We start from the raw sequence: 56,789 nt of genomic DNA, 5'->3' as shown, positions 1-56,789 counted from the left end.
GCTGGCGCCGCCGCCGCAGATCCACTCTTCCAGGCGCTCCGCCAACGCCGCGTCGCTCAATTTCGCTCGCCCGCGCAAGGCGCACTCCCAGACGATCAGTACCCGCCAGCCAAGCGCCTGTAAACGCTGAATATCGCGCTCATCGCGCTCAACGTTCTTACCGATTTTTTCCAGCCAGAAAGCCGTTCGCGTGGCCGGTACTTTGAACAGATAACAGTGGTGATGATGCCAAAAGCAGCCGTGAGTAAAAATCACACAATCATAGTCATTCACCACAAAGTCCGGCTTGCCCGGTAATGTCGCCTCCTGAGTATGAAACGTAATCCCCTGCGCGCTTAACAGGCCAGCAAGACGTTTTTCAATCGCCGTATCGCGGGTCGCTATCGCGCGCATATTTTTACTGCGCGTGGCTTTATCGTGAACGTCCGCCATCTACCGTCTCTCTCTGACGCAGCGTCACCGCCTGGTGAATTTTGGGTTCCAGCAGCTTTGCTACCGCAGCAAATACCGGCACCACCACGGAGTTGCCAAACTGGCGATAGGCCTGCGTATCCGAGACAGGTATCCTGAACTGGTACGTGTGCGGCGCCTCAAATCCCATTAAACGCGCGCACTCTCTCGGCGTGAGTCGGCGGGGACGATGTTGTTGGTTGCCAGCATCGTCGAAATTCACTTCGCCTTTCGCCATATCCCAACCACGATCGATCAGAATTTCGGCGCCATCTTTGTAGTAGCGAGCAGATAACGTGCGCGCCACACTTTCCGGATTGTCAGGATAAACCATGCCATAGCCAAAACCGTTTCCCCGCGCCTGGTGCTTTTTCGCGTAGCGATATAAATATTTCCACAGCACCGGCGTCAGGATATATTTGGCTTCGACGACGGGCTCCAGCAGTTCTGCCAGCGTCGGACGGCGCGGTGGATAACAACGGGCGATATTGCGTAACGTAAAATCGGTTTTCAGGTTTAAATCGCGACGGAATCCCACCAACACAATACGTTCCCGATGCTGAGGAAGAAAGTGCTGCCCGTCGATAATTTTCGGATCGTCCGGGCCATTGTCAGCGGCATCCGCCACGTCATATCCCAGTTCATCGAGCGTTTGCATAATAATGCGGAAGGTGTTGCCCTGGTCGTGACTTTTAAGGTTTTTCACGTTTTCCAGCACAAACAGCGCGGGGCGGCGGGCATCGATAATTCTTACGACATCAAAAAATAACGTCCCCTGAGTCTCGCAGGCAAAGCCGTGGGCGCGGCCCAGCGCATTTTTCTTGGAAACGCCCGCCAGAGAAAATGGCTGACAGGGAAAGCCCGCCAACAGGACATCATGTTGCGGAATATGCTGGCGAATGTGTTCCGCCGCCTCATCATCGCTGACCCCTTCCCGGTGGCTCAACGTGATATCGCGGATATCTTCATTAAAGCGATGTTGCAGCGGATCGCAAAAATAGTTCGCTTTATATGTCCGTACCGCGTGCTTATTCCATTCGCTGGTAAACACGCACTGTCCGCCTATCGCTTCAAATCCGCGGCGAATACCGCCGATGCCCGCGAAAAGATCGATAAAACGAAAGGCGTAATGCGGATGATGCGCTGGCGGCGTCGGCAACCCTGTTTTAAGAAAGGTGAGTTCATTGTCGCTCAAACGATGCCATGCCGCGTTCATCATTACGCGCTTTAAGATGGCCGGGCTCCAGTGCTGCTCGCCCAGGCCGTTAAGGTGCGCCACCAGCGTTTTAACATCGTAGATTTCCAGCAATTGACTCAGCATCGCCTGGATCTCGCTTCCGGCGTCGTCGGCGATGAGGTTCCGGGCGTGTGTTACTGAAATATTTTCCTGCATACATTTAACCGGCCAAAAATAATTGCCGACAGACTAACATAAAATGACGCGGTTTACGTTTCAGCGGCAGGGGTTACTGATGCGTAGCAAACATCTGGATGACCGCCTCATCCCGTGTTTCATAGTCGCCTTTCAGCTCAGCGCTCAGTTTCGCCATGTACGACACCAGAAAATCCGCATTACGCTGCGCCAGGTACTTGCCCCGTTCGGTCTGCATCGTCAGCGGCAGTTTCAGCAGTTTGGTTTGAAAATGGTCGAGCGCGAATTGCTTATCGTTAAGAGGCCGTCTGTCGGCAAAGGGATCGTCGGCATCAAACAGCGCGACGCCCAGCGCGCCGGAGACCGCGAAGACCCGCGCCAGACCAATGGCGCCCAACGCCTCCAGCCTGTCTGCATCCTGCACGATTTTTGCCTCTGGCGTGGTAGGCGCAATTTTTGCGCTGAAGCTATGCGCTTCGATAGCATGACAAATGCCCGCCAGTTTTTCTGCCGGAAAGTCAGGAAAATCCCGCAGAAAAATACGCCGGGTTTCTGCCGCCGCCAGAATGGAAGAACGATGCCGCTGCGGATGATTTTTCGCCAGGCTGACGATGTCATGGAAATAACATGCCGATAGCACCACCAGCCAGTCGACAGGACTGTTTTCCCCCAGCGTTTGCGCGGTTGCCCAAACACGACGAAAATGGAAGATGTCATGGGCGGCATCCTGTTCCTGGTGGTGATGACGTAGCCAGTCTTCAAACTGCGATTGCCAGTATCCTGAGTCCATACGCCCTCTCTTTATAGCAGACCATTTTTATTACATGCCTGAGCACAGGGTTCGCTATCCTGACATATCCGCCACCACTTTACATCCCTGCGTGCTTGCGCGTTTCTGGCTTGGTGTCGGCGGGATAAGCCCTGTTTTTGCGAGGCCGGGTGTACCAGGCAATACACCCCAGAATAAGCCAGACGACGCCCAGCGAAAGCGCGTTAAGCCATTTTTCCGTTGCGCTGCCAGGAGTGCTGATTGGGCCGAGAACCGGCTCGGTTTGTATGGCGGACATCAGCCACACGCAACGCGCCATCGCCCAGATGAAGTAGCCGCAAAAGGTATAAAAAACCCATAACGCTAATTTACCGCCCATGCTACGGGTGGCGTTGTCCTCCCTGGTACTCAAACTTTACTCCGCTTTTGTGATGTAAGTCATATGACATTAATTACATTATAATGTGATATTAGTCACATTTCGACCATGAAATACCTTATCCACCTGTTCTGATTATTCATTCCACAAATAGTTTATTCTCAGTTAATGTTGCGTCTGGCGCTGAACCTGCTGTTAAATAAGGGAATGGTGATTGAATCGCACTCTGATGCAGAATAACCTATAACCAGAACAACTTATTTTTACGCACCGCGATAGCGTTTTATTTTATTAGCATTAAGTGTCAGAATGATTCGGTTATTAGCCTTTTATCATTTATTTTATCATTACCCACATTACCGGCATTTATGCCGGTTTTTTTTATGCCTTTTCCTAATCAAAGCATCAAACACATATAAAAAACAAATTATATTCACTTCAATAACCATCAAGTTAAAACATATAACTCATTGATAAAAAATGATAATTATAGAATATATATTCTTAGTAACTTATATAGCTCGTATTATAAAAAACCAAATAGAAACAAATTGAAATATTTTAAATATCTTTGTTACATGTTATTTTTTAAATTCCATGAACTTCATAGAATAGTATCAATTTGTAGTTTTGTTGAAGTGGCTACATATTCATATAAATTATTATCATAAGGGAATACATAATGAACAGAAAAGTTCTGGCACTGCTTGTCCCGGCGTTATTAGTGGCAGGCGCAGCAAATGCGGCTGAAATTTATAATAAAAATGGCAACAAACTCGACCTGTACGGCAAAGTTGATGGTCTGCGTTACTTCTCTGACAATGCAGGCGACGATGGCGACCAGTCCTACGCCCGTATTGGCTTTAAAGGCGAAACGCAGATCAACGATATGCTGACCGGCTATGGTCAGTGGGAATACAACATTAAGGTGAACACCACCGAAGGCGAAGGTGCAAACTCCTGGACTCGTCTGGGCTTTGCCGGTCTGAAATTCGGCGAGTACGGCTCTTTCGATTATGGCCGTAACTATGGTGTTATCTACGACATTGAAGCCTGGACCGATGCGCTGCCGGAATTCGGCGGTGATACTTATACCCAGACCGATGTCTATATGCTGGGCAGAACCAACGGCGTTGCCACCTACCGTAATACCGACTTCTTCGGTCTGGTGGAAGGCCTGAACTTCGCGTTGCAGTACCAGGGTAATAATGAAAATGGCGGTGCTGGTGAAGGTACAGGTAACGGCGGCAGCCGCAAACTGGCCCGTGAAAACGGCGACGGTTTCGGTATGTCTGCCTCCTACGACTTTGACTTCGGGTTAAGCCTGGGTGCGGCCTACTCTTCCTCTGACCGTACGGACAATCAGGTTGCTCGTGGTTATGGCGACGGCATGAATGAGCGCAACAACTATGCTGGTGGTGAAACCGCTGAAGCCTGGACCGTAGGTGCCAAATATGACGCCTACAATGTTTACCTGGCGGCGATGTACGCTGAAACCCGCAACATGACCTATTATGGCGGCGGCAATGGCGAAGATAATGGCGGTATTGCTAACAAAACCCAGAACTTTGAAGTGGTTGCGCAGTATCAGTTCGATTTCGGTCTGCGTCCGTCCATCGCCTACTTGCAGTCTAAGGGCAAAGATTTAGGCGGTCAGGAAGTCCATCGTGGCAACTGGCGTTACACCAACAAAGATCTGGTTAAATATGTTGACGTCGGTATGACTTACTACTTCAACAAAAATATGTCCACCTACGTTGATTATAAAATCAACCTGCTGGACGAAGATGATGACTTCTACGCAAGCAACGGTATTGCAACCGATGATATCGTAGGTGTTGGTCTGGTCTACCAGTTCTAAGACGCTTTATGTTATTCAAGCCCGTGCTTAGCGCGGGCTTGTTATTATAGGGCAAGAATAAAATAACGGATAACGGCGCAAAGACAGGTGACCTGGCTTCATCGGATAGATGAGGACAACGTCGCTTTTTTCAGGCGCTGTCTGCAAGAGAAATAACACCTTTGGGGAAAGGTAAATGCCACTATAGATGATGGATGTCAGCGTCTATAGATGATAATCATCCGGGCATAAAAAAAGCTCCTGTACGGAGCTAATATGAATTATTTTCTAAAATCTAGCGGAACCTGTCCTGAGCGAATGTATAATCCAACATTATCAAAAGTGATCATGGTTGACTTACAAAAAATACATTTCGCGCCAAACGGGTTTTGCTCAGTAACATCGAATGTCGATGTTCTGTATTGTGAACCATGGCAACATGGACACCGGAAGTGAATTTTATTAGTAATATCAGTTGCCTTAAAGCGCCACAACGTTGACCGCTGATGGACCTTTTGGTCCCTGCTCTACTGAAAACTCCACTTCCTGATTTTCATTCAGAGTGCGGAATTCATTATTTTGAATGGCGGAAAAATGCACAAACACATCTTTGCTGCCATCTTTAGGCGTAATGAAACCAAAGCCCTTTTCAGGGTTAAACCATTTTACTAAACCAGTGATTTTCGTCGTCATAATATTGTTACCTTTTGAATGAGCCCTTGGGCGAAATGGCCTGAAGAAAATTATCAGAGAGAAAAAAACCTAAAGGAGATCTCAAGAGGAACAAATGATGAGAAATATTACAATCACTACTTCAGATAAGTTTGTATCAAACCGCACAACCATTAACGCATGGTTAACTGAACATAGCAAGCTTTAGTTTTGTTAAAAAAATATTAATTGTTTTTTAGCATTATCACGCTGATTGCCATACTCTTTTTATCCATGCCCGGCGCTACGGCTGAAACCAGGCGTAAATAAGTGACGTCTCACAACGCCTACCTGGCAATAAACGCGCCACATTTTTTGATGTCGTAAACCAGGATACATGCGCCTCATCGCGAGAGGTTCCTGTGATCTTGTGCGACCAGTTTATAAGGGTGGTCAAGCAGAGAATTAGTGTGTTCATTATGTTTACAGGCAAGCCATGATAACCGCGACAGCGGCGTTGAAATCTGTGTTGATGGCTTAGTCTGAGAGGAATAAAACCGGCTGATGAATGACTCAAGATGCTACATTTTTACAACGAAACAGGTGTAAGTATCCCGCATAATCGTGCCATTCACATTTAGAGATCCTCCGGCATAATCAATCTGCCAACAAACGCGATCGCTATGCGTAAAGCCCGTTTTACTGAGCATCAGATCATTGCCGTAATTAAATCGGTTGAAGCCGGACGAACCGTTAAAGATGTCTGCCGGGAGGCCGGTATATCTGAAGCCACCTGATACAACTGGAAGTCCAGATACGGCGGCATGGAGGCTTCTGATATTAAAAAGATCAAGGATCTTGAGGACGAGAATCGGCGTCTCAAACAGATGTTTGCCGACCTGAGCCTTGAGAACCGGGCGCTGAAAGACGTTATCGAAAAAAGTTTTAAAACCAGCCTTTAAGCGTGAGCTGGTCACTCATCTGATAACGACATTTGGACTCAGTATCCGTCAGGCCTGCCGGAGTCTGAACCTGAGCAGAACGGTTTACCATTATCGTCCGGATACCACGCGTGACGAACCCGTTATTGTCGCGTTGCAGGCAGTGGCAGAGCGATACCCACGGTACGGTTTTCCAAAACTTTTCCAGGTTCTGCGGCGGCAGGGATACCCGTGGAATCACAAAAGGATCCATCGTATTTATTGTCTGCTGAAGCTGAATTTTCGCCGTAAAGGCAAACAACGATTGCCGGTGCGTAATCCCTCGCCACTGGCCACACCGGAAGCGCTGAACCAGAGCTGGTCTGTCGATTTTATGCATGATGCTCTGGTCTGTGGCCGTCGTTTTCGCACGTTCAATGTCGTTGATGGCTTTAACCGTGAGGCATTGTCGATTGAAATCGATCTGAATCTGCCAGCTTTGCGCGTGGTCCGTGTACTCGACAGGATCGCGGCAAATCGCGGCTATCCGGTCATGCTACGCATGGATAATGGTCCGGAATTTATCTCACTTGCACTGGCTGAATGGGCAGAGCAACATGCAGTAAAACTGGAATTTATTCAGCCGGGTAAGCCGACGCAGAACGCTTTTATTGAGCGCTTTAACTGAACATACCGTACAGAAATACTCGATTTTTATCTGTTCAGAACGCTGAATGAAGTGCGGGAAATCACGGAAAGATGGGTGTCAGAATATAACTGTGAACGCCCTCATGAATCACTGAACAATATGACGCCGGAAGAATATCGGCAACACAATCATTTGGCCGGGATCTCAAAAAATGCCTGGAACTAAAACGGGTCTATTTACAAAAGGACTTAGAAGTCAGGGGGAAATATTATGCGAGATCAAGACATTAGTTACTTCATTGAGAAATTTGGAGAAGCTACATCTTATAGCGCTGTTCCAGAGAAAAGTATGACAAAATGGAAAGGTATTCTTCCGGATAAACTTCTTTCTTACTGGAAAACAGAGGAATGGGGAACGTATAAAAATGGATTGTTTAGTCTTGTCAATCCTGATAAGGATGAAGTTGTACTGGATATATGGCTAGAAGATACTCCATTTAAAGAAATGGACGCATACCATGCATAGCCAAGGTGCCTTTGGCGAATTATATGTTTTTGGTGAGTCTACCGGAAGAAATATTACGATTCAGCCTTTATTTAATCAAATAATTTTTGTCGAAAATGGTTTCATGGTAAAAACAAAAGATGAATTAAATAGTGAAATTGAATCTTTTCTTGCATTTTCAAATGTTGAAGAGTTTGATTTATTTGATTGTAATGATAATTACATTTTTGACCGGGCAGTTAAACAACCAGGCGTATTAGCTGATAATGAAATGTTTGGTTTGGAACCTGCATACATTTTGGGCGGACAAATAAAAATTGAAAACTTGAGTAAAGTGGACTGTCAAATACATTTGATGATTCTTAGAGAGTTACCTCCCTCTAATATTATAGGCTTCTAAAGGAGGGAGTTATCAATTCTGGAAATGGCTTGAAATATGTGATGGACGCCCTTCCTAAAGTAATCAGTGCCATACTTTTACTGACTGCATTACGCTTTGTTGAATAAATCGAATTTCAGTGGATTTTGGGTTGCCTGATACCCTATATCCTCTTGTAACTATTAGGTGGAGGCATAGAAATTCAGTTTGATCCTTTTGTGTCCCCTTCGGTGGGTGGCACTGGAGCTGTCATTACAGGTTTTTCAACGGTGATTATCGGAAACTAAAATGAGTCAATATAACAAAACAGTTAGGATGTTATTTGGAGTGATAGCTTTCCTGTTATTTTCAAAAGTTAGTATTATGCTTGGAACTACTGGTTGAAAAGATGTGTGTTTTCTTTTTGGCTGTTATTTGTTTTTGTATTTTTTTATTTTCTCCCTTATCGATTCAGCTGTCGGAAACATATCATCATTCCATCAAGAATATAATAAAGAAAATATCAAAAAACCATTTCTTAAAAATTTTATTGGAAACACAAACTTAGTATCCAGAGGATATAAATTAATATTCAATTTGGGATTTTTACTTATCTTATTTCTCAGATTGAAGAAGGAATTATTATCATGAATAAATATAATAATAAGCCATCTTTACAGGGTCAGTGACATATAGTTTTGAATACCAGAAAGAACATTTTGGCGATGCCGTTATACATCCTCAAAGGGAAAACATATCATCATTCCAAAATGGTAATTATTTCCATCACCACGAAACAAACTCCTCTCACAGCATCAAACGAGGATGTAGAAGGGTATGATGTTAAAGCTATTATCACCATCAAAGTAAGAAATGAGGAAAAAAATCTTGATATGTCCGGATACTGTGGCGTTTAGGTAATGGGAATGACGTTAGACAATGAGTAAAATATTACGGGTGTGGTGAAATAAAGCACCGGGTATTGGAATTGACCTAGAGGAAGATATACAAACAGGCCCCTTTACTGCCCCCCCCTGGCCAGTACTACCATAGTTGGCAGGTTCAACATCGGGTACTATATTGACTGGAAAAAAAATGCTAACATTGGTGGATAATGGTATCTTATGAAACTGTCAGGCAAGATTATCAAGATGTATCATAATCATTTTTTTAGATTTTTTTTGGCATCGTAATGTCATCGCTAATTTGTTTTTTATTGATCAGAAATATAAATAATATACATAGCATTATATTTATTAAACTTCTTGCAGCACTATCTGGATATATATTCTTTTATTATAGTCCATTTTCATTAGTAGACATTGGGATTGAGGGAATACACCACTTCCACATTAAATACAATAATAAAAATATTAATAAACAGCCAATACTCTCATTTATGAAACATAAACATACGATAAGTTTCTCTCTAAAGATTTTTATTACTATATTTTATTTCTACATGGCCATTAAATTTATAATATTCGAATATTAGAAAAACTTTTAATATAAAATATTTAAGTTTTCTAGTTGTGATGTATTTTATGTTAAAAAATGAAATGTAGATAATCCAGAGAGAGTTATCATAATGAAAGGTAGCAATAATAAGCCATCCTTCCCAAGGGCAGTGATATGTAGTTTTGAATACCAGAAAGAACATTTTTAGCGATGCCGTTATACATCCTCAGAAGTAACAAAATTATATTACAAAATATTACTCCCACCAGATGTAAAACCGGGCAGTATTAAACCTGAGCTAATCGCAGGAACCAATAATCTCTATGCTACTGATTGCTATAAGACCATTTCAGAAGCAAAATACCCCTTTACAGAACTTGATGTAATCTATGAGCATATAAATAACGACCCATGCGCGTGAGCGTCCGGCGATCCGCAGATACAATCTGTCAACACCACTTACAGCATAGCGACCTTCCGCTTTAAGCCTGGAAACGGCTAAGGCGGACAGTCCTCTGGCTTTCTTTGGCATAATCCCACTCTTCTGCCATGCATCCTGTACTGCATAAAATGACGATTTTACGAAAAGATAGCAATACGCCAGCGAACAAAGAATAATGGCAACATATTGTATATAAAGAAATAATTATGATTAACGCGAATGATAATGAACGTAAATATGGCAGCCCCCTTACCGGCATCTTCAAAAAAGAGCCTGTACGAAAGTATCAGACGACTGACAAACCTTGATGCCGAAATGCGCTTCGCTTTTCCAACTGACAAAACCATCGTTCCCGGAGGTTGGGTGGAACAGCGCGTAACCCAACATTCATACCCACTACCGCAATGTTGGGTTTCGGTTTCGCCTCACTCAACTTTGCCACGTCGGATAATGTGTAACCGCACAACAGGTTTGTCATCAAGCTCGGCTTTTTTCGCATATTGCAATTCAGCCAACCTCGCATAAAGCTCATCAAGATTACTGGCGGCGTCTCCTGGCGCATAGAAGAACGGCCCACTAATGAAGATCGTTTCCATAATTCCAGACACTAAAATTTTTCGCGTCTCTGCATAGTGTACTAACGTAATATCCCCTTTATATTTATGGACAATCAAATGAGTGTGCTTTGTGTGGTTGTCTTAACCTACATAAAACCGTTGCATGAAATTGATGCGCAACTCCCTGCACATGTGGAATGGCTAAAAAAAAGTTATGCCGATGGCCTTTTTCTGGCTTCCGGGCGACAAATTCCGCGCACAGGAGGCGTAATACTTGCAAACTATGATGACACGGGTGTACTGCAAAACTATCTGGCGCAAGATCCTTTTCGCTTGTCTGGCGTAGCTAAAGTCGATTTGATTCCTTTTGAACCCACAATGATGGTCACGCAATTAAAAGCGGTCTTATAACCAAAAAACAACAAAGCCCGGCAGTCGGAGTTCACACCAGAACAACGGGCTTTTTTCATATATTGCATACCTGCAGGGAACCCCCAGCAGGGATTAACAACATAATCTCAGTGTACTTTTTCGCTTTTTGTCGCCGATACAAATGGACGAACAGCATCACGGGTCTGCCAGACCGGCGGTTCTTCATCTATCTTCGTTACAGAGGCCCGGACAAAAGGTATTTGCGCAATTGACATAATAATGTTTAACCAACGATCGCGCGTTATACGGTCTGCTCGCTCATGACTCGGATCATCCAACTCAATGACGCAGACAATTTTATTGTTCTTTTTTGATACCAGAACATAATCCATCGCCATATTATTATAAATCATAAAAAAACGTTTTCGTTCTTCTTCACTAAACCCAGGTTGTTCAGGAAAGTTAACCAAACGACCTAAAGAAACCTGGCAATGAATATGACAATATTGCCCAAACCATTTTTCAAGATTATCAAAATAGATTTTTTCACTACGGGTGATGAGCCACTCCTTTCCTTCTAACCAGACGCCTTCATCAACCATTCCCTGAAATAATTCGTCACGCTCTTGCCAACGGGAATCGCGATATTTTTTTACTGGAACATAAGGTTTCGGCGTATATGTCGCTGGTTGCGCTGGCGCAGTCGGTGGCAACTTATAGCCAGTACGAGGCATTAATTTCCGTGCAACAACGATTCCCAGGGCAAAAGCGATGGCAAGGCAACTGACAAAAAACATAAAGCTCATAATTAATTACCATCCATTCAATCAATTTCAATTATATTTCACAAGCAACATTGATAGTGCGTTATCATAAAATATCTTTACCAATGCAGTTAATTTACAGACAGTATAATATTTTTATGAATGTAGCCACTCATCTTTTCTGGCAACAGTAATATTTTGAAGATAAATAGTATGTGTGTAATTCAGATGATTACATTATTAAAATTATTTTAAGACAGGACTGATATAATTAAGCTTTATCTTAAATTCATTGAGCAATAAATAAACAGACATGGCCGGTGTTATCCTGTTTGCGGGTACAAACAATGACTTCCCTTGGCCATGTCTGCTGGCATTATAAGAGCTCATTCAACCATAGGCTTGCAACGCGCGCTGACAAAGCGCCGAGCGCACGCAGTCGTCTTTGTTGAAATGCACAATCCCTACCATTTCATCTTCTTCAAAGCGTTCCAACGCATCACTCAACCCGGAACGCACACCGCGCGGCAGGTCGCATTGCGTAATATCGCCATTGACAATGACCGTGACATTTTCGCCTAGTCGCGTCAAAAACATTTTCATTTGCGCCGCAGTCACATTTTGCGCCTCGTCGAGGATCACGACCGCATTTTCAAAAGTACGCCCACGCATATAGGCGAACGGGGCAATTTCTACCTTACCGATTTCCGGGCGCAAACAATATTGCATAAAGGACGCGCCCAACCGTTTAAGCAGGACATCGTAGACGGGACGAAAATAAGGCGCGAATTTTTCAGCGATATCACCGGGCAAAAAACCAAGATCTTCATCAGCTTGCAATACCGGACGCGTCACAATGATCCTCTCGACGTCCTTATGAATCAATGCTTCTGCCGCCTTTGCCGCACTGATCCATGTTTTTCCGCAGCCGGCTTCGCCGGTCGCAAAAATAAGCTGTTTACTGTCAATAGCGTTCAGATAATGCGCCTGCGCTTCATTTCGCGCCTTAACAGGAGAGGTATCGCGACTATCGCGCGCCATGCCAATGGCTTCTACTCCGCCCATCTGTACCAGTGACGTGACCGATTCTTCTTCACGTTGCTTATGACTACGCGAATCTCGTCTCAACACACGCTTTGCTTCACGACGAGCTTTGATCACTGCTTTTTGTCTTCCCATGGATAGCACCTTGAGTTGTAGGTATACATCACCCGCGTTCTCTTGAACGCGATTATGCGCACACACATCTGAGGGTTGGCTTCCTTGTAAGCCTTAGCTTGCTTTTTGAAACGACGCCACACACGGCTACGCGCACCACATATGACGTCATGGGTATGGACAGTAAGAGAAATGATGAGAGCTTTTAAGGTGACAAGACCACCACCGGAGAGAGAATGTCCGTACAGGGTGTTGTAACTACTGTAAACAATGTGTCCTGGTGCGGACATTACCATTCGCGATCTCCATAGTGAGTGACCATCACTGCCGGGGAACTACCGCTATTACTACTAAGTACAACACAAAACATCAATAATGCAACAATATATTCACCAAGCATTAACCAAACATTATTGCGTCATTGTCAGTCTCTTACAGAAAGATTACACGATTATTTCATCGGCAGGAGACTAAAAAAGATAATCATTAGCTACTGCGGGTATTAATGGTGAAACTACCCATAAGGCATTGAATATTCAACATATAAAAGGTTAAAATGGAGTAATTAACGTGTCCTCTCTCCCATCGCTAAAACGGCATTATTTTGCAAAATTTTGTGCGGCATACTTACGCGAGTAACGCTGACTCGTTTTAATTTTTGTCATTACCCTATTGCGTCAAGGCTATTGGTACCATTAACAGGCGATTTCATATATGGCCAGTTAGTGATTACTCGAGACGTATTACGGCCGCGTTAACGGCGCTCAAGGGCTAAAAATAGTTTGAGAGAGCGTCCTCATTTACCTGAACATCTTCAGTCAATCGGTCCGGGACTTATCAGAGGACCAGGCAGGCGTATAACGCCGCCTGGTAAAATATGTCCGATGGCAATAATACTATCGGACATGTCGGTTATTCCGCCTGTAGCTTTGACGGCGGCGCGGAATGATAATGCGCGTCCGCTTTTGCAAAGCGTTCCTGCATCGCTGCTGTCGGCGCTTTGCCAAGCAGGCTAAAGATTACGATCCCCAGGCTGCCGAAAATGAAGCCAGGGATGATCTCATACAGATCCAGCCAACCATATTGTTTCCAGACGATAACCGTCACCGCGCCAATAATCATTCCCGCCAGCGCGCCGTTACGTGTCATACGCGACCACATCACAGAAAACAGGACAACAGGTCCAAATGCCGCGCCGAATCCAGCCCAGGCGTAGCTCACCAGCCCCAGCACACGGTTATCGGGGTTCGCCGCCAGCGCAATGGCGATCAGCGCTACCACCAGCACCATCACTCGCCCTACCCATACCAACTCTTGCTGGCTGGCGCTTTTACGCAGAAAAGCCTTATATAAATCTTCTGTAATCGCGCTGGAGCATACCAGCAACTGACAGCTCAACGTCGACATCACCGCCGCCAGGATAGCAGACAGCAAAATACCGGCAATCCACGGGTTAAACAGGATCTGCGCCAGTTCAATAAATACGCGTTCTGAGTTTTGGTTCACCGCCCCGGCCAGCGCGGGGTTATTGTTAAAGTACGCAATGCCAAAGAAGCCCACCGCCACCGCGCCCGCCAGACACAGAATCATCCAGGTCATACTGATACGACGCGCATGAACAATACTGTGATGGGAATCCGCCGCCATAAAGCGCGCCAGGATATGCGGCTGACCGAAGTAACCCAGTCCCCAGCCCATCAGGGAAATAATGGCGACAAAATTCAGCCCCTTGAGCATGTCGACATTCTCGATGCTCTTTTGCTTGATCACTTCCAGCGACTCGCTAAAACCGCCTACGCCGACAATAACCATCACCGGCGTCAGGATTAACGCAAAAATCATCAGGCTGGCCTGAACGGTATCCGTCCAACTAACGGCAAGAAACCCGCCGATAAAGGTATAAATAATGGTTGCCGCGGCCCCCGCCCACAGTGCGGTTTCATAGCTCATACCGAAGGTGCTTTCGAACAGTCGTGCCCCAGCGACAATACCTGACGCGCAATAGATAGTGAAAAACAGCAGAATGACCAGCGCGGAAATAATACGCAGGACTCGGCTCTTATCCTCAAACCGACCGGTAAAATAGTCCGGCAGCGTGAGCGCGTTATTGTTAAATTCGGTATGCACGCGCAGGCGCCCGGCCACCAGCTTCCAGTTAATCCATGCGCCTAACGTCAGGCCAATGGCGATCCAGCTTTCAGAGATCCCCGACAGAAAGATAGCGCCAGGCAGCCCCATTAACAGCCAGCCGCTCATATCCGACGCGCCGGCTGATAAAGCCGTAACAAACGGCCCCAGACTGCGACCGCCAAGAATATAGTCATCAAAGTTTTTGGTAGAGCGCCAGGCGATAAACCCAATCAATATCATGCCAAAAATATAGACACAGAATGTCACCAACATCGGTGTGCTAATAGCCATCAAGGTTCTCCAAATTTATTTATTGGCACTACCGTAGCGTGCCGTTTTGTACCCTGCCGGAACGTGGCAAGGGTGTTATGTTTACCAGGGCGACCGTATCCTGCCGGAAGCGGTGGTTATTCACAATCGATTTAACACACCATTTACATCAAATTTGATTGCAGAGGGATACTATTTTTCTCCAGGTTGCACTCTCTCACATTTTTTGCGGTTGCACCTTTTAAAAGTGTTAACTACCGCAGAGAAAATAAATCCAGATGGTTTTCTCGTCAGACACTCCCTTATCTTTTTTTAACAATTTATTCATTTTTAAGCTTGCAACGCAGGTCACATTTAACGCGGTTGCACAAAGTTGCAACATGGTGGATATTTTCCGCTAACTATTGGTTAGCAGATAGAGCGAATAACAGGAGTAGAGGGTATGGGAACCACCACGATGGGGGTTAAGCTGGACGACGCCACGCGCGAACGGATCAAAATGGCCGCGTCGCGTATCGATCGCACGCCGCACTGGTTAATAAAACAGGCAATCTTTAGCTATCTGGACAAGCTGGAAAATAGCGATACGCTACCGGAGCTACCTGCGCTGTTTGCTGGCGCGGCAAATGAAAGCGAGGAGCCGGTCGCGCCGCAGGATGAGCCGCATCAGCCCTTTCTGGAGTTTGCCGAACAGATTCTTCCCCAATCCGTCTCTCGCGCCGCCATCACCGCCGCCTGGCGCCGCCCGGAAACCGATGCGGTGTCAATGCTAGTGGAACAGGCGCGCCTGTCGCCGCCTGTCGCTGAGCAGGCGCATAAACTGGCGTATCAACTGGCGGAGAAATTGCGCAATCAAAAATCCGCCAGCGGTCGCGCGGGTATGGTGCAAGGCCTGTTGCAGGAGTTTTCCCTCTCTTCGCAAGAAGGCGTTGCGCTGATGTGTCTGGCGGAAGCGCTGCTGCGTATTCCCGACAAAGCTACGCGCGATGCGTTAATTCGCGACAAAATCAGTAATGGCAACTGGCAGTCGCATATTGGCCGTAGCCCGTCGCTGTTTGTAAACGCCGCCACCTGGGGGCTGCTCTTTACCGGCCGACTGGTCTCAACGCATAACGAAGCCAATCTTTCGCGCTCGCTGAACCGCATTATCGGCAAGAGCGGCGAACCGTTAATCCGCAAAGGCGTCGACATGGCGATGCGTTTAATGGGCGAGCAGTTCGTGACTGGCGAAACCATTGCTCAGGCGCTGGCGAATGCCCGAAAACTGGAAGAGAAAGGGTTCCGCTATTCTTACGATATGCTGGGCGAAGCCGCGTTAACCGCCGCCGATGCGCAGGCCTATATGGTCTCTTACCAGCAAGCGATTCATGCCATCGGCAAAGCCTCTAACGGTCGCGGTATTTACGAAGGGCCAGGCATCTCGATTAAGCTGTCCGCCCTGCATCCACGCTATAGTCGCGCGCAATACGATCGGGTAATGGAGGAGCTTTATCCGCGCCTGAAATCACTGACGCTGCTGGCGCGCCAGTATGATATCGGTCTCAATATCGACGCCGAAGAGGCGGATCGTCTGGAGATCTCGCTCGATCTGCTGGAAAAACTCTGCTTCGAACCCGAACTGGCGGGCTGGAACGGCATTGGCTTTGTGATCCAGGCTTACCAAAAACGCTGCCCGCTGGTCATTGATTATTTAGTCGATCTGGCCTCCCGTAGCCGCCGTCGGCTGATGATTCGTCTGGTGAAAGGCGCCTACTGGGATAGCGAGATCAAACGCGCGCAAATGGAAGGGCTGGAGGGCTATCCGGTTTATACCCGCAAAGTGTATACCGATGTCTCTTATCTGGCCTGCGCGAAAAAACTGCTCGCCGTCCCTAATCTGATCTACCCGCAGTTCGCGACCCATAACGCTCACACACTGGCGGCGATTTATCATCTGGCCGGGCAAAATTACTATCCGGGTCAGTACGAATTCCAGTGCCTGCACGGCATGGGAGAACCGCTGTATGAACAGGTCACCGGTAAAGTGGCGGACGGAAAACTTAACCGTCCCTGCCGTATTTACGCGCCGGTGGGAACACACGAAACCCTGCTGGCCTATCTGGTACGACGCCTGCTGGAAAACGGCGCCAACACCTCTTTTGTCAACCGCATCGCCGATGCCACCCTACCGCTCGATGAACTGGTGGCGGACCCGGTCGAGGCCGTGGAAAAACTGGCGCAGCAGGAAGGTCAGGCTGGCATACCGCATCCGAAAATTCCGCTGCCGCGCGATCTGTACGGCGAAGGTCGGATAAACTCCGCCGGACTTGATTTAGCGAATGAACATCGCCTCGCCTCGCTTTCTTCTGCCCTGTTAAGCAACGCCATGCAGAAATGGCAGGCAAAACCTGTGCTGGAACAACCGGTGGCCGACGGTGAGATGACGCCGGTTATCAACCCGGCGGAACCGAAAGATATTGTTGGCTGGGGACGCGAAGCGACAGAAAGCGAGGTTGAACAGGCATTGCAAAACGCGGTCAATCAGGCGCCGGTTTGGTTTGCGACGCCGCCGCAAGAACGCGCCGCCATTTTGCAGCGGGCGGCGGTATTGATGGAAGACCAAATGCAGCAGTTGATTGGCCTGTTGGTGCGTGAAGCCGGGAAAACGTTCAGCAACGCCATTGCCGAAGTGCGTGAAGCGGTTGACTTCCTCCATTATTATGCCGGTCAAGTGCGTGACGATTTCGATAACGAAACGCATCGCCCGTTAGGGCCGGTGGTCTGCATCAGTCCATGGAACTTCCCGCTGGCCATTTTTACCGGCCAAATCGCCGCCGCGCTGGCGGCAGGTAACAGCGTTCTGGCGAAACCGGCAGAGCAAACATCGCTGATTGCCGCCCAGGGCATTGCCATTTTGCTGGAAGCGGGCGTACCGCCGGGCGTCGTGCAACTGTTGCCGGGACGGGGAGAAACCGTCGGCGCCCAGCTTACCGCCGATGCGCGTGTACGCGGCGTGATGTTTACCGGTTCCACGGAGGTGGCGACGTTGTTGCAGCGCAACATTGCCACGCGTCTTGACGCCCAGGGCCGCCCTATTCCGTTGATTGCGGAAACCGGCGGTATGAACGCTATGATTGTCGACTCTTCCGCGCTCACCGAGCAGGTGGTCGTGGATGTGCTGGCTTCCGCTTTCGACAGTGCCGGACAACGCTGTTCCGCGCTCCGCGTGCTGTGTTTGCAAGACGATATCGCCGAACATACGCTGAAAATGTTACGCGGCGCGATGGCGGAGTGTCGGATGGGGAATCCAGGCCGTCTGACGACCGATATCGGGCCGGTGATCGATAGCGAGGCCAAAGCCAACATTGAACGTCATATCCAGACGATGCGCGCCAAAGGCCGCCCGGTTTTCCAGGCCGCGCGTGAAAACAGCGATGACGCGCAGGAATGGCAGACCGGTACGTTTGTTATGCCCACGCTTATTGAGCTGGAAAACTTCGCAGAACTGGAAAAAGAGGTCTTCGGGCCCGTGCTGCACGTCGTGCGTTATAACCGTAACCAACTGGCGGAGCTTATCGAACAGATTAACGCTTCCGGCTACGGGCTAACGCTGGGCGTACATACCCGTATTGATGAAACCATTGCGCAAGTCACCGGTTCCGCCCATGTCGGCAACCTGTACGTTAACCGTAATATGGTGGGCGCGGTCGTCGGCGTCCAGCCGTTTGGCGGTGAAGGACTGTCCGGTACCGGGCCAAAAGCGGGAGGGCCGCTCTATCTCTACCGCCTGCTGGCACACCGCCCGCCCAATGCGCTCAATACGACGCTGACTCGTCAGGATGCGCGTTACCCGGTGGATGCGCAGCTTAAAACCACGCTACTCGCGCCGTTGACCGCTCTGACGCAATGGGCGGCGGATCGCCCGGCGCTACAGACGCTCTGCCGACAATTCGCCGATCTGGCGCAGGCCGGCACGCAGCGCCTGCTACCGGGGCCGACCGGCGAGCGTAATACCTGGACGCTGTTGCCGCGTGAACGGGTATTATGCCTGGCTGATGACGAACAGGACGCGTTGACGCAGCTTGCCGCCGTTCTCGCCGTCGGCAGTCAGGCGCTATGGTCAGACGACGCCTTCCACCGCGATCTGGCGAAACGTCTCCCCGCCGCCGTTGCGGCGCGTGTCCAGTTTGCGAAAGCGGAAACGCTGATGGCGCAGCCGTTTGACGCGGTGATTTTCCACGGCGACTCCGACAAGCTGCGAACCGTTTGCGAAGCCGTCGCCGCCCGCGAAGGCGCGATAGTGTCGGTACAGGGGTTCGCCCGCGGCGAAAGCAATATACTGTTGGAACGGCTCTATATTGAACGTTCGCTGAGCGTAAACACTGCCGCCGCTGGCGGTAATGCCAGCCTGATGACAATTGGCTAATACTGTGGTTAATTAAGGCTCCGTCAATGGAGCCTTTTTACTCGCGTCAGAGGACCGTATGAAACGAATTTTCCTTACCTGCGCGGCGTTGTTGTTCAGCAGTCAGGCGTTGGCCGATGAGTGCGCCAGCGCCAGTACGCAGCTGGAAATGAATCGCTGCGCCGCCGCGCAATACCAGGCGGCAGATAAAAAGCTGAACGAAACCTATCAAAGCGCGATTAAGCGTGCGCAACCGCCGCAGCGCGAGCTGTTGCAAAAAGCGCAGGTGGCATGGATTGCCCTGCGGGACGCCGATTGCGCTCTGATTCGCTCAGGTACGGAGGGCGGCAGCGTGCAACCCATGATCGCCAGCCAGTGCCTGACCGATAAAACGAACGAACGCGAAGCGTTTTTAGCCTCGCTGCTGCAATGTGAAGAGGGTGATTTGAGCTGCCCACTGCCGCCAGCCGGTTAACGCACGCGAATCCCTTCAATAATAATGCGCTGAACGCTTTCGACCGTTTGGTTGAAAAAGGCTTCATCGCGAAGCGTCGCGCCGGTTACCGCCTCAACCTGAGGGGCAAAATCGGCGTAATGTTGCGTGGCGGCCCAAATCATGAAGATCAAATGGTGCGGGGAGACGGGCGCCAGTTTCCCGCTGTGCACCCATCCGGCAATCAGCGCGGATTTTTCATCTATCAACGCTTTTAGATCGCCGGTCAGTTCCTCCATTAAGAGCGGCGCGCCCGCCAGCATCTCCATGCAGAAGAGCCGCGACGCCTGCGGATAATCACGCGAAACCTCCAGCTTGAGACGGATATACTCTTTGATGGCCTCCAGAGGGGAAAATTCTGCGCGAAACGCCTTGAGCGGCGCCAGCCAGACATCCAGGATCTGTCGCATTACTGCGACATACAGCGCCTCTTTCGAGGGATAATAATAAAGCAGATTGGTTTTGGAGACGCCAGCCCGCTCGGCGACCTGCTCAAGACGCGCGCCATGAATGCCATACTGGGAAAAAACAGCAAGCGCGGCAGTTAAGATAAGCTGCCGTTTTGCACCGGTGGCCTGCGAGCGTTTCCCGATTTTTTTCTCTGTGCGTTGCGACATGCGCCCTCTCCTTTTTGTCAGGACGCAAGCATACCAAATCCGGCTTATAAACAAAAAAACCGCCGGAAATCCGGCGGCGGTGGCGCATGACGCTTTTTAGCGCGAAACGCTCAGCGTCTTGCTGTTGTGACGCAGGCTAGCTATTACGGTTACTGCTTTTGCCCCCTTTTTTGCCTGCTTCGGATGCACGCTGCGGGTCATTCTTAAAATTGCCCCCGCTGTGCTGACCACCTTTACGACCTGCTTCTGATGCTCTTTCGCGGTCTTCCGCAAAATTACCGGAACCGCCACGATGGTTTGCCATTACTGACCTCCGTCATAGATTAGACATCATATTGCATAGGTAATGAGGAGTATCTCCTCGCGCAGCGTATGAACGATATCATCAGTAACGCCGCGTAACATTAAGCATAGTGAAAAACGCCGTGGTAGGCCGCTTACCGAAATATTCTGCAACATCAGAAGCCGAATATGCAGAATAATAACCATGAGAAATAAATAAGTTATTCTTATAGTTGGAAAAATCAAAGCGCTTAAAAATGTATCATTTTGCAACAAAGGTCGCCAAATTAATTATTGTTATAAATCAAAGAAATGGCGCTGAAATTTGCACTCTTCACATGAGGGCATATCTTTAAATAGACGTAGCGAATCGCTACACACCTGATTAATCTGAGGAGTAGTACAAATGGCAAAGATTCTGGTGCTCTATTATTCCATGTACGGACACATTGAAACCATGGCGCACGCGGTGGCGGAAGGGGCAAAGAAAGTCGACGGCGCAGAGGTCATTATAAAGCGTGTGCCAGAAACAATGCCGCCTGAAATCTTCGCAAAAGCTGGCGGTAAAACGCAAAACGCACCGGTTGCCACCCCACAGGAGCTGGCGGATTACGATGCCATTATTTTTGGTACGCCAACCCGGTTTGGCAATATGTCAGGCCAGATGCGTACCTTCCTGGATCAAACCGGTGGACTGTGGGCATCCGGCGCGCTATACGGCAAGCTCGGCAGCGTGTTCAGTTCTACCGGAACGGGCGGCGGCCAGGAGCAGACCATCACCTCGACCTGGACTACGCTTGCCCATCATGGGATGGTGATTGTCCCGATAGGCTATGCCGCACAGGAACTGTTTGACGTCTCCCAGGTTCGCGGCGGCACGCCTTACGGCGCAACGACTATCGCCGGAGGCGACGGTTCACGTCAACCAAGCCAGGAGGAACTCTCTATCGCTCGCTATCAGGGGGAATACGTCGCCGGTCTGGCAGTCAAACTCAACGGCTAATCTTCAACAGGAGGATTCGAATGCCAACTCAAGAAGCAAAAGCGCACCGCGTCGGCGAATGGGCAAGCCTGCGTAATACGTCGCCGGAAATTGCCGAAGCCATTTTTGAAGTCGCTCACTATGACGAGAAACTGGCAGAAAAAATATGGGAAGAAGGTAGCGATGAGGTGCTGATCAAAGCCTTTGAGAAAACGGACAAAGACTCGCTCTTCTGGGGCGAACAAATCATCGAACGTAAGAACGTATAACACAAACGCCCCCGCCTGCGCGGGGGCATACGGCTATTTTGCGGCAGTGTTCATGACGTTATCAAACTTATCCAGCGGACAGAAGCCGTTCGCATCCACCGGACATCCTTTCAGTTCCAGCGTTACCCTTTGCGCAGGCGATTTGAGCGTTAACGCTTCCGCATTACGTAACTGCCGGGCGCTCTGGTAGACATACTCGATTTTCATCAAATCCCGGTTAGCGTTGCCGTCATGCCAGCGTTGGAAGACAAGCTGACCGCCAATCGGCGTTCTCTCATACTGGTCATGGAGCTGATAGGGTTTAAAATCCAGCGCCGTCAGCAGCGACGCGATATTGGAATCATGCCCCACCAGTACGGTAACCTTCGGCGCGCTAACGCGCTCGGCAACCAGCACCTTATCGATATATTTCACCAGCGGCGCAGCGACATTGCGCGCCACCGTGGGTGAGGTAAACAGGCTGTCCTGGTAGCCGTTTTTCAGTTTTGACAGCACCTTCCACTGCCGATCGGTGTTAATCTTGCCCCAGGCGACCTGATCCATCGGAAACCCTTCGTAATATTGCAGGGTAAACGCATCCACCAGCGAGTTCCCTACTTTAAGCGGCCCCTGCACGCCAGGCTCTTGCTGATAGTTCGCGCTGAAGGTATCTTTCGCATCGATTAGCGAACACTGATGCTTCTCTTTGCAGGACGGCGAGTCCTGATAATGCGTTATCTGCTCAAGCAGTTTATAACTCTCATCAAGATGTAGCTGACTACGCGCCTTTTCCATCGCCTGTACGGCCTGTTGCCGGAACGCGGCGGAATCATCGGTAATCACCGGATTGAAGGTAGGGTCCATAGTGCCCATTTTTTCCTGATGATGAACAGGAATATCACAGCCGGGGAAAGCGCCGGTAATGAAAAATTGCGCGGTGGCGACGGTGCGCTGCAAACTATTCGCATAGGCATATACCGTGTCGGGCGCCGGACATTCTCCCGACGGTATCAGCCCCTGCGCGACCAGCCATTCACGTGTGTAGTGTCCCATATAGACTTCCAGCACGCCGCCTTTCGTCGTCAGTTGCCCGCCGGGAACGTCCCACTCCGGCCAGGCGTTCGGCGTCGACTGCGCCAGTACGCTGCCATTATTCGCCAGCGGCGCCCGCAGATTATGGCGGCTCATCATCAGCACCTGTTGTAATTGATAACCTTCCGGCGTTGTCTGCGCCTGTACGGCGGATGACAACAAAACAGCCCCTGCCACAGCAACAGCGAGTAATGATTTTTTCATCCCTATGACCTCTTGTTGTTATCAAATCGTTCTGAGTGTGACAGAAATGGATCATTTTTCCGGGAACGATTTCGCAAAACGGGGGTTTTTCTTACAGTAAACGCGTTAGCGCCGGGAAACCCCGGCGCATATTCAGAACGTTTTTGCCCACCACAGCCGAAGCTTCATGCCCCAATAGCTGGTCCAGCCGCTGGTGGTGAACACAACCCGACCTTGTGAAACCACCACCAGCGTTGGCGTCACGCTGATTTCCCAGCCAGCGGATAAGGCGCCTTTAGCATCATTGACGACCGGGAAGTCAACGCCCTTGCGCGCCAGCCAGCGGGCAACCTCAGCGTCATCGCCGGAGCGGAGCGCAACGGTCATGACGTTTTCCCCTTCCGCCGCCAGGCGAGCGACCGCAGGCGTAGTAAAGCGGCATACCCCGCACCAGCTGGCCCAAAAATAGAGCAGTACGGGGCGTTCTTCGCTCAATGTCGCCAGAGTTGTCGACTCTCCCGTCAGCGTATGTAACGGTGTCGCGGCAAACGCCGGAGGCGCCTGCGGCGCGCGCCAGACGTCCATGACCACCATTATCGCGATGAGGAGCGCCAGAAAAACCGCGGCTTCACGCAGCCAACGCCGCAGTTTACCCGCCATTGGCAGCCGCCAGTTTTTCTTTCACCACCGCTTCCAGCGTATCCCAGGGCACTGCGCCCGGAATCAGCTCGTCGCCAATGATCGTCGCTGGCGTTCCTTGCACGCCGACCAGCCTTGCCAACTGCAAATTAGTGCGTATCGTTTCCATGCTTTTTTCATCCAGCGTCACTGGCGTAGCCCCTGCTTTCTGCTGGGCCTGTTTAATACTGTCATCCGTATGGTAACCGCGCTTTTGCATGAGTTTTTCATGTAGCGCGAGGAACTGTTGCGGATGCTCGCGCCAGGTGGTCAGCGCAATACGCGCCGCCAGTATGGAACTCTCTCCTTTGAATGGCAGCGGTTTAATAATGACCGCAACGTCAGGATATTTCTGCACAATCTTTTCCAGCATCGGATCGAGCTGTTTGCAGTACGGGCAGTTGTAATCCGTAAAGTTCACCAGCGTCAGCTTAGGGTGTTTAGCGCCTATCCGCGGGCTGGCAGGATCGTTAAACAACGCCGCATGGATCAGATTTTCAATCTGCTTTTCCTGATCCGGCGTAAAAGGAGCGTTTTCTTGCGCGATGCTTAGCGTCGAAAACAGCGCCAGCAGCAAAACAATCATGTATTTCATTGGGTTATTCCTTTCGCTTTTTTCAACGTTTGTAATACCGCATCGCGGGTCAGCAAAGTGGGCAATGCCTCCCCTTCCGGCAAGCCGGGGCCATATACCTGATTAAACGGCACGGCGACCTGGCCGCGCGTTTTCAGAAAATCTGTAATGGCATCGGACGGCAGCGTCCAGTCTCCCCGCAGCGCCACAACATCCGGCTGTTGCAAGGCGGCCTGCACATCCTCTTTTTGCAGGACGTTGTATTTATTCACTTTACAGGTAATACACCAGTCCGCAGTGACATCGACAAATACCCGCTTATGCTGCGCCAGCGCCGACTGGATTGCCTGTTCACTCAAGGGTTGCCACTGAACCGTGTCTTGCGCGCTCTTTGACGCAGTGAAGCCGAAATGCGGCAGGAGTAACGTCGCCAGCCAGATAGCCGATCCCAGCATCATCAGACCGAGGATCCTGCGCAGGACATTCATCCAACGCCCGGGGCGCGGTAAACGTAGCGCAAGCCCTGGTCGTAGCGCGACCAGTAGCCACGGCGCGCTCATTCCCAGGCCAAGCGCAAGGAACAACCCCCACAGCGTCGGCAACGACGCCGTGAGCGCCACCGCGACCGCCGTGCCCAGAAACGGCGCGCTACAAGGCGTCGCCAGCAGCGTGGCGAACGCCCCCTGCCAGAAATGTCCCGACATACCGTTACCGCCGTAAGTGGCCAGTTTCGTGGTCATAGATGAGGGAAGCCTGAACTCAAAAAGCCCGAACAGGCTGGCGCTAAACAACAACATCACCAGCGCCATAAAACCAATAAACCATGCATTCTGGAACTGGACTCCCCAGGCCAGCGCATGGTTTGACAGGCGAAGGAGGGTCATAAACGCCGCCAGCGCCATAAATGACGCAATGATACCGGCGACCGAAGCCAAAAATTGTCGCCTGATGTGAGAGCGGCTTTTTTCCTCTACCAATAAAATAGAGCCAAGTTTCATGCCCAGAACCGGCAGTACGCAGGGCATTAAATTAAGAATCAGTCCGCCGATTAGCGCCATCATTACAACTTGCCAGAAAGGTAGCGCCGCATTGTCCGGCGTTTGCGCTGGCGCAGTGCCAATGGTTTGCGTGCTCTCCTGGGCGATAGCGCCATCGGCTAACACGAGGGTCAGCGATTTGTCGCGCAAATCGGGCGCCTTTTCGCCCCAACTGTCCGCCACCGGCACCGTCGCCTGTAACCTGTCGCCCTCTACGCGCAGGCGAGGCTTCGCAAAATCGACGTCATCTATGGTGTCAAGATAGAGCCCGGGCGATGACCAGCCCGCCGCTCGCGTAGCAGTGACCACCAGTTCTCCCGGGCGATAGCCGACGTCAAGCGAGTCCGTTAGTCCACTGCGGAGCGGAACTTTACCCATCGCCCGCGCATAGTCATGGGCAAAATCGGCATTCTGCACAGTGGGCGTCACGGAAAAGGGGTAATCGGTCAACAGACAAACATTGCTGCAGGTTGATAACGTCAACACGCCGCGCAAGGTCGCGGGCGGCGTACCGCGCACGATCATCGGAAAGGTCACCTCGTCGTGATATCCCTGGGTGGTGATATTCGCCACATCAAAGCGCGAGGGGGTTGGCCAGAACCAGCTTACCTCAGGCATGTCGCCTTTCCAGGCGATAGAGGGCGCCACGCCCCCTTCCCCCGGCGCGCGCCAGTAGGTTTTCCAGCCGTTTTCCAGTTTGACATCCAGCAACAGCCGGGTCTCACCGTTAGCGGACGTATCGGCACGTAGCCGTATGCTGGCATGGTCGTTATCGGGCGAACGCAGCCAGCCGCTTTCCGCCGCCCAGGAGACGGGCAGCCAAAGCCACAACAGGCAGAACAGTATCCGCCTGAACAAAAGCATCATATTTTTTCTCCGTGAATGAGTAATTAACCGTTAGCAATAACCGGTCTGTCATTCACGGAAGACACAAAATCGTAGATGTACCCGTAATGTGGGCGGCGAAATAGCCCGTGGAGGCGAAAACGGCAGGCGCATGACCCGGACAGGCGCCAGTAAGGAAAGCAGTAGACAAAGCGCAAGGATAGCGCCTTCAAAGAGTACCGGAGGCGCCGCCAGCAGCGACTTGGCGCTTAATTCGCAGGGAGTGACCGGCGAGCCGTCATCTGTCGAGGAGGGAGCGCTGACCACCGCAGCAGAGGCCGTCGCCTGCATCTGCAAGGCGTGCAGGCCCGCCATGCGTTGCGCGGTACAAACCATTACCACGACACATGCAAGGCAAAGAAACCACCAGCCCATCCGTTGTTGTTTCGCCATTGCGCCCTCACTGTTTAACGCGAGTTATCTTAGCCACTGGCGCGGTTTTGGCAACCTTTCCCCTGTAAAGTTATGTCGGCGCGCTGCGCAACCTTCTGATAGTCGAACAACGTAATTTATTCTTACTAATGATATAACTGGTGTTTTCATACGCACTTTTCAGGTTTACCCTACACTTAGTGGAGAAACCTTTTTGGGGTCCCTTCTGTATGTATTGATTTAGCGAGATGATGCTATGGAACTTAAGGATTATTACGCCATTATGGGCGTGAAACCGACGGACGATCTCAAGACGATTAAGACCGCCTATCGCCGACTGGCCCGCAAGTACCATCCAGATGTCAGCAAAGAACCCGATGCCGAAGCCCGTTTCAAAGAGGTTGCTGAAGCATGGGAAGTGCTGAGTGATGAGCAACGGCGCGCCGAGTATGACCAGTTATGGCAACACCGTAACGATCCACAATTTAATCGCCAGTTCCAGCAACACGAAGGCCAGCCGTATAACGCTGAAGATTTTGATGATATTTTCTCGTCTATTTTTGGTCAGCACGGTCGCCATTCGCATCACCGCCACGCCGCACGCGGTCATGATATCGAAATTGAAGTGGCGGTATTCCTGGAAGAAACGCTGGAAGAGCACCAGCGTACGATTAGCTATTCCGTCCCCGTTTATAACGCGTTCGGCCTGGTGGAGCGGGAAATTCCCAAAACATTGAATGTGAAAATCCCGGCTGGCGTCAGCAACGGGCAACGAATCAGACTGAAAGGCCAGGGCACGCCGGGGGAAAACGGCGGACCTAATGGCGATTTATGGCTCGTTATCCATATTGCCCCGCATCCGCTCTTTGATATCGTCAATCAGGATCTGGAAGTCGTCCTTCCGCTTGCCCCATGGGAGGCGGCGCTCGGCGCTAAGGTGTCTGTGCCAACGCTTAAAGAGCGTATTTTGCTGACCATTCCCCCCGGCAGCCAGGCTGGTCAGCGGCTGCGTATCAAAGGAAAAGGATTAGCCAGTAAAAAGCACACTGGCGATCTCTATGCCATCATCAAAATCGTTATGCCGCCGAAACCTGACGAGAAGACAGCTGCCCTGTGGCAACAACTGGCGGACGCGCAGTCGTCCTTTGACCCACGCCAGCAATGGGGGAAAGCATAATGGCTAACATCACTGTCACCTTTACCATCACCGAATTTTGTTTACACACCGGCGTGACGGAAGAGGAGCTAAACGAAATCGTCGGACTTGGCGTAATTGAGCCTTACGAAGACGATAACGCCGACTGGCAATTCGACGATCGCGCAGCGAGCGTGGTACAACGCGCGCTACGCTTACGCGAGGAGCTGGCGCTCGACTGGCCAGGGATCGCGGTCGCGTTAACGCTGCTGGAAGAGAATTCACGGCTGCGCGAAGAAAACCGGTTACTGCTGCAACGCCTTTCTCGCTTTATCTCGCATCCCTAATCCACGATAAAGGCAATAAACCGAGGGTGGGCTTTCTGCCCACCCCGGATTTACATGCACCCGGTATAATACCAGAATGCCTCTGACATACTTCCCGCAACTGAAGAAATATAGCCTTTCACCGCGCACAACCCGATCAACGAACCGCCAATGTCAGCCATTAATGCGCCATTGCGAAGATCATCGTTTAAATAAAGACCAGCCACACGTTCACATTTTTTAGATACGTCGGTTATTTTTACACGTTAGCGATCATTTATTGCCTGAAGAATATATTCTTTCACTGTTTTGTACTCTCTGGTTGATACGTACCTTCTCCCTGTCAATGCCGGGTAAAATGTACCGCTGCGCTTACAGGTTGCGGTATTTATAAATAAGAAATACAACAGTCACTTACAGTTTAATAATTGAGCGTTATAACATCCACTACCGCCCAATATTTACACCACGCCTAAAATACAAAAATGTAATAGAATGTAAACAAAATAAGAGCATAAAATAAATAACTTATTAAAAAATCAATATAAATAGAGTGGTCAATAAAAAACGATCGTTTTCAACGAGTTATGTTTCTCAGATTTTCATCTATCCTGAATAGGCTTGCGGAAAATGTAATTTACACCATTGACTATTTCACTTAAAAGGTTTCTGTAATGGAATGGAAGGTCGTTGATACAGTTATAAGTCCCTCTACCGGAGTGTCGTTCTCATGCATACATAGCCTAAAAAATCTTAGATTGACCTTATGGTATCAGGCAGATGTTTACATGCCTCCAGGTAGCATTATCATCCCCTTTAATAAGGGGGTCTTAATAAACGATAAACTTTATCCCGTTACTGTTTACAACGTTACCAGGTTTAATCCTGCTCTATGGAAATCGCTTAAAGAAAATAGCCACTGTCCTGGTAACTGCAATCCTAAACCAGAAGCCTGCAGTTATCCTTTCGAGTGTCTGGTATCCGTTTGTCCATTTGGTTTAACCAGAAATATTCAAATAGATAATAAGAAAGTTTAGGAAATAAAGTATGCATTAGCCATACTACTGATTAAGTGTATTCGCGCACGTTTGCAGTATTTTGCAGTTAAATATGTTTGATATAAAAATTGTACAGTTCGGATATTTTTTGATTCGTTTAATCTAACCTTCACTTTGGCAACGAGGAGCCGGTACAGAGGATATTACTGATGGCCGGCAGACAAAGAAACGCATTGCTTTTAACACTGTATAAATTCCATCCGTGACATTCTTATTTAGTGATATTTCACCAGAGCAATCATCTTACCTTTATTGTGCATAAAAATCAGCAAATAGTGTTTAGAAAAAATAATGTTTTAGACAAAAGCTCTGCGCGTCATGCTGATCGCCAAAAGCATAACGGGCTGACATGATGTCAGCCCGTGGGTTTACCCCTGCCCTGATACTTACGGTACGCTTATCGTCATATTGTCATGACCGACAATGACAGGGCCCGGGTAATTTTTCATGGCTTCCTGTTGCCAGACGTCATCCGCAACCGTCGCAGGCACCAGATGACTTAACACCAGTTTTTTCACGTGGGCCTCGCGAGCAATCTTACCGACATCTTCAATCGTGGTGTGATGCGACGCAATCGCTTCAGCCAGCGTTTTTCCGTTGCCAATGCTATTAGCCAGTTTTGCTACCGAAGGGACATGTACCGCCTCATGTACCAGGATATCCGCCCCTTGGGCAAACGTTGCAAGCGGAGGAAACCAGGACGTATCGCCAGAGAAGACGATTCGCTTACCCTGAGTATCAAAACGGTAAGCAAACGCTTCACCGTCCGGGAAAGGGGAATGAGGCACTTTTAGCGCGCTTATTGTGACCAGTTCATCTTTATAGATGACGCCCTGGCCAATATCGGTCGCCTTAACCAGGTTGCGCGGATCGGGTTTCCCCTCTTCTTCCATGCGTAACGTGATATCCCTGTCAAAGACCTTCCAGCTAGCCTTCGTCATCGCCTGGGTTCCCGGCGGGCCATAAACCTGTATGGTATGGTCTTTCAGACCACTTGCCCAGGCATTCATCAGCAAGGAAGGATAATCCAGTATGTGGTCGCTGTGCAGATGGGTGAGCAAAATAGTATTGATGTTGCGCAGTGGAATGCCGTTTTTCACCAGTTGCAGACTGGCGCCGTAGCCGGCATCTATCAGCCATATCTTATCGCCGATAGTGAGCGCCGTCGCTTGCGGTAGTCTGGCTGTATTGAGCAAAGAAGGCCCGCCTTTGGTGCCCAGTAAAACAATATTGATCTCTTGAGGCGCAGGAGTACCGGCAGCAATGGCAAGGTGGCTTTGCGCCAGCATACAAACCGCCAGCATAGCGACGCTTTTTTTCATCATGTTTTTACTCTTCTTAGTTGAGAAAAGAGGGAACTTCACGTTGGCGAAACTGCGAAGGAGAACAGCCAGCAAGGCGATTAAAGAAACGGGCAAAATAAGCCGGATCTTTAAAACCTAATTGCCAGGCGATCTCGTTGACAGCATTGTCGGAAAAAAGCAGCAGTCGTTTCGCCTCGCGTAATTGCCGATCAAAAATCAGGCGTTTAGGCGGGCGATTAGCAAAACGTCGGCAAATATCGGTCAAACGAGATTCGGTAATATGCAGCTCGCAGGCATAATCGGGCACCGTCCAGTGCTGATGGAAGTGGTTGTCAATTAACAGGGTAAAGCGCTGAAAAAGTTTCAGTTCACCGCGCATCCCGGTTGCGGCGTGATCGTCCAGCTTCGCATTACGCAACAGCAAGGTAAATACCGCCTGCGCCAGTAGCACCAGGGTATGTTCGCAGCCAGCCAGTTGTTCCGTGGACTCCCGCTCAATTAGCTGCCAGTAATGTTTGAGCGCCGCCAGCTCGTTGGGTTTATCCGCCAGCGACAGACAGATTCCCGGCAGGCCGAAGGCCTCTCTGGTGCCGGGATAAAGCACTTCCAGCAGCGGCCAAACCAGCTCTTCGCGTACCGTCAGAACATGACCATCGCTATCCGATTCGGTAATAAAAGCATGCGGCACCGAGGGCGGCGTAAGCACAAATAGCGGCGCCTGCACCGAATAGCGATGATCGTCGAGCTGTAGCTCAATCTGCCCGGTATCAAGAAAGTGCATTTGAAAAAACTGGTCGTGGCGATGCGCCTGCATATCACGACCAAAGAAATCCGCCATACGAGCAAACGACTGATAATGCACATCGTTACTGCCCATGCTTTCGTCATACTCTTTGCTGATATCAATATTGGCGATCGCACGTTGGCACATAGTTTCTCCTCAAGGGGTGGCGCGCGGACGCGATGCTTTCATGGGAATGAGCCAGATAATGGCGGCGCCGACGACTAACAGAGAAGCGACAAACCAGAGTCCGCTATTGAAGCTACCGGTGATATCTTTTAGCCAGCCAATCATAAACGGGCTAAGCGCGGAGCCAATATTGCCGGTGGCATTGATGACCGCAATGCCTATCGCCCTGGCGCGTAAACTGATCGACTGATCCGGCGTGGTCCAGAAGATCGCCATCGCGCTAAAGGAACCCGTGGATGCCATCACGATCCCCAGGAGCTGGATCAGGTTATGGTCGGTCGCCGACGCCAGCAGCCAGCCCGCGGCGGCAAACAGGAATGGCAACGCCGTGTGATGTTTACGTTCCTGATGTTTGTCTGAATGGCGGCTCCAGTAAATCATGCCCAGAATAGTACAAATCTGCGGGATCGCCGCCAGCAGGCCGATGGTGATATTGCTGCTGCCTTCATTAAAACTTTTCAGGATTTGCGGCGTCCAGATACTAATGGCGCTAAGCGTATTGGTAAGGCAAAAATAGGCCAGCGTATACATCAGTACAATTGGCGTGAATACTTCGCGCCACAGACTACGCTGCTGCATGGCGTTATGGCTGATGGCCCCCTCCGGCTGAACCAGCGTCAGGCGGTCATTATCCATCATCTCCTGCAAACATTTTTTATCCTCTGCCGTCAGCCATTTGGCTTTTGCCGGGGTATCATCCAGGTAAAACCAGACCATAATGCCTAACAAAACTGACGGAAATCCTTCCAACAGGAATAACCACTGCCATCCATGCAGATTGAACATGCCGTCCAGCGATAAAATATAGCCGGAGACAATCGACCCCAACGCGGTAGTGGCCGGCATGGCAATCATAAATAATGCGTTGGCGCGGGCGCGGAAAAATGCCGGGAACCAGTAGGTTAAATAGAGCAATATTCCTGGCAAAAAGCCCGCTTCGGTAATGCCCACCAGCATTCGCAGCACATACAGGCTTTTCGGTCCCACCGCGAACATCGTGGCGGTAGATGCAATGCCCCATAGCACCATAATGGTCGCAATCCAGCGGCGGGCGCCGACGATGCTCAACATCACGTTGCTGGGAATGCCGAAAATGACGTAGGTGGCGTAAAACAGCGTCGTGGCAAGGCCAAACATGGTGGCGCTTAATCCCAGATCCTGCCCCATCGTCAACCCGGCAAAACCGATGTTGATACGGTCTAAAAACGAGAAGATAAACAACACGAATAAAAATACGATCAGTCGGCGGAACAGTTTATTTATGACGGTTTGTTGACCCGTGCTGAGCGCGTTGTGCGAACGGACAGACTCGGGGCTTTCCGGAAGTGCAGATGATGTGTCGCTCATTTTTTTTCCTCTGATGGGAATTTTGTAGGGTACTACGGTTGCCCGGTAGCGCTACGCTTACCGGGCCAGGCTTAATAGACGCCGGACGCGCCGGACAGTTTTTTTTCTGCGCCAAAGCGCGCCGCCAGCGCCTCCGCTCCGCGCGCCAGCAGCGTGGTGTCAACGCCGACGGCGACAAATAGCGCCCCCAGTTCCAGATAACGTTTCGCCAGTGCTTCATTGGCCATCAGAATCCCCGGCGCTTTCCCCGCCGCGCGTATCTGCACGATGGCGTTCTCAATCGCCGCCTGCACTTCCGGGTGCTGCGGATTGCCGGCAAAGCCCATATCGGCGCTGAGATCCGCCGGGCCAATAAACACGCCGTCAATGCCATCCACGTCGAGAATTGACGCCAGATTGCTCATCGCCTCACGCGTTTCAATCTGCACCAGTACGCACATGGCGTCGTTGGCCTGGTGGAGATAGTCCGGAATGCGATTCCAGCGCGATGCCCGCGCCAGCGCGCTGCCCACGCCGCGAATACCGGCAGGCGGATAACGCGTAGCCGCCACGGCGTTTCGCGCTTCATCGGCATTCTGCACCATCGGTATCAGCAGCGTTTGCGCGCCGACGTCGAGCAGTTGCTTAATCTGTACCGGATCGTTCCATGACGGACGCACCACCGGCTGGCTGGGATAAGGCGCAATCGCCTGCAACTGGGTCAACACCGTCTGCACGTTGTTTGGCGCGTGTTCACCGTCAATCAGTAGCCAGTCGAAGCCGGCGCCCGCTAACAGTTCAGCGCTGTAACTGTTGGCAAGCCCCAGCCACAAACCGATTTGCGGACGCCCCGCTTTTAACGTGTCTTTGAAAGCATTTTTCATCGTTTTTTCCTTACACAAACCGGCAACTGATCGCGCCCATGTTGCCGTAATCGACATGGAAGGTGTCGCCCTTGCGCGCCGGCACCGGGCGGGTGAACGAGCCGCCGAGGATGATCTGCCCGGCTTCAAGCTGGACATCGTAGGGGGCAAGCTTGTTCGCCAGCCACGCCACGCCGTTGGCCGGATGATTCAGCACGCCTGCGGCGACGCCGGTCTCTTCGATCACGCCGTTGCGATAGAGCAGCGCGGAGATCCAGCGCAGATCCAGCTCGTCTGGTTTGATGGGACGACCACCGAGGATCACCCCGGCGTTGGCGGCGTTGTCGGAAATGGTGTCGAACACTTTGCGCGGGCGCTGGGTTTCCGGGTCGATGTTGTGGCTGCGGGCGTCAATCAGTTCCAGCGCCGGAATCACATAATCCGTGGCGTTGTAGACGTCGAACAGCGTGCAGTGAGGGCCGCGCAGCGGTTTCGCCAGCACAAACGCCAGCTCCACTTCAATACGCGGGACGATAAAACGGTCGGTGGGGATATCGCCGCCGTCATGGAAGAACATATCGTCAAGCAGCGCGCCGTAATCCGGTTCGCTGATTTGCGAGCTGGCCTGCATCGCTTTTGAGGTCAGGCCGATTTTATGGCCTTTGAGCGTGCGCCCTTCGGCAATCTTGATATTGACCCATTCGCGCTGTACGGCATAGGCATCTTCAATAGTGATGTTGGGATAATCCAGCGACACTGCGCGAATCTGTTCACGCTGTTTTTCAGCCTGATTAAGTCGCTGGGCGATCAGGGTATGGGTCTGTTTATCGAGCATAGTTGCTTCCTGTTACGTCATTCGGTGCTGCTACGCCGGGTGGCGACGCAGGTGCGTCTTACCCGGCCTACGGTTCGGTACTGCTTCGTGCATCGTTTTTTTGTAGGCCCGGTCAGCGCAGCGCCACCGGGCGAAAGAGTGTGCTATTTAAATAACGCGTGTACGTTGTTTTGTTTGTAATTGAGCGTTGGATGTAACTCGGCAATCTCAAACGACAGCGCCAGATAGCGGTTCTCCATCAGGTCGGCGAAGTGGGCTTTAATCAGCCCAAACAGCATTTCGCCGACTTCCTGACGGCTCTCCAGGCTGCGCCCGGCGCCGATTTTCAGCGTCATATGCACAAACGCGTAATCATGCTTACCGTCAGCCATCTGCCAGGTATCCAGCCAGTGGGCGCGACTGCGGATACCGCCGATGGGGAAAATCCCGGTGGCGGCCAGCGCCTCGTTTACCTTGCTGAACAAGCTGGGTAAATCAGCCTGCTCGCGAATATTTTCAGTACATTCAGCAATAAAGTGCGGCATAACCCCCCCTTACGCAGGCAGCGGGAAAACAGCGTTCACCTGGCCGGTACCGGAGCTGGCGAACAGGTCGGTGATGAACTCCACCTTGCCGTCGTATTTGTCCCAGCCCAGCATTCCCAGCAGCATGACCGTGTCGTGCATGTTGCCTTCGCCGTAGCAGTAGTCGGCGTACTCCGGCAACATGGTGCAAAACTCCTTGAATTTGCCTTCGCGCCACAGCTTGACCACGCGCTCATCCATTTGATGATCGAACTCGCGGGTGTAGCTGTTCATCCCCTCTTCCGCCCGTTGGTCGTCAATAAAACGGTGCGACAGAGAACCACTGGCGAATACCGCTACGGTACCGTCATATTTCTCAATCGCCTTGAGAATGGCTTCGCCCAGTCTGCGGCTGTCGGCAAAATCATGCACAGTGCAGAACGCCGAGATGGAGACCACTTTGAAGTGCTTGTCGCTGTTCATGTAGCGCATCGGCACCAGCGTGCCATACTCCAGCTTCAGGCTCGGGATGTTATGCGCTTTAGCGCGCACGCCCAGTTTGACTGCCTCGTCGGCGATCAGGTGGCCGAGCTCCGGATTACCGTCATAGTCATAGGTCATGTCGCGAATAAAGTGCGGCAATTCGTTGCTGGTATAGACGCCCTGGAAATGGTCGGCACAATTAATGTGGTAAGCGCTATTCACCAGCCAGTGGGTGTCGAATACGATAATGGTGTCAACGCCCATTTCGCGGCAACGCTTGCCTATTTCAATATGCCCATCAATGGCTGCCTGACGACAACCGTGATTTTTTCCCGGCAGTTCAGAAAGATACATCGACGGCACGTGGGTAATTTTTGCTGCTAACGCTAACTTGCCCATATCAAACTCCCCATTTTGGGATAGGATGGTCGCCCATTGAGATGCAGACGTTTTTCATTTCCGCAAACACTTCGAAGCTATATTCGCCGCCTTCGCGCCCGGTACCGGAGGCTTTCACGCCGCCGAACGGCTGGCGCAGGTCGCGGACGTTCTGGGTGTTGACGAAGACCATGCCGGCTTCAATCCCACGCGCCAGGCGCAACACTTTGCTCACGTCCTGGGTCCAGATATAAGAGGCCAGACCGTATTCCACGTCGTTCGCCAAACGTAACCCTTCCGCCTCGTCTTTGAATGGCAGCAGGCAGGCGACCGGCCCAAAGATCTCTTCCTGCGCGACGCGCATACGGTTGTCGACATCGGCCAGCACGGTTGGGCGCAGGAAGTTACCGCCTTTCAGATGCGCAGGCAGGTCAGTGGGTTTTTCCGCACCGCCCGCCAGCAGCGTTGCGCCCTCTTCAATGCCGAGGCGGATATAACCGGAGACTTTTTCCCAGTGCTGTTGGCTAATCAGCGCGCCGACCTGAGTGTTCGGGTCGGTCGGATCGCCGACACGCAGGCGATTCGCGCGTTCGGCAAAGCGCTTCACGAACTCAGGGTAAATGCTCTGCTGGATAAAGATGCGCGACCCGGCGGTGCAGCGTTCGCCGTTGATCGAGAAGATGGTGAACAGCGCGGCGTCCAGCGCGCGCTCAATGTCGGCATCTTCAAAAATCAGCACCGGCGATTTGCCGCCCAGCTCCATCGAGTATTTTTTCAGGCCGGCATTTTTCATGATATTGCGACCGGTGGCGGTACCGCCGGTAAACGACACCGCACGCACGTCATGGTGGCGTACCAGCGCATCGCCCGCCGTCGCGCCGTAGCCCTGCACCACGTTCAGCACGCCTGCCGGAATTCCTGCCTCCAGCGCCAGCTCGCCCAGCCTGTCGGCAGTCAACGGCGACAGCTCGGACATTTTGAGCACCGCGGTGTTACCCAGCGCCAGGCACGGCGCGACTTTCCAGGTCGCGGTCATAAACGGCACGTTCCACGGCGACACCAGCGCGCAGACGCCGACGGGCTGCACCAGCGTATAATTGAGCATTTTATCGTCAACCGGATAGGTCTTGCCGTTCATCTGCTGGCACACTTCGGCGAAGAATTCGAAGTTATGCGAGGCGCGCGGGATCAGCACGTTTTTAGTCTGGTGAATAGGCAGACCGGTGTCGGCGGTTTCCATCGCCGCGATTTCCGGTACGTTCTGGTCAATCAGGTCACCCAGACGACGCATCAGGCGCGCGCGCTCTTTCATCGGCAGGTTGGCCCATTTCGGGAACGCCTCTTTTGCCGCCGCGACAGCCTGGTTCACCTCTGCTTCACCGCCGGAGGCCACTTCCGCCAGCACGTCACCGGTCGCCGGGTTAGTGGTCTGGAAGTAGTCGTTACCTGCAACATTTTTGCCGTTAATCCAATGATTTATTTTCTTCATTTTGCGCTCTCCTCACTGACGATTCGGTTAACCAGGCGGCCCACGCCTTCTACTTCCACGACAACTTCATCCCCCGGCACCACATCGGACAGCCCTTTCGGCGTACCGGTGGCAATCATGTCGCCCGGTTGCAACGTCATAAATTCGCTCAGATAAGAAATCAGGAACGGGATGCTGAAGATCAGATCGGCGGTCGTCCCTTCTTGCCGCAGCTCACCGTTGACAAAGGTGCGTAACGTCAAGTTGTGCGGATCAGAAACCGCCTCTTTATCCACAATCCACGGGCCTATCGGCGTCAGGCCGTCGCGGCTTTTTACCCGCAGATTCGGACGGTAGTAGTTTTCCAGATAGTCGCGGATCGCGTAGTCGTTACAGACGGTGTAACCGGCCACATACTCCATAGCTTCGGCTTCGCTCACCTTACGCGCCGTTTTGCCAATCACCACGACCAGTTCGGCTTCGTAGTGCATATATTCGACGTTGTTCGGGCGCACCGAAGTTTGGTGATGTTCGGTAAAGGTGTTTGGCGCTTTGATAAATACCAGCGGCTCTTTCGGCGGCGTAAATGCCAGCTCGCTGGCGTGATCGGCGTAGTTCAACCCCAACGCAAATAACGTACCCGTCGCTGACAGCGGCCACGTAAACGTCTGGTGGCGGGCGAATTCATCTTCTGCGACAACCGGATTTTCCAGAGCGGGTAAACCTTTCGCCAGAATACGCACCCGATCGCCGGGACGCAGCGCAACGCGATTCTGCGGCGTACCGAGTAAGATCGCATCGCCAGGGTTAAGCGTAGCGAACTCACTTAACGCGCTAAGCAGTTGTGCGGCGCTACGCTGTAAATCAGCAGTATTCCAGTGGTCCGCTTCTCGTCCGTTGATTTCCGTGATAATGGTGAGGTTATCCACATCACTCAGCGGCGCCATTTCACCCAGCGGGCAAAAGCCATCACGACATTTCGCTTTAATCGCCGGGCGATAAAAGCTCTCTTCCGGCAGGCTGACCTCGTTAGCCAGCGCATACCCGGCGATATAGTCCGCCGCCGCTTCAGGGCGTATCCGGCTGGCGGTTTTCCCCACGATGAGCGCCACTGTCGCGCCGCTCAGTACCTTTTCTCCCTGCGGATAAGGAATGGGTTCGCCGTAACGAATCACCGTATTACGCGGCTTGATGAACCACACTGCGGTTTTAGGCGGCGCATTATAGGGAGGCTGAGAGAAAGCCTCTTGCCAGGCATCAAGCTGGCTGCGATGGTTTAACGCAACGGCGAAAACAGTACCCTTCATACATAAACTCCTCAGGCCGATTTAACGGGCTGTGATTTCATTAATATATTAATGATTAGATTTATGCTTTCGCTGTACATTTAGCAAGCTGAAGTAAAGTATTTGTGATGTGATTAACAATATTTTCACAAAATAATAATTAAATGCATATATATCAAATAGTTAAATAAAAGCCTTTGTTTCTGTTAAACTTTGGACATAAAACAGATGTCATAGCTCACATCGGTAAACACGATTATTCAGGTATTAATAATTCTGCAAAAGAGAAACGCTTATGCATGATTCATTAACCATCGCCTTGCTTCAGGCGCGCGAAGCGGCAATGACCTATTTCCGCCCCATCGTTAAAAGCCACAATCTGACCGACCAGCAATGGCGCATTGTGCGAATCCTGGCCGATAGCCCCTCTATGGATTTTCACGAGCTGGCCTTTCGTACCTGCATTTTGCGTCCAAGTCTGACCGGAATATTGACGCGCATGGAGCGAGACGGACTGGTGTTGCGACTCAAGCCGGTTAACGATCAGCGTAAGTTATATGTCATGTTGACGGAGCAGGGACAAACGTTGTACGCCCGTGCCCGGAGCGAGGTAGAAGAGGCTTATCGAAAAATTGAGGCCGATTTCACGCCCGAAAAAACACAGCAATTGATGCTGCTGCTGGACGATCTTATTGCTCTGGGACGCCAGCATCCTGATAGCGAAGCGGAAGCATAGTATTCTTACCTTCCCACGCCGCCGACACGGGAATCCCCTCCCGCTTACAACGTTGACGGCGATCGCATTTTACTCTTCTTCTTCGACGTTCATCTGAAAAGTACCCGCCGTTGTCCTGAAAGTCTCTTCACAGTTTACGCTTCTGCCTATTCAATTAAACAACAAATAAGAAACATATTATTAACAAAACATTCCGATTAACGAGGAAGAGGCCGCAATGAAACCTGAAGATTTTCGTACTGATAACAAGCGTCCGTTAACGGGCGAAGAGTATTTAAAAAGCCTGCAGGACGGGCGGGAAATTTATATTTACGGCGAACGCGTTAAAGATGTTACGACACATCCGGCATTCCGCAATGCCGCAGCCTCTGTCGCACAACTGTATGACGCATTACATAAACCGTCGATGCAAGATACCCTATGCTGGAATACCGATACCGGCAGCGGCGGTTATACGCATAAATTTTTCCGCGTGGCGAAAAGCGCAGACGATCTGCGCCAACAGCGTGATGCTATCGCCGAGTGGTCACGCCTGAGTTACGGCTGGATGGGACGCACACCGGATTACAAAGCCGCCTTTGGCTGCGCTCTGGGCGCTAACCCAGCCTTCTACGGCCAGTTTGAGCAGAACGCCCGCAACTGGTACACCCGCATTCAGGAGACCGGCCTGTACTTTAACCATGCTATCGTCAACCCGCCCATTGACCGCCACAAACCTGCCGACGAAGTGAAAGACGTCTATATCAAGCTGGAGAAAGAGACGGACGCCGGGATTATTGTCAGCGGGGCGAAAGTCGTCGCCACTAACTCCGCCCTGACTCACTACAACATGATTGGTTTCGGCTCAGCCCAGGTGATGGGCGAAAACCCGGATTTTGCTCTGATGTTTGTCGCGCCAATGGATGCCGAAGGCGTAAAACTTATTTCGCGCGCCTCGTATGAAATGGTCGCGGGCGCGACGGGCTCGCCGTTTGATTATCCACTCTCCAGCCGCTTTGATGAAAACGATGCCATTCTGGTGATGGACAAGGTGCTGATCCCGTGGGAAAACGTATTAATTTACCGTGATTTCGATCGTTGTCGTCGCTGGACGATGGAAGGCGGCTTTGCCCGTATGTATCCACTGCAAGCCTGTGTTCGTCTGGCGGTTAAACTTGATTTCATTACCGCGCTGCTGAAAAAATCGCTCGAATGTACAGGTACCGTAGAGTTCCGGGGCGTGCAGGCCGATCTCGGCGAAGTCGTGGCCTGGCGCAATATGTTCTGGGCATTGAGCGATTCTATGTGTTCTGAAGCAACCCCGTGGGTAAACGGCGCCTGGCTACCGGACCACGCCGCGCTGCAAACCTATCGTGTGATGGCCCCAATGGCCTACGCGAAAATTAAAAATATTATTGAACGTAACGTTACCAGCGGCCTGATTTACCTGCCTTCCAGCGCCCGCGATCTGAATAATCCGCAAATCGACCAGTACCTGGCGAAATACGTACGCGGCTCTAACGGAATGGATCATGTTGAACGTATCAAAATTCTTAAATTGATGTGGGATGCCATCGGCAGCGAGTTTGGCGGTCGCCATGAGCTGTACGAGATTAACTACTCGGGCAGCCAGGATGAAATTCGTTTGCAGTGCCTGCGTCAGGCCCAGAGCTCCGGCAATATGGATAAGATGATGGCAATGGTCGATCGCTGCCTCTCCGAATACGATCAGAATGGCTGGACGGTTTCGCATTTGCACAATAACGACGACATCAATCAACTGGATAAGCTGCTGAAATAACGCGGCAGGAGGTTCTCATGCAAGTAGATGAACAACGTCTGCGTTTTCGCGATGCGATGGCAAGTCTGGCGGCAGCGGTCAACATCGTAACCACGGCGGGTCACGCCGGACGCTGCGGTATCACCGCAACAGCGGTCTGTTCCGTCACCGATACGCCGCCCTCCGTAATGGTATGTATTAATGCCAATAGCGCCATGAACCCCGTTTTTCAGGGTAACGGCAGGCTGTGCATTAATGTACTTAACCATGAGCAGGAGCTGATGGCGCGCCACTTTGCCGGTATGACGGGGATGGCGATGGAGGAGCGTTTTCACCAGCCATGTTGGCAAAACGGGCCGCTGGGCCAGCCGGTACTTAACGGCGCGCTGGCCGGTCTTGAAGGCGAGATCAGCGAGGTACAAACCATTGGCACGCATCTGGTGTATCTGGTGGCGATCAAAAATATTATCCTTAGCCAGGATGGGCATGGCCTGATTTATTTCAAACGCCGTTTTCATCCGGTCAGACTTGAGATGGAAGCGCCTGTTTAACCGTCACTCATGCCCACAAGCGGGATAACCACCGCTTGTGGGAGAAGAGTCGATACGCTGAAGATTTTTATTCCCGCCGCGATGTTTGCTCGCCATAAATCGCGGCGATTAATACAATCTAAGAGCCTATCCCACCAGGCGTTATTGGCGCAGCCAGTTTGGACACGGACAGCGCGCAAAAACCGGAGCGTACACGTAGTACGTGAGGTTTGACTCGCTACGCTCGCCCTTCGGGCCGCCGCTAGCGGCGTTCAAAACGCTAACGCGTTTTGGCGAGCACTGCCCAGGTCCAAAATGGCAAGTAAAATAGCCCTAATGGGATAGGCTCTAAATTAGCTCCCGCGATAGGTTGAATAACCATACTGACTTAATAACAGCGGCACATGATAGTGCTCATTCGTTTTGCTGATATGAAACTCGACGGGAATCTCCGGGAAAAACGTGTCCAGTTTTTTACTTTCAAAATACTGGCCGGTTTTAAAAATAACGCGATAATCCCCCGGCGCGGCAGCTTTTTCGGGCCACAGTGCTTTAATACGTCCATCCTGGTCGGTATGCCCGGTGTTTAATTGCGTCCATCCGTTATCCTTTTTCTGCTCCAGTACCACCTCCACGCCGGGCGCCGGTTTGCCTGTTTGCTGATCGAGAATATGTACGCTGAGAATATTGTTGCCAGCGGCCAGCGCCATTGCCGGGGCTGCAACAAGAGATGCTATCACGGTAGCCAGTATATATCGTTTCATGCTTCACTCCTTTACGGTATTGATGCAGGAAAATATATCTGGCGCGTCCAGGATTAACCTTACACGGACATGACAATTATGTCATCTTGTTGGAGATTTACGGATTCGCTAACAAGCCTATGGCATACTGCGTCGATGAAGATTTTATTGATTGAAGATAACCAGAAAACCATTGAGTGGGTACGTCAGGGACTCACGGAAGCAGGCTATGTGGTTGATTATGCCTGTGATGGACGAGACGGATTGCACCTGGCCCTTCAGGAACATTATTCATTGATTATTCTTGATATTATGCTGCCGGGGCTTGATGGATGGCAGGTTTTACGCGCGTTGCGCACTGCATATCAGCCCCCTGTTATTTGCCTGACGGCGCGCGACTCGGTTGAGGATCGCGTCAAAGGTCTTGAGGCGGGCGCTAATGATTACCTTGTTAAGCCTTTTTCCTTCGCCGAACTGCTGGCCCGGGTGAGAGCTCAACTCAGACAGCATGTCCCGGTCTTTACCCGACTGACGATCAATGGTCTGGACATGGATGCCACAAAGCAATCGGTGTCACGAAATGGCAAACCGATTTCCCTGACCCGCAAAGAATTCCTGCTCCTCTGGTTACTGGCGTCCCGGGCAGGAGAAATCGTGCCCCGAACCGCGATCGCCAGCGAAGTTTGGGGAATTAACTTTGATAGTGAAACCAACACCGTTGATGTCGCGATTCGTCGGCTGCGCGCCAAAGTAGACGATCCATTTGAAAAGAAGCTCATTATGACCGTCCGGGGGATGGGTTATCGATTACAGGCGGAAACGTCGCAGAATGGTTAAGTTATCAATGACGCTGCGCCTGACAATTTCTTTTATCGCCATACTTATCCTCGCCTGTACCGGCATTAGCTGGACGCTCTATAACGCGCTGAGCAAAGAATTAACGTATCGGGATGATATGACGCTAATAAATCGGGCGGCGCAAATGCAGCAACTGTTACTGGATGGCGCCAGGCCGGAAAATCTGCCGCTCTATTTCAATCGGATGGTGGATACGAAGCAGGATATCTTATTGATCCATTCAGCAACAGGCCACAATGTTGCGATTAATCATAGCGGCATCCCCGACCAACGCTTTAACGAGATTCCGCTGGCTAAAAACATCACCCGCGAAACCTTATTTCGCCAGGCGGTACAAGGCACGGAGCTGACCGCGGTACGAGTAAACGCCAGAAGCGGCGATGACCCGCTGACCCTTACTATCGCCAGGCTGGCGACGGAAAGGCGGCAAATGCTGGCGCAATATCGCCGCAACAGTTTGCTGATGAGCCTTATCGCGATCCTCGTCTGTTCGGCGCTCAGTCCATTAGTCATCAGAAACGGGCTGCGGGCCATTACGTCGCTCAGCCGACTCACCGCGGCGACAGATAGCGGCACACTTCGCCAGCCGTTGGCGGAACAGGCGTTACCCGTTGAGCTCAGGCCGCTTGGACAAGCGCTAAATACCATGCGCCAGAAGCTTTCCGACGATTTTGAACGCCTGAACCAATTTGCCGACGATCTGGCGCATGAGCTGCGCACGCCGGTTAATATTTTACTGGGGAAGAATCAGGTGATGCTGAGTCAGGAACGCAGCGCCGAAGAGTATCAACAAGCCCTTGTCGATAATATTGAAGAGCTGGAGGGACTGTCGCGACTGACAGAAAATATTCTCTTTCTGGCACGCGCGGAGCACCAGAATATAGCGGTAAAAAAACAGCCTGTTTCGCTAAATGCGCTGGTCGAAAATATGCTGGATTATTTTAGCCCCCTTGCCGAGGAGAAGCGCATCTGTTTTATAAATCAATGTCAGGGAACGGTATGGGCTGACGAAATATTATTACAACGAGTGCTCTCAAACCTGCTGACGAATGCCATCCGTTATTCTGATGAAAACGCCGTGATACGTATTGAAAGCGCTTATGATGATAACGTTGCAGAAATTCGGGTCGCTAATCCGGGCAGCCACCCCGCCGATGCGGATAAGCTTTTCCGGCGTTTTTGGCGAGGAGATAATGCCCGCCACACTGCCGGTTTCGGCCTGGGGCTATCGTTGGTTAACGCGATTGCCCTATTGCACGGTGGCTCGGCATCTTACCGCTATGCCGATGAACATAATATCTTTTCGGTTCGTCTGCCTGATAGCGGTGATAGCTAAGGTCAGTACAGGTTCTGTTCCCCTTCCCTGCCACAGGGCTGTGGTTATCAATACAACCTCAATAAAGAGAAAATAAAGGATGCCGGCAAAGAATATTGCTGGCTCGATCACTTTCTCGGTTTCCAATCCAGGGTCAATTCATCCCATAACGCGTTATTCAGTGGGAACCTTTATGAAAAAGTATCTTGCATTCGCCGTTACGCTGCTGGGTATGGGTAAAGTCATCGCCTGTACTACCCTTTTGGTAGGCAATCAGGCTTCGGCTGACGGCTCCTTCATTATCGCACGCAACGAAGATGGCTCGGCAAATAACGCCAAGCATAAGGTTATTCACCCCGTCGCGTTTCATCAACAAGGCGAGTATAAAGCGCATCGCAACAATTTTAGCTGGCCGCTTCCGGAGACAGCGATGCGCTATACGGCAATTCATGACTTTGATACTAACGATAACGCCATGGGTGAAGCCGGTTTCAATTCGGCGGGCGTCGGAATGAGCGCAACGGAAACCATTTATAATGGCAGAGCGGCGCTGGCTGCCGATCCTTACGTGACAAAAACGGGAATCACGGAAGACGCCATTGAGTCCGTGATCCTGCCAGTGGCGCAATCGGCGCGTCAGGGCGCCAAATTACTGGGAGATATTATTGAACAAAAAGGCGCGGGCGAAGGTTTCGGCGTCGCGTTTATTGATAGCAAAGAGATATGGTATCTGGAGACGGGAAGCGGTCATCAATGGCTGGCAGTACGACTTCCGGCAGATAGCTATTTCGTTTCCGCCAATCAGGGGCGTTTACGCCATTACGATCCGAATGATAACGCGAATTATATGGCGTCACCAACATTAGTAAGCTTTGCGAAAAAGCAAGGATTATATGATCCGGCCCGCGGCGAATTCGACTTCCATCAAGCCTATTCGCAGGATAACAAAAACGATACCACCTATAATTATCCGCGCGTCTGGACGCTACAACATCAGTTTAATCCGCATCTGGATACGGTCGTTAGCGAAGGGGAAACATTTCCTGTTTTTTTAACGCCAATAACGAAGATCAGCGTGGCGGCAGTAAAAAACGCGTTACGCAATCACTATCAGGGTACGTCGCACGACCCTTATGCCAGTCATAATCCACAAGAACCATGGCGACCTATATCCGTTTTTCGTACCCAGGAGTCACATATTTTACAGGTCAGACCGAAATTACCGCAGGCTATCGGCAACGTAGAATACATCGCCTATGGAATGCCATCTCTTAGCGTCTATCTCCCCTATTATCAGGGGATGCGTCATTATCAACCCGGAGATGATAAAGGAACCGATCGGGCGAGCAACGACTCTACCTACTGGACATTCCGCACGCTGCAAACGCTGGTTATGCAGGACTACAATGCGTTTGCGCCAGATGTGCAACACGCCTGGAAAACATTTGAACAGCAAACAGCTAAGCAGCAGTATAAGATGGAGCAGAGCTATCTGAGATTATATGCGTCGCATCCGAAAGAAGCGCAACGCTTACTGCAAAATTTTGAAGATAAAACGATGCAAAATGCGCAGACGCTCGCCCGTCGCCTGACCAATAATATTATTACGACAATGACTTACCGTACAGATATGAAATATCACTTTTCAAGTACGCAACCATAAATTTAATGACAATCTATTAGCCACTCATACACAATAAGATAAAGCGGTACCAGAATTAGCCAGATATAAAAGACAATAATTATTATGGATTCATAGAGAGGATAGTTTATGACACTCCAGGCAAATATCAGCAAAGAGATAAAAGCGGCAAAGACCCAGGAGGTATATAAGCACGTTGTTCTTTTCAAAATGGCCGCCTCCTCTCACATAAGACGATAACTACAGCTTATGTCCCGTGTTACATAACTTTTCCCGACAGGCCTCTTTTACCCATGCTGAAAAATTCCGCGTCTTTTCAGATTTCAACGCGAATTCTATCTGTTCAAGCATGGAATAGGAAAAACGAATATTCTTCGTCACGGTCTTACTTGTCCGGGGCTTTGCTGGCATACACACACCTGTATAACATTTGATGTAACGCCGTTACTTTACGCAGGCGTAAATCGGTGAATTTGATCTGAGTCAAGAAGGTGGGTTTTCAATAAAAGTTGTGCCCTAAATTGTGAAGTTTGTAGATTTTATGAACATTTAATGTACCGATCTCCCCCCATGATCGCCACTACGTATGGACGTCAGGATGCCTCCCCGCCTGATCAGAAGCGTTTCCTCATTAAAAAGGTCATTTTTTTAAAGTTCCTGGCGCATAAAAGTCACATCCTTTTAAAGGGTTGTTAACCCTGTTGAATGTTCCCACTCCCCTATTCAGGAATATTAAAAACGCTATGCAAATACAGAGCTTCTATCACTCAGCTTCACTAAAAACCCAGGAGGCTTTTAAAAGCCTACAAAAAACCTTATACAACGGAATGCAGATTCTCTCAGGCCAGGGCAAAGCGCCGGCTAAAGCGCCCGACGCTCGCCCGGAAATTATTGTCCTGCGAGAACCCGGCGCGACATGGGGGAATTATCTACAGCATCAGAAGGCGTCTAACCACTCGCTGCATAACCTCTATAACTTACAGCGCGATCTTCTTACCGTCGCGGCAACCGTTCTGGGTAAACAAGACCCGGTACTAACGTCAATGGCAAACCAAATGGAGTTAGCCAAAGTTAAAGCGGACCGGCCAGCAACAAAACAAGAAGAAGCCGCGGCAAAAGCATTGAAGAAAAATCTTATCGAACTTATTGCAGCACGCACTCAACAGCAGGATGGCTTACCTGCAAAAGAAGCTCATCGCTTTGCGGCAGTAGCGTTTAGAGATGCTCAGGTCAAGCAGCTTAATAACCAGCCCTGGCAAACCATAAAAAATACACTCACGCATAACGGGCATCACTATACCAACACGCAGCTCCCTGCCGCAGAGATGAAAATCGGCGCAAAAGATATCTTTCCCAGTGCTTATCAGGGAAAGGGCGTATGCAGTTGGGATACCAAAAATATTCATCACGCCAATAATTTGTGGATGTCCACGGTGAGTGTGCATGAGGACGGTAAAGATAAAACACTTTTTTGTGGGATACGTCATGGCGTGCTTTCCCCCTATCATGAAAAAGATCCGCTTCTGCGTCAGGCCGGCGCTGAAAACAAAGCCAAAGAAGTATTAGCTGCGGCACTTTTTAGTAAACCTGAGTTGCTTAACAGAGCCTTAGCGGGCGAAGCGGTAAGCCTGAAACTAGTATCCGTCGGGTTGCTCACCGCGACGAATATTTTCGGCAAAGAGGGGACGATGGTCGAGGATCAAATGCGTGCATGGCAATCGTTGACCCAGCCAGGAAAAATGATTCATTTAAAAATCCGCAATAAAGATGGCGATCTACAGACGGTAAAAATAAAACCGGACGTTGCCGCATTTAATATGGGGGTTAATGAGCTGGCGCTCAAGCTCGGCTTTGGCCTTAAGGCATCGGATAGATATAATGCCGAGGCGCTACATCAGTTATTAGGCAATGATTTACGCCCTGAAGCCAGACCGGGTGGCTGGGTTGGCGAATGGCTGGCGAAATATCCGGATAATTATGAGATCGTCAATACATTAGCGCGCCAGATTAAGGATATCTGGAAAAATAACCAACATCATAAAGATGGCGGCGAACCCTATAAACTCGCACAACGCCTTGCCATGTTAGCCCATGAAATTGACGCGGTACCCGCCTGGAATTGTAAAAGCGGCAAAGATCGTACAGGGATGATGGATTCAGAAATCAAGCGAGAGATCATTTCCTTACATCAGACCCATATGTTAAGTGCGCCTGGCAGTCTTCCGGATAGCGGTGGACAGAAAATTTTCCAAAAAGTATTACTGAATAGCGGCAACCTGGAGATTCAGAAACAAAATACGGGCGGGGCGGGAAACAAAGTAATGAAAAATTTATCGCCAGAGGTGCTCAATCTTTCCTATCAAAAACGAGTTGGGGATGAAAATATTTGGCAGTCAGTAAAAGGCATTTCTTCATTAATCACATCTTGAGTCTTGAGGTAACTATATGGAAAGTCTATTAAATCGTTTATATGCCGCGTTAGGCCTGGATGCGCCAGAAGATGAGCCACTGCTTATCATTGATGATGGGATACAGGTTTATTTTAATGAATCCGATCATACACTGGAGATGTGCTGTCCCTTTATGCCATTGCCTGACGACACTCTGACTTTGCAGCATTTTTTACGTCTTAACTACGCCAGCGCCGTCACTATCGGCGCTGACGCAGACAATACTGCTTTAGTGGCGCTTTATCGCTTGCCGCAAACCAGTACCGAAGAAGAGGCGCTCACTGGTTTTGAATTATTCATTTCAAACGTGAAGCAATTGAAAGAGCGTTATGCATAATTAATACGTCACATGCTTTCTTAATGAGATAAAACGCGATACGTATGCCCTTTACAAGAGACAAGACCAGAATCTTTGGTGGAAATGTAAGGGGCAAACGTCCCTCTCTCTCATTTTCTCTGTTTGCGGGAGCATTTTTAGTGTGTATGTATTTCTGCTCATCAGGTTTTTACGCCATCTACACACATTTATTCTGGTATAAGTTTAAATACTGCAAAAAATATTAGTGCTTATTATTTTTTCTTTAAGTAAATTTTCGCTCAACAAACTTAATTGTTTATTCAATGATGATGAAGCGTGAGTTATGCTGGAAATGAAGGAAGCCAATAGCAAGGATAATCTTATTATTCACGGGTGATATTATGAGACATCGTATATTTTTACCATTGCTTCTGGTGTTGTCGGCTACAGCCTTTTCGGCATCGGCGATGGCTGCCAGTGATTCAAAACCCCCACCAGATAATACAAAACACGCCTCCGGTGGCTGGCCGTCAGGCCCCGAAGCATTGATTCGCCCAGGCTGGTGTGACCACTGGCCATCAGATATAGATTTACCACCGGATTGGTGTGAAGTATGTGGTTGTTAATTTTTTACAGAAATCTATAACAACCATATCAGAACTGAGGGTATATCTGGTCATTATGTTTCATCAGTTCCTGATGAACTGAATATGACTTCAGGCTGGCGTGTTTTATTAACGTCAGCCTGATTTTTTACAACATCATATTACTGACTTACAGGCACAGCCAGTGCGTTCTATATCTAAGCTGGTGATTGTAACGACCCCGACAGTACTCCTGCTTCACCGTTATGGCAGAAATCATCGCCTCTTGTCAGATGCCAGACACCTACTCATACCCAACCAAAGCTCTAAATACAAAAATCACCTTATATCTTTTTTTATTATTTCTTGTATAAATGTGACTTGACTCACACCTATAAGGAATCGACTCACTTCCATAAGAAGGAATCAAAATGCCAATAACTAACGCGTCCCCAGAAAATATATTAAGATATTTGCATGCGGCCGGTACCGGTACGAAAGAAGCAATGAAAAGTGCAACTTCACCACGCGGTATACTGGAATGGTTTGTCAATTTTTTTACCTGTGGTGGAGTAAGAAGAAGCAATGAAAGATGCTTTCGGGAGGTAATTGGAAAACTGACTACATCATTATTATATGTAAATAAAGATGCTTTCTTCGATGGTAATAAAATATTTCTGGAGGATGTCAACGGGTGTACTATATGTCTGTCATGTGGAGCAGCATCCGAAAATACGGATCCCATGGTCATTATTGAAGTGAACAAAAATGGAAAAACTGTAACGGATAACGTTGATAGTGAGAGATTTTGGAATGTATGTCGAATGTTAAAGCTGATGAGTAAACATAATATACAACAGCCTGATTCACTTATAACCGAGGATGGTTTTCTGAACCTGCGCGGAGTAAACCTGGCTCATAAAGATTTCCAGGGGGAAGATTTGTCAAAAATAGATGCTTCTAATGCAGATTTCCGTGAAACAACTCTTTCTAATGTAAATTTAGTCGGTGCAAATTTGTGTTGTGCAAATCTACACGCTGTAAATCTAATGGGTTCAAACATGACTAAAGCAAACCTGACTCACGCAGACCTGACTTGCGCTAACATGTCCGGTGTAAACTTAACCGCTGCAATTCTATTCGGCTCAGACTTAACTGACACCAAACTAAATGGTGCGAAATTAGATAAGATAGCTCTAACTTTAGCGAAATCATTAACAGGAGCCGATCTGACAGGTAGTCAACATACCCCTACTCCACTCCCGGATTACAATGATAAGACTCTTTTCCCCCATCCGATATTTTAGTCGAGATAAAGGGATTTTATAAACAAGAAGTATTCAAGCAGAAGCCCCCCTTGTTTTATTAAATAAACCCCGCCCCTAAGTTTCATTATAAATAACATTTTCAGCGTATTACTTGTTGGCTTTGTCTGAATCATAGCGTTACCTGTATGTGGCACATTAACTAAAAACACTATTATTGTTTAATTTAAATAATTCATAATTGTAGTCAGGGAATAAGAAGTTATGCTTCCGGTCACCTACAGATTAATACCTCAAAGCGGAGTATCCACATATGGATTAAATACCGCAGATACACCTGTTTTCCCCGATATTCCCGAACATGCACCAAACCCCTCACGGCTACGCCTTGCTCATGACAGCCTTGCCATAAACAGTGAATTCCGTCTGGAGCCAGATTGTGTGGTGGAGTACCTTATCTCAGGCGCGGGTGGAATAGACCCTGATACAGAAATTGATGACGACATTTATGACGAATGCTACGATGAACTATCCTCCGTACTTCAAAATGCGTACACCCAAAGCGAAACATTCCGCAGACTGATGAATTACGCATATGAAAAAGAACTACATGATGTGGAGCAGCGCTGGCTACTGGGGGCAGGCGAAGCCTTTGAAACTACCGTGGCTCAGGAACACTTCAAACTTTCAGAAGGCAGGAAAGTTATTTGTCTCAATCTGGACAATTCTGATGATTCATATACCGAACATTATGAAAGTAACGAAGGACTACAACTTTTTGACACAAAACGTTCATTTATTCATGAAGTTGTACATGCACTGACCCATCTTCAGGATAAAGAAGAAAATCATCCAAGAGGCCCTGTTGTCGAATATACCAACATTATTCTGAAAGAGATGGGGCATCCTTCACCTCCCAGAATGGTCTACATCTTCAATAAATAGACACATCAGGAAACGAAAAGAAACTAAAAACCCACGTAGTCCGTTTTTTCGGGAAATGTTCTGGCAGTATTTTCTAACTATATTCTAAGCGCCCAAAAAACAAAGGGGTTACCTTTCGGTAACCCCTTGTTTAATCTGGCGGAAGCGCAGAGATTCGAACTCTGGAACCCTTTCGGGTCGCCGGTTTTCAAGACCGGTGCCTTCAACCGCTCGGCCACACTTCCGGAATGAGGCGCACTATAAACATCCCGGTGCGTCATGTAAAGACCGAATGTGTTCGTTTGCGTGAAAAACAGGCAAAATTTCGTTAATTGCCTGAAATAGCGGCACATTGACCATTTCTTCAACACAAAGCTGGCTGAATACGTGTTGATCGCCTCCACTGTTTCACCGCTGTGATTAGCGATTTTTTATCGGTAACGCGTGGTTAGCGCTGCCGCCTGTTTTATGGCGTAGCGCCAGGCATGAGCAGACCGTTTTAACGACGGTAATCACCTGAAATCTCTTAAGGAAACTAAACGTAAACGAATGCGTAAAGATGGGTAAAACCACTGGGTGACAGTGACTGTTTTTATTATTCTCCTTTATTAATTACATCTGTCATAAGAGAGTGACTAATGGATCGTATCATTACATCATCGCGTGATCGTAGCTCGACATCATCGCGTGATCGTAGCTCGCTACTGAGTACGCACAAAGTACTGCGCAACACCTATTTTCTGTTGAGCCTGACGCTGGCTTTCTCCGCAATTACCGCGACAGCCAGTACGGTACTGATGCTGCCCTCCCCCGGCCTGATTCTGACGCTGGTCGGTATGTATGGGCTGATGTTCCTGACCTATAAAACCGCCAATAAGCCGGTCGGTATCCTGTCTGCTTTTGCGTTTACCGGCTTCCTCGGCTATATCCTGGGCCCGATTCTTAACGCCTATCTGTCAGCAGGCATGGGCGATGTGATTGGCCTGGCGCTGGGTGGTACCGCGTTAGTATTTTTCTGCTGCTCCGCTTACGTTCTGACCACCCGTAAGGATATGTCTTTCCTGGGCGGTATGCTAATGGCCGGGACCGTCGTCGTGCTGATTGGTATGGTGGCGAATATTTTCCTGCAACTGCCTGCATTGCACCTGGCGATTAGCGCGGTGTTTATCCTGATTTCCTCGGGCGCTATCCTGTATGAAACCAGTAACATCATTCACGGCGGTGAAACCAACTATATTCGTGCGACCGTCAGTCTGTACGTTTCGCTGTACAACAACTTTGTCAGCCTGCTCAGCATTCTGGGCTTCGCCAGCCGCGACTAATCGACATTCCCCTCTTCCAGCCCTGCTTATGCAGGGCTTTATTTTTTGCTACACTGCCGTCCGTGTTGATTACGCAGTGAAACGTTATGTTGATCTTTGAAGGTAAAGAAATCAGTACTGATAGCGAAGGCTATCTGAAAGAGACGACGCAGTGGAGTGAAGCGCTGGCAGTCGCTATCGCCGCCAATGAAGGCATTGAGCTCTCTGCGGAACACTGGGAAGTCGTGCGCTTCGTGCGCGAATTTTACCTGGAGTTTAATACCTCTCCCGCCATCCGAATGCTGGTAAAAGCGATGGCGAATAAGTTCGGCGAAGAAAAAGGCAACAGCCGCTATCTGTATCGTCTGTTCCCGAAAGGCCCGGCAAAGCAAGCGACCAAAATCGCCGGTCTGCCCAAGCCGGTAAAATGTATTTAATACCGAATACTAAATCCTGTTAGCGTCTCGCGAGGGCTGTGCGGTTCAGTGAGGATTTTGTCCACACGAGCAGAGCGCGGTCCGCCTTCTTTCAGCCACTTGATGAGCTTTTCTACCTGCGCCGCGTCGCCACAGGCCACCACTTCTACGCTTCCGTCATCCATATTCTTCGCATAGCCGGTTAACCCCAGCCGCTGCGCCTCATGCTGCGTGGTATAGCGAAACCCGACGCCCTGAACGCGACCATAAACCCAGGCGATAATGCAGACGTTCGACATGATGGTTCTCCTTTCATAATCAACGGTGAAGACGCATACAGGACATACTTAACGTACCTGACTGGGCAGACACCCATAATGTTGGCGGAATCTGGCCGTAAATCGCGACCCCGACAGGTAGCCGCACCGTAGCGCTATTTCGCCGATCGGCAGCGTCGTCGATTGCAGTTGAGAAAGCGCGCAGGACATGCGTACCTCTTCAATAATTTGCCGATAACTCTGCGATTCGCGCTGCAAACGCCGACGCAGCGTCGATGTTCCCATAGCAAGGCGGCGGGCTATCTCCTGGGCTGTCCATAGCTTAGCAGGTGAGAGCATAATCAGTTGCCGCACCTGCTCCGTGAGGGTGTAACGCCGTTCAATAAGCAGCGGTCCTGCCGCGCCATCATGCAAAAGCGCTAACAGTAACCCCATCGCCTGATGTTCCTGTAGCCCAACGGGCAACCCCTGGCGCACAGCATCCAACACGTTCTCCCACATAAATGTCAGGCTACGGCTCATCGGCGTACACAGCGATGTCAGGTTTGCCGGTGGATAATCCTGAACATACATCGTTTTAAAGCGAGCAATAATCTCCGGTGAAAGTAACAACAGGTCGGAGCGAAAACCGTTCTGCGCAGGCTGATTAATAATCTCCAGCGGCGTGTTCGCCGGAATAATAATTAACTCGCCAGGCCCGGCGACAAGGCGGCTATCATCCTGAATGATGACTTTACTGCCCTGCGTAATATGGCAGATCGCGGCGGAAAAAAGCGTAACACGATGCAAACGGTGCAGATGACTGGAACGCACCTCTGCCGTCGTAAGATCCTGATGTCGAATATGCATCTCCTGCACCGTGCCGTCCTCTGTTTTACCTTCCGTATGTGGCCGTGAATTGTGCTTTCGCAATCACATGCGCGTTAAGCATAAACCCTACCAACGCGCCACTCGACTCACTGTCGAGCGGCAGTGTTGCCGTATTCAGCGCCCACACAGTAAACTGATAGCGATGAGGCTCATCGCCCGGCGGCGGACAGGCGCCGCCAAAGCCAGCATAACCGAAATCATTACGTCCCTGCACCACTCCAGCGGGTAACGTTTTTTTATCAGCCCCCGTCGGCAGGTCGTGAATCTGCGCAGGAATATTCACCATCGTCCAGTGCCACCAGCCGCTTCCGGTGGGCGCATCAGGATCGAAGACGGTAATAGCGTAGCTTTTGGTTCCGGCAGGCGGATTGCGCCAGCTCAGCTGCGGCGAAATATTTTCTCCGCTACAACCAAATCCTTTAAAGACATGCTGTTGCGTTAAACGAAAATCCGCCGGAATATCCGCGCTACTGAGGCTAAACGCCGACGCGGCAGATACGCCGCCACTCAATGCCATCATTGCGGCTGCGGTCAAAGAGAAGACTGTTTTCATTGTATTTCCTTCTTCATGTAAAGAAATAACACTATAAAAAGCGCCCCCTGAAGAAACTGTGCCTTTACGATTCTATTTTGTGCAGAAACGCTCACCACTATACGCTGATGATTGCCCCTCTTATCTGTGCTACCCTACGCGCCATTTCGTTTTCACGGTCCCTGGCTGGAGCTATCATCCGGCTCGCGTCACTGTTTGTGAGAGGTTACTCCGCATGACTGAATCTACATTTCCGCAATATCCCCGTTTAGTCCTCAGCAAAGGGCGAGAAAAATCTTTACTCCGCCGCCACCCATGGGTCTTTTCCGGCGCCGTCTCCCGCCTGGAAGGCAAAGCCAACCTCGGTGAAACTATCGATATCGTCGACCATCAGGGAAAGTGGTTAGCACGCGGCGCCTGGTCGCCAGCATCCCAGATCCGCGCGCGCGTCTGGACATTTGATAAAGCAGAATCCATTGACATTGCGTTTTTCACCCGTCGCCTGCGCCAGGCGCAGCAGTGGCGCGACTGGCTGGCGAAAAAAGACGGCCTGGATAGCTATCGTCTGATCGCCGGTGAGTCCGATGGCCTGCCTGGCGTCACTATCGATCGTTTTGGTCATTTTTTGGTGCTGCAACTGCTCAGCGCCGGGGCCGAATATCAACGCGCCGCATTAATTAGCGCGCTGCAAACATGCTATCCGGATTGCGCTATTTACGATCGCAGCGACGTCGCCGTGCGGAAAAAAGAAGGGATGGCGCTGACGCAAGGTCCGGTCACTGGCGAACTGCCGCCTGCGCTTTTGCCAATTGAAGAACACGGTATGAAATTGCTGGTCGATATCCAGGGCGGCCACAAAACCGGTTATTATCTTGATCAGCGCGACAGTCGTCTGGCGACGCGCCGCTACGTGGAAAATCAGCGGGTACTGAACTGCTTCTCTTATACCGGCGGTTTTGCCGTGTCGGCGTTAATGGGCGGTTGTCGCCAGGTTGTCAGCGTGGATACCTCACAGGATGCGCTGGATATCGCCAGGCAAAACGTTGAACTGAACCAACTGGACTTGAGCAAAGCCGAATTCGTGCGCGACGACGTGTTTAAGTTGCTGCGCGCTTACCGTGAACACGGCGAAAAATTCGACGTCATCATCATGGACCCGCCCAAATTCGTTGAAAATAAAAGCCAGTTAATGGGTGCCTGTCGGGGCTATAAAGACATTAACATGTTAGCGATTCAACTGCTCAATCCGGGCGGCATACTGCTGACATTCTCTTGCTCCGGACTGATGACCAGCGATTTATTTCAGAAAATCATTGCCGATGCCGCAATAGATGCCGGTCGTGATGTACAATTTATAGAGCAGTTCCGTCAGGCCGCCGATCACCCGGTGATCGCCACCTACCCGGAAGGGCTGTATCTGAAAGGGTTTGCCTGTCGCGTCATGTAACTTGAAAAGTGGAATAGTATCCTCATATAAAGGGTA

At 50.1% G+C, this 56,789-nt stretch carries 57 protein-coding genes, 1 tRNA gene and 2 pseudogenes (1 of these 60 only partly in view); 27 read left to right on the top strand and 33 right to left on the bottom strand.

All coding sequences use genetic code 11. From position 1 onward, the window contains the following. The 4 genes from NA197_RS12970 to drpB form a co-directional block, all read right to left on the bottom strand. Positions 1-432, bottom strand: partial view of a very short patch repair endonuclease gene (locus NA197_RS12970; protein ID WP_047605645.1) — the 5' portion only. 39 nt of this gene lie to the left of the window's left edge; the window shows 432 of its 471 coding nt (coding positions 1-432); it begins with the start codon at positions 430-432; its stop codon lies off the left edge, out of view. Beyond that, positions 413-1,843, bottom strand: coding sequence for a DNA cytosine methyltransferase (locus tag NA197_RS12965; RefSeq protein ID WP_047605647.1), 1,431 nt, complete (start codon positions 1,841-1,843; stop codon positions 413-415). The genes NA197_RS12970 and NA197_RS12965 overlap by 20 nt, the downstream gene beginning before the upstream one ends. Positions 1,844-1,916: 73 nt before the next feature. Further along, on the bottom strand, positions 1,917-2,612 hold the full coding sequence (locus tag NA197_RS12960) for a phosphohydrolase (RefSeq protein WP_000377042.1): 696 nt from the start codon (positions 2,610-2,612) through the stop codon (positions 1,917-1,919). 79 nt (positions 2,613-2,691) lie between these two features. Then, positions 2,692-3,003: a cell division protein DrpB gene (drpB, locus tag NA197_RS12955; RefSeq protein WP_023227458.1), complete on the bottom strand. Its 312-nt coding sequence runs from the start codon at positions 3,001-3,003 to the stop codon at positions 2,692-2,694. A 649-nt stretch (positions 3,004-3,652) separates the two neighbouring features. On the opposite strand from drpB, the gene ompS1 reads away from it, so the two are divergent. Further along, complete coding sequence (ompS1, locus tag NA197_RS12950; protein WP_001080668.1) at positions 3,653-4,831, top strand: porin OmpS1; 1,179 nt, start codon at positions 3,653-3,655, stop codon at positions 4,829-4,831. A 260-nt stretch (positions 4,832-5,091) separates the two neighbouring features. Here the strand turns inward: ompS1 and ymcF are convergent, their stop codons facing one another. Then, the gene (ymcF, locus tag NA197_RS12945; protein WP_024131163.1) at positions 5,092-5,280 is read right to left on the bottom strand and encodes a cold shock small protein YmcF; all 189 of its coding nucleotides are present in this window, start codon (positions 5,278-5,280) and stop codon (positions 5,092-5,094) included. Between the two features lie 10 nt (positions 5,281-5,290). Beyond that, the gene (gene cspE / locus NA197_RS12940) at positions 5,291-5,503 is read right to left on the bottom strand and encodes a transcription antiterminator/RNA stability regulator CspE (RefSeq protein WP_045901186.1); all 213 of its coding nucleotides are present in this window, start codon (positions 5,501-5,503) and stop codon (positions 5,291-5,293) included. A 641-nt stretch (positions 5,504-6,144) separates the two neighbouring features. Between cspE and NA197_RS12935 the strand changes: the two are divergent. From NA197_RS12935 to NA197_RS12925, 3 genes and pseudogenes are all read left to right on the top strand, one after another. Next, positions 6,145-7,255 (top strand): annotated as a pseudogene (locus NA197_RS12935) (IS3 family transposase). Between the two features lie 45 nt (positions 7,256-7,300). Then, a complete protein-coding gene (locus tag NA197_RS12930) occupies positions 7,301-7,555 on the top strand; it encodes a GAD-like domain-containing protein (RefSeq protein WP_223228941.1) in 255 nt (84 codons plus the stop codon). Then, the gene (locus tag NA197_RS12925) at positions 7,548-7,934 is read left to right on the top strand and encodes a T6SS immunity protein Tdi1 domain-containing protein (protein WP_371062096.1); all 387 of its coding nucleotides are present in this window, start codon (positions 7,548-7,550) and stop codon (positions 7,932-7,934) included. The genes NA197_RS12930 and NA197_RS12925 overlap by 8 nt, the downstream gene beginning before the upstream one ends. 2,283 nt (positions 7,935-10,217) lie before the next feature. Here NA197_RS12925 and NA197_RS12920 read toward each other — a convergent pair. Beyond that, the gene (locus tag NA197_RS12920) at positions 10,218-10,388 is read right to left on the bottom strand and encodes a hypothetical protein (RefSeq protein ID WP_023234516.1); all 171 of its coding nucleotides are present in this window, start codon (positions 10,386-10,388) and stop codon (positions 10,218-10,220) included. A gap of 78 nt (positions 10,389-10,466) precedes the next feature. Here NA197_RS12920 and NA197_RS12915 point away from each other — a divergent pair, with 78 nt between their 5' ends. Then, the gene (locus NA197_RS12915; protein ID WP_023234515.1) at positions 10,467-10,760 is read left to right on the top strand and encodes a YciI family protein; all 294 of its coding nucleotides are present in this window, start codon (positions 10,467-10,469) and stop codon (positions 10,758-10,760) included. 107 nt (positions 10,761-10,867) lie between these two features. On the opposite strand, the gene NA197_RS12910 is transcribed toward NA197_RS12915, so the two are convergent. The 3 genes from NA197_RS12910 to putP form a co-directional block, all read right to left on the bottom strand. Next, positions 10,868-11,527, bottom strand: coding sequence for a DUF2726 domain-containing protein (locus NA197_RS12910; protein ID WP_000009241.1), 660 nt, complete (start codon positions 11,525-11,527; stop codon positions 10,868-10,870). Positions 11,528-11,875: 348 nt separating this feature from the next. Further along, positions 11,876-12,664, bottom strand: coding sequence for a phosphate starvation-inducible protein PhoH (gene phoH / locus NA197_RS12905; RefSeq protein WP_000533526.1), 789 nt, complete (start codon positions 12,662-12,664; stop codon positions 11,876-11,878). An 891-nt stretch (positions 12,665-13,555) separates the two neighbouring features. Further along, positions 13,556-15,064 (bottom strand): sodium/proline symporter PutP, encoded by a 1,509-nt coding sequence (gene putP, locus NA197_RS12900; RefSeq protein ID WP_001018463.1) that lies wholly within the window; start codon positions 15,062-15,064, stop codon positions 13,556-13,558. A gap of 421 nt (positions 15,065-15,485) precedes the next feature. Between putP and putA the strand changes: the two genes are divergently transcribed. Beyond that, positions 15,486-19,448, top strand: a complete 3,963-nt coding sequence (gene putA, locus NA197_RS12895) for a trifunctional transcriptional regulator/proline dehydrogenase/L-glutamate gamma-semialdehyde dehydrogenase (protein ID WP_052931627.1) — start codon at positions 15,486-15,488, stop codon at positions 19,446-19,448. A gap of 58 nt (positions 19,449-19,506) precedes the next feature. Next, entirely contained in the window at positions 19,507-19,902 is a 396-nt protein-coding gene (locus NA197_RS12890) for a lysozyme inhibitor LprI family protein (RefSeq protein WP_000821059.1), read from the top strand. Here NA197_RS12890 and rutR read toward each other — a convergent pair. After that, entirely contained in the window at positions 19,899-20,537 is a 639-nt protein-coding gene (gene rutR / locus NA197_RS12885) for an HTH-type transcriptional regulator RutR (RefSeq protein WP_000083128.1), read from the bottom strand. The genes NA197_RS12890 and rutR overlap by 4 nt on opposite strands. A 136-nt stretch (positions 20,538-20,673) precedes the next feature. Continuing rightward, positions 20,674-20,841, bottom strand: a complete 168-nt coding sequence (locus tag NA197_RS12880) for a general stress protein (RefSeq protein ID WP_001273663.1) — start codon at positions 20,839-20,841, stop codon at positions 20,674-20,676. A gap of 384 nt (positions 20,842-21,225) precedes the next feature. Between NA197_RS12880 and wrbA the strand changes: the two genes are divergently transcribed. Together wrbA and NA197_RS12870 are read left to right on the top strand one after the other, a co-directional pair. Further along, complete coding sequence (gene wrbA, locus NA197_RS12875) at positions 21,226-21,822, top strand: NAD(P)H:quinone oxidoreductase (RefSeq protein WP_001062898.1); 597 nt, start codon at positions 21,226-21,228, stop codon at positions 21,820-21,822. Between the two features lie 20 nt (positions 21,823-21,842). Next, complete coding sequence (locus tag NA197_RS12870) at positions 21,843-22,070, top strand: YccJ family protein (protein WP_001143125.1); 228 nt, start codon at positions 21,843-21,845, stop codon at positions 22,068-22,070. Positions 22,071-22,103: 33 nt separating this feature from the next. Here NA197_RS12870 and agp read toward each other — a convergent pair whose 3' ends face one another. The 5 genes from agp to NA197_RS12845 all read right to left on the bottom strand — a co-directional run bounded on the left by agp (position 22,104) and on the right by NA197_RS12845 (position 26,891). Continuing rightward, the gene (gene agp, locus NA197_RS12865; protein WP_064043524.1) at positions 22,104-23,345 is read right to left on the bottom strand and encodes a bifunctional glucose-1-phosphatase/inositol phosphatase; all 1,242 of its coding nucleotides are present in this window, start codon (positions 23,343-23,345) and stop codon (positions 22,104-22,106) included. A 132-nt stretch (positions 23,346-23,477) separates the two neighbouring features. Then, positions 23,478-23,984: a protein disulfide oxidoreductase gene (locus tag NA197_RS12860; protein ID WP_000907522.1), complete on the bottom strand. Its 507-nt coding sequence runs from the start codon at positions 23,982-23,984 to the stop codon at positions 23,478-23,480. Continuing rightward, complete coding sequence (locus NA197_RS12855) at positions 23,974-24,597, bottom strand: DsbA family protein (RefSeq protein ID WP_064043525.1); 624 nt, start codon at positions 24,595-24,597, stop codon at positions 23,974-23,976. The genes NA197_RS12860 and NA197_RS12855 overlap by 11 nt, the downstream gene beginning before the upstream one ends. Then, positions 24,594-26,480 carry a protein-disulfide reductase DsbD family protein gene (locus NA197_RS12850; RefSeq protein WP_438796695.1) on the bottom strand — a complete coding sequence of 629 codons (1,887 nt, stop codon included), beginning with the start codon at positions 26,478-26,480 and terminating at the stop codon, positions 24,594-24,596. Before NA197_RS12850 ends, NA197_RS12855 begins: the two co-directional genes overlap by 4 nt. Positions 26,481-26,528: 48 nt before the next feature. Next, entirely contained in the window at positions 26,529-26,891 is a 363-nt protein-coding gene (locus NA197_RS12845) for a copper resistance protein (protein ID WP_001118902.1), read from the bottom strand. A gap of 235 nt (positions 26,892-27,126) precedes the next feature. Here NA197_RS12845 and cbpA point away from each other — a divergent pair, with 235 nt between their 5' ends. The 3 genes from cbpA (at position 27,127) to NA197_RS12830 (ending at position 29,368) form a co-directional block, all read left to right on the top strand. Continuing rightward, entirely contained in the window at positions 27,127-28,047 is a 921-nt protein-coding gene (cbpA, locus tag NA197_RS12840) for a curved DNA-binding protein (protein ID WP_000420603.1), read from the top strand. Then, a complete protein-coding gene (gene cbpM / locus NA197_RS12835; protein ID WP_001284251.1) occupies positions 28,047-28,352 on the top strand; it encodes a chaperone modulator CbpM in 306 nt (101 codons plus the stop codon). The genes cbpA and cbpM overlap by 1 nt, the downstream gene beginning before the upstream one ends. 653 nt (positions 28,353-29,005) lie before the next feature. Beyond that, the gene (locus NA197_RS12830) at positions 29,006-29,368 is read left to right on the top strand and encodes an anti-adapter protein IraM (protein ID WP_001542612.1); all 363 of its coding nucleotides are present in this window, start codon (positions 29,006-29,008) and stop codon (positions 29,366-29,368) included. A 407-nt stretch (positions 29,369-29,775) separates the two neighbouring features. On the opposite strand, the gene NA197_RS12825 is transcribed toward NA197_RS12830, so the two are convergent. The 9 genes from NA197_RS12825 to hpaG all read right to left on the bottom strand — a co-directional run bounded on the left by NA197_RS12825 (position 29,776) and on the right by hpaG (position 38,826). After that, positions 29,776-30,714 carry an MBL fold metallo-hydrolase gene (locus NA197_RS12825; protein ID WP_000976561.1) on the bottom strand — a complete coding sequence of 313 codons (939 nt, stop codon included), beginning with the start codon at positions 30,712-30,714 and terminating at the stop codon, positions 29,776-29,778. A 13-nt stretch (positions 30,715-30,727) separates the two neighbouring features. Beyond that, a complete protein-coding gene (gene hpaA, locus NA197_RS12820) occupies positions 30,728-31,624 on the bottom strand; it encodes a 4-hydroxyphenylacetate catabolism regulatory protein HpaA (protein ID WP_000336602.1) in 897 nt (298 codons plus the stop codon). Between the two features lie 9 nt (positions 31,625-31,633). After that, on the bottom strand, positions 31,634-33,010 hold the full coding sequence (hpaX, locus tag NA197_RS12815; protein ID WP_052931631.1) for a 4-hydroxyphenylacetate permease: 1,377 nt from the start codon (positions 33,008-33,010) through the stop codon (positions 31,634-31,636). A gap of 71 nt (positions 33,011-33,081) precedes the next feature. Further along, a complete protein-coding gene (gene hpaI, locus NA197_RS12810; RefSeq protein ID WP_000785082.1) occupies positions 33,082-33,873 on the bottom strand; it encodes a 4-hydroxy-2-oxoheptanedioate aldolase in 792 nt (263 codons plus the stop codon). 10 nt (positions 33,874-33,883) lie between these two features. Then, the gene (gene hpaH, locus NA197_RS12805; protein ID WP_000884795.1) at positions 33,884-34,687 is read right to left on the bottom strand and encodes a 2-oxo-hept-4-ene-1,7-dioate hydratase; all 804 of its coding nucleotides are present in this window, start codon (positions 34,685-34,687) and stop codon (positions 33,884-33,886) included. 143 nt (positions 34,688-34,830) lie between these two features. Further along, positions 34,831-35,211: a 5-carboxymethyl-2-hydroxymuconate Delta-isomerase gene (locus tag NA197_RS12800; RefSeq protein ID WP_001119858.1), complete on the bottom strand. Its 381-nt coding sequence runs from the start codon at positions 35,209-35,211 to the stop codon at positions 34,831-34,833. 9 nt (positions 35,212-35,220) lie between these two features. Continuing rightward, positions 35,221-36,072: a 3,4-dihydroxyphenylacetate 2,3-dioxygenase gene (gene hpaD, locus NA197_RS12795; protein ID WP_000516978.1), complete on the bottom strand. Its 852-nt coding sequence runs from the start codon at positions 36,070-36,072 to the stop codon at positions 35,221-35,223. Between the two features lies 1 nt (position 36,073). Then, the gene (hpaE, locus tag NA197_RS12790) at positions 36,074-37,540 is read right to left on the bottom strand and encodes a 5-carboxymethyl-2-hydroxymuconate semialdehyde dehydrogenase (RefSeq protein WP_000723529.1); all 1,467 of its coding nucleotides are present in this window, start codon (positions 37,538-37,540) and stop codon (positions 36,074-36,076) included. Further along, positions 37,537-38,826, bottom strand: coding sequence for a 4-hydroxyphenylacetate degradation bifunctional isomerase/decarboxylase (hpaG, locus tag NA197_RS12785; protein ID WP_023227208.1), 1,290 nt, complete (start codon positions 38,824-38,826; stop codon positions 37,537-37,539). The genes hpaE and hpaG overlap by 4 nt, the downstream gene beginning before the upstream one ends. A gap of 274 nt (positions 38,827-39,100) precedes the next feature. Between hpaG and hpaR the strand changes: the two genes are divergently transcribed. From hpaR to NA197_RS12770, 3 genes are all read left to right on the top strand, one after another. Further along, positions 39,101-39,541, top strand: a complete 441-nt coding sequence (gene hpaR, locus NA197_RS12780; protein WP_000543921.1) for a homoprotocatechuate degradation operon regulator HpaR — start codon at positions 39,101-39,103, stop codon at positions 39,539-39,541. A 217-nt stretch (positions 39,542-39,758) separates the two neighbouring features. Beyond that, complete coding sequence (gene hpaB / locus NA197_RS12775) at positions 39,759-41,321, top strand: 4-hydroxyphenylacetate 3-monooxygenase, oxygenase component (RefSeq protein WP_000801496.1); 1,563 nt, start codon at positions 39,759-39,761, stop codon at positions 41,319-41,321. 17 nt (positions 41,322-41,338) lie between these two features. Beyond that, positions 41,339-41,851: a 4-hydroxyphenylacetate 3-monooxygenase reductase subunit gene (locus tag NA197_RS12770; RefSeq protein WP_001195556.1), complete on the top strand. Its 513-nt coding sequence runs from the start codon at positions 41,339-41,341 to the stop codon at positions 41,849-41,851. Between the two features lie 332 nt (positions 41,852-42,183). Here NA197_RS12770 and hiuH read toward each other — a convergent pair whose 3' ends face one another. Further along, a complete protein-coding gene (gene hiuH / locus NA197_RS12765) occupies positions 42,184-42,594 on the bottom strand; it encodes a hydroxyisourate hydrolase (protein ID WP_000833188.1) in 411 nt (136 codons plus the stop codon). Positions 42,595-42,729: 135 nt separating this feature from the next. Here hiuH and hprR point away from each other — a divergent pair, with 135 nt between their 5' ends. The 4 genes from hprR (at position 42,730) to NA197_RS12745 (ending at position 46,628) form a co-directional block, all read left to right on the top strand. After that, positions 42,730-43,410: a response regulator transcription factor HprR gene (gene hprR / locus NA197_RS12760; protein WP_001579225.1), complete on the top strand. Its 681-nt coding sequence runs from the start codon at positions 42,730-42,732 to the stop codon at positions 43,408-43,410. Then, positions 43,403-44,767 (top strand): heavy metal sensor histidine kinase, encoded by a 1,365-nt coding sequence (locus NA197_RS12755; RefSeq protein WP_023234508.1) that lies wholly within the window; start codon positions 43,403-43,405, stop codon positions 44,765-44,767. Before hprR ends, NA197_RS12755 begins: the two co-directional genes overlap by 8 nt. A gap of 172 nt (positions 44,768-44,939) precedes the next feature. Then, a complete protein-coding gene (locus tag NA197_RS12750) occupies positions 44,940-46,409 on the top strand; it encodes a C69 family dipeptidase (protein WP_000760235.1) in 1,470 nt (489 codons plus the stop codon). Between the two features lie 108 nt (positions 46,410-46,517). Next, the gene (locus NA197_RS12745; protein ID WP_023234507.1) at positions 46,518-46,628 is read left to right on the top strand and encodes a hypothetical protein; all 111 of its coding nucleotides are present in this window, start codon (positions 46,518-46,520) and stop codon (positions 46,626-46,628) included. Here the strand turns inward: NA197_RS12745 and NA197_RS12740 are convergent, their stop codons facing one another. Beyond that, positions 46,629-46,799, bottom strand: coding sequence for a YlcI/YnfO family protein (locus NA197_RS12740; protein WP_001111006.1), 171 nt, complete (start codon positions 46,797-46,799; stop codon positions 46,629-46,631). 332 nt (positions 46,800-47,131) lie between these two features. Between NA197_RS12740 and sopB the strand changes: the two genes are divergently transcribed. Together sopB and sigE are read left to right on the top strand one after the other, a co-directional pair. Continuing rightward, entirely contained in the window at positions 47,132-48,817 is a 1,686-nt protein-coding gene (sopB, locus tag NA197_RS12735) for an SPI-1 type III secretion system effector inositol phosphate phosphatase SopB (RefSeq protein WP_023234506.1), read from the top strand. 16 nt (positions 48,818-48,833) lie between these two features. Further along, entirely contained in the window at positions 48,834-49,175 is a 342-nt protein-coding gene (gene sigE / locus NA197_RS12730) for a type III secretion system chaperone SigE (RefSeq protein WP_000444723.1), read from the top strand. Here sigE and NA197_RS12725 read toward each other — a convergent pair. Next, a pseudogene (locus tag NA197_RS12725) lies at positions 49,135-49,409 on the bottom strand (hypothetical protein). The gene sigE and the pseudogene NA197_RS12725 sit on opposite strands and share 41 nt — an antisense overlap. Before the next feature lie 128 nt (positions 49,410-49,537). On the opposite strand from NA197_RS12725, the gene NA197_RS12720 reads away from it, so the two are divergent. The 3 genes from NA197_RS12720 (at position 49,538) to pipA (ending at position 51,930) form a co-directional block, all read left to right on the top strand. Further along, on the top strand, positions 49,538-49,762 hold the full coding sequence (locus NA197_RS12720) for a PagK family vesicle-borne virulence factor (RefSeq protein WP_071785842.1): 225 nt from the start codon (positions 49,538-49,540) through the stop codon (positions 49,760-49,762). Positions 49,763-50,151: 389 nt separating this feature from the next. After that, positions 50,152-51,027, top strand: a complete 876-nt coding sequence (gene pipB, locus NA197_RS12715; RefSeq protein ID WP_001579206.1) for an SPI-2 type III secretion system effector PipB — start codon at positions 50,152-50,154, stop codon at positions 51,025-51,027. 222 nt (positions 51,028-51,249) lie between these two features. Continuing rightward, positions 51,250-51,930, top strand: coding sequence for a type III secretion system effector protease PipA (gene pipA, locus NA197_RS12710; protein WP_064043058.1), 681 nt, complete (start codon positions 51,250-51,252; stop codon positions 51,928-51,930). A gap of 136 nt (positions 51,931-52,066) precedes the next feature. Here the strand turns inward: pipA and NA197_RS12705 are convergent. Then, a tRNA-Ser gene (locus NA197_RS12705) sits at positions 52,067-52,154 on the bottom strand. A gap of 393 nt (positions 52,155-52,547) precedes the next feature. Here NA197_RS12705 and yccA point away from each other — a divergent pair. Together yccA and tusE are read left to right on the top strand one after the other, a co-directional pair. Next, complete coding sequence (gene yccA, locus NA197_RS12700) at positions 52,548-53,231, top strand: FtsH protease modulator YccA (RefSeq protein WP_438796694.1); 684 nt, start codon at positions 52,548-52,550, stop codon at positions 53,229-53,231. Positions 53,232-53,317: 86 nt separating this feature from the next. After that, the gene (gene tusE / locus NA197_RS12695) at positions 53,318-53,647 is read left to right on the top strand and encodes a sulfurtransferase TusE (protein ID WP_000904446.1); all 330 of its coding nucleotides are present in this window, start codon (positions 53,318-53,320) and stop codon (positions 53,645-53,647) included. Here tusE and yccX read toward each other — a convergent pair. From yccX to NA197_RS12680, 3 genes are read right to left on the bottom strand one after another with little or no spacing between them, the layout of a single operon-like run. After that, the gene (gene yccX, locus NA197_RS12690; protein WP_000072884.1) at positions 53,644-53,925 is read right to left on the bottom strand and encodes an acylphosphatase; all 282 of its coding nucleotides are present in this window, start codon (positions 53,923-53,925) and stop codon (positions 53,644-53,646) included. The genes tusE and yccX overlap by 4 nt on opposite strands. A gap of 48 nt (positions 53,926-53,973) precedes the next feature. Next, complete coding sequence (locus NA197_RS12685; RefSeq protein WP_000548080.1) at positions 53,974-54,753, bottom strand: AraC family transcriptional regulator; 780 nt, start codon at positions 54,751-54,753, stop codon at positions 53,974-53,976. Positions 54,754-54,778: 25 nt separating this feature from the next. Further along, positions 54,779-55,327 (bottom strand): YbhB/YbcL family Raf kinase inhibitor-like protein, encoded by a 549-nt coding sequence (locus NA197_RS12680; RefSeq protein WP_052931637.1) that lies wholly within the window; start codon positions 55,325-55,327, stop codon positions 54,779-54,781. Positions 55,328-55,541: 214 nt separating this feature from the next. Between NA197_RS12680 and rlmI the strand changes: the two genes are divergently transcribed. Continuing rightward, the gene (gene rlmI, locus NA197_RS12675; protein ID WP_000140480.1) at positions 55,542-56,753 is read left to right on the top strand and encodes a 23S rRNA (cytosine(1962)-C(5))-methyltransferase RlmI; all 1,212 of its coding nucleotides are present in this window, start codon (positions 55,542-55,544) and stop codon (positions 56,751-56,753) included. The last annotated feature ends 36 nt before the right edge of the window (positions 56,754-56,789 follow it).

It is taken from the genome of Salmonella sp. NW884, assembly GCF_051700745.1.
Classification (GTDB): domain Bacteria; phylum Pseudomonadota; class Gammaproteobacteria; order Enterobacterales; family Enterobacteriaceae; genus Salmonella; species Salmonella enterica.
Note: the sequence above shows the minus strand (reverse complement) of the source record. Positions and strands in the feature narration are given on the sequence as shown.

Excerpts from the sequence above, each read along its gene's own strand:
- NA197_RS12845 (WP_001118902.1), bottom strand. The coding sequence starts at position 26,891 with ATGGCGAAACAACAACGGATGGGCTGGTGGTTTCTTTGCCTTGCATGT.
- hpaB (WP_000801496.1), top strand. The coding sequence starts at position 39,759 with ATGAAACCTGAAGATTTTCGTACTGATAACAAGCGTCCGTTAACGGGC.
- NA197_RS12740 (WP_001111006.1), bottom strand. The coding sequence starts at position 46,799 with ATGCCAGCAAAGCCCCGGACAAGTAAGACCGTGACGAAGAATATTCGT.
- NA197_RS12685 (WP_000548080.1), bottom strand. The coding sequence starts at position 54,753 with ATGCATATTCGACATCAGGATCTTACGACGGCAGAGGTGCGTTCCAGT.
- NA197_RS12920 (WP_023234516.1), bottom strand. The coding sequence starts at position 10,388 with ATGGAAACGATCTTCATTAGTGGGCCGTTCTTCTATGCGCCAGGAGAC.
- NA197_RS12930 (WP_223228941.1), top strand. The coding sequence starts at position 7,301 with ATGCGAGATCAAGACATTAGTTACTTCATTGAGAAATTTGGAGAAGCT.
- agp (WP_064043524.1), bottom strand. The coding sequence starts at position 23,345 with ATGAAAAAATCATTACTCGCTGTTGCTGTGGCAGGGGCTGTTTTGTTG.
- NA197_RS12750 (WP_000760235.1), top strand. The coding sequence starts at position 44,940 with ATGAAAAAGTATCTTGCATTCGCCGTTACGCTGCTGGGTATGGGTAAA.
- pipA (WP_064043058.1), top strand. The coding sequence starts at position 51,250 with ATGCTTCCGGTCACCTACAGATTAATACCTCAAAGCGGAGTATCCACA.
- cspE (WP_045901186.1), bottom strand. The coding sequence starts at position 5,503 with ATGACGACGAAAATCACTGGTTTAGTAAAATGGTTTAACCCTGAAAAG.
- hpaR (WP_000543921.1), top strand. The coding sequence starts at position 39,101 with ATGCATGATTCATTAACCATCGCCTTGCTTCAGGCGCGCGAAGCGGCA.
- hpaD (WP_000516978.1), bottom strand. The coding sequence starts at position 36,072 with ATGGGCAAGTTAGCGTTAGCAGCAAAAATTACCCACGTGCCGTCGATG.
- hprR (WP_001579225.1), top strand. The coding sequence starts at position 42,730 with ATGAAGATTTTATTGATTGAAGATAACCAGAAAACCATTGAGTGGGTA.
- hpaE (WP_000723529.1), bottom strand. The coding sequence starts at position 37,540 with ATGAAGAAAATAAATCATTGGATTAACGGCAAAAATGTTGCAGGTAAC.
- NA197_RS12830 (WP_001542612.1), top strand. The coding sequence starts at position 29,006 with ATGGAATGGAAGGTCGTTGATACAGTTATAAGTCCCTCTACCGGAGTG.
- NA197_RS12860 (WP_000907522.1), bottom strand. The coding sequence starts at position 23,984 with ATGGCGGGTAAACTGCGGCGTTGGCTGCGTGAAGCCGCGGTTTTTCTG.
- NA197_RS12755 (WP_023234508.1), top strand. The coding sequence starts at position 43,403 with ATGGTTAAGTTATCAATGACGCTGCGCCTGACAATTTCTTTTATCGCC.
- putA (WP_052931627.1), top strand. The coding sequence starts at position 15,486 with ATGGGAACCACCACGATGGGGGTTAAGCTGGACGACGCCACGCGCGAA.
- sopB (WP_023234506.1), top strand. The coding sequence starts at position 47,132 with ATGCAAATACAGAGCTTCTATCACTCAGCTTCACTAAAAACCCAGGAG.
- NA197_RS12925 (WP_371062096.1), top strand. The coding sequence starts at position 7,548 with ATGCATAGCCAAGGTGCCTTTGGCGAATTATATGTTTTTGGTGAGTCT.
- ompS1 (WP_001080668.1), top strand. The coding sequence starts at position 3,653 with ATGAACAGAAAAGTTCTGGCACTGCTTGTCCCGGCGTTATTAGTGGCA.
- yccA (WP_438796694.1), top strand. The coding sequence starts at position 52,548 with ATGGATCGTATCATTACATCATCGCGTGATCGTAGCTCGACATCATCG.
- hpaX (WP_052931631.1), bottom strand. The coding sequence starts at position 33,010 with ATGAGCGACACATCATCTGCACTTCCGGAAAGCCCCGAGTCTGTCCGT.
- NA197_RS12800 (WP_001119858.1), bottom strand. The coding sequence starts at position 35,211 with ATGCCGCACTTTATTGCTGAATGTACTGAAAATATTCGCGAGCAGGCT.
- wrbA (WP_001062898.1), top strand. The coding sequence starts at position 21,226 with ATGGCAAAGATTCTGGTGCTCTATTATTCCATGTACGGACACATTGAA.
- putP (WP_001018463.1), bottom strand. The coding sequence starts at position 15,064 with ATGGCTATTAGCACACCGATGTTGGTGACATTCTGTGTCTATATTTTT.
- hpaH (WP_000884795.1), bottom strand. The coding sequence starts at position 34,687 with ATGCTCGATAAACAGACCCATACCCTGATCGCCCAGCGACTTAATCAG.
- rlmI (WP_000140480.1), top strand. The coding sequence starts at position 55,542 with ATGACTGAATCTACATTTCCGCAATATCCCCGTTTAGTCCTCAGCAAA.
- NA197_RS12720 (WP_071785842.1), top strand. The coding sequence starts at position 49,538 with ATGAGACATCGTATATTTTTACCATTGCTTCTGGTGTTGTCGGCTACA.
- NA197_RS12910 (WP_000009241.1), bottom strand. The coding sequence starts at position 11,527 with ATGAGCTTTATGTTTTTTGTCAGTTGCCTTGCCATCGCTTTTGCCCTG.
- NA197_RS12960 (WP_000377042.1), bottom strand. The coding sequence starts at position 2,612 with ATGGACTCAGGATACTGGCAATCGCAGTTTGAAGACTGGCTACGTCAT.
- rutR (WP_000083128.1), bottom strand. The coding sequence starts at position 20,537 with ATGTCGCAACGCACAGAGAAAAAAATCGGGAAACGCTCGCAGGCCACC.
- NA197_RS12680 (WP_052931637.1), bottom strand. The coding sequence starts at position 55,327 with ATGAAAACAGTCTTCTCTTTGACCGCAGCCGCAATGATGGCATTGAGT.
- pipB (WP_001579206.1), top strand. The coding sequence starts at position 50,152 with ATGCCAATAACTAACGCGTCCCCAGAAAATATATTAAGATATTTGCAT.
- NA197_RS12890 (WP_000821059.1), top strand. The coding sequence starts at position 19,507 with ATGAAACGAATTTTCCTTACCTGCGCGGCGTTGTTGTTCAGCAGTCAG.
- hpaA (WP_000336602.1), bottom strand. The coding sequence starts at position 31,624 with ATGTGCCAACGTGCGATCGCCAATATTGATATCAGCAAAGAGTATGAC.
- NA197_RS12870 (WP_001143125.1), top strand. The coding sequence starts at position 21,843 with ATGCCAACTCAAGAAGCAAAAGCGCACCGCGTCGGCGAATGGGCAAGC.
- NA197_RS12965 (WP_047605647.1), bottom strand. The coding sequence starts at position 1,843 with ATGCAGGAAAATATTTCAGTAACACACGCCCGGAACCTCATCGCCGAC.
- NA197_RS12745 (WP_023234507.1), top strand. The coding sequence starts at position 46,518 with ATGACACTCCAGGCAAATATCAGCAAAGAGATAAAAGCGGCAAAGACC.
- NA197_RS12825 (WP_000976561.1), bottom strand. The coding sequence starts at position 30,714 with ATGATGAAAAAAAGCGTCGCTATGCTGGCGGTTTGTATGCTGGCGCAA.
- hiuH (WP_000833188.1), bottom strand. The coding sequence starts at position 42,594 with ATGAAACGATATATACTGGCTACCGTGATAGCATCTCTTGTTGCAGCC.
- NA197_RS12850 (WP_438796695.1), bottom strand. The coding sequence starts at position 26,480 with ATGATGCTTTTGTTCAGGCGGATACTGTTCTGCCTGTTGTGGCTTTGG.
- hpaI (WP_000785082.1), bottom strand. The coding sequence starts at position 33,873 with ATGAAAAATGCTTTCAAAGACACGTTAAAAGCGGGGCGTCCGCAAATC.
- NA197_RS12880 (WP_001273663.1), bottom strand. The coding sequence starts at position 20,841 with ATGGCAAACCATCGTGGCGGTTCCGGTAATTTTGCGGAAGACCGCGAA.
- hpaG (WP_023227208.1), bottom strand. The coding sequence starts at position 38,826 with ATGAAGGGTACTGTTTTCGCCGTTGCGTTAAACCATCGCAGCCAGCTT.
- cbpA (WP_000420603.1), top strand. The coding sequence starts at position 27,127 with ATGGAACTTAAGGATTATTACGCCATTATGGGCGTGAAACCGACGGAC.
- phoH (WP_000533526.1), bottom strand. The coding sequence starts at position 12,664 with ATGGGAAGACAAAAAGCAGTGATCAAAGCTCGTCGTGAAGCAAAGCGT.
- tusE (WP_000904446.1), top strand. The coding sequence starts at position 53,318 with ATGTTGATCTTTGAAGGTAAAGAAATCAGTACTGATAGCGAAGGCTAT.
- cbpM (WP_001284251.1), top strand. The coding sequence starts at position 28,047 with ATGGCTAACATCACTGTCACCTTTACCATCACCGAATTTTGTTTACAC.
- NA197_RS12770 (WP_001195556.1), top strand. The coding sequence starts at position 41,339 with ATGCAAGTAGATGAACAACGTCTGCGTTTTCGCGATGCGATGGCAAGT.
- NA197_RS12915 (WP_023234515.1), top strand. The coding sequence starts at position 10,467 with ATGAGTGTGCTTTGTGTGGTTGTCTTAACCTACATAAAACCGTTGCAT.
- sigE (WP_000444723.1), top strand. The coding sequence starts at position 48,834 with ATGGAAAGTCTATTAAATCGTTTATATGCCGCGTTAGGCCTGGATGCG.
- yccX (WP_000072884.1), bottom strand. The coding sequence starts at position 53,925 with ATGTCGAACGTCTGCATTATCGCCTGGGTTTATGGTCGCGTTCAGGGC.
- NA197_RS12855 (WP_064043525.1), bottom strand. The coding sequence starts at position 24,597 with ATGAAATACATGATTGTTTTGCTGCTGGCGCTGTTTTCGACGCTAAGC.